Below are 42,394 nucleotides of genomic sequence, written 5' to 3'. Positions count from 1 at the left end.
TCTTCGAAGTTTGCAACTTCGAAGCATTTAAATAATCGAAAGCTACATTTTAAAACAAAGTGTAGCTTTTTTGATTTATTGAGAATGAAGAATGCGAAGCTGTAAACTTTGCATAGCAGTTTAATACTATTTCACAGGAGCAACTAATAAGCCTCCAACTTATCATACACCTTATCAATTTCTTTATCAATATAAGCCTGGGCATAATGCACATAGCGGTTAAACGAGTTGCTGGCATAACTATGACCGCTTATTTTGCGTACCAGATGCTCCGGCATCCCTAAAATAAGTAAGGTGGTAATGGCGGTTCTTCGCATCATATGAGAACTCATTTTATCACAAAAGCGCAATTGCTTTTTGTGGGTGGTTTTAGAGACCCCCTGGCGTTCGCGTTTCATTTCTATAGGGCTGGTAAAGCCTGCCTGCTCTCCTATTTTCTTCAGGCTTCGGTTAAAAATAAATAAGGTGGTATTTTTAAAAACGGGAGTTCTTGCAGAAGGCATTCTATGCTTTTTATAAATAGCCACGGCATACTGCGGCAACTTAATAAAACTGTAGGTTTTGGTTTTTTTGGACTTTACCTTTAAATACCATTCCCCGTGTTGCTGTTCAAAATTCTTGTTGGTCAACCTGAAGATATCCGAAAAACGCAACCCAGTGGTACAACCAAACACAAAGATGTCTTTGGTACGCCTTAAGGCGGGCGTTAAACTTTTATGAAATACCTCATCGTGAATTAAGAACTTTAATTGCTCCGGGGATAGGACGAGGATATCAACCTCTTCTTTACGCACATAGAACAGTTGGTGATAATCACCGGTGGCCAGGTCTTTATCAAACTTTAAATAATTAAAAAAGCTTCTGATGATCTTTATGTTGTTCCCCACATAATTGTCAAAGCAGCCTTTTTTATACAGGTGCTCCGTAAACTTTTTATAGAATTTTTTCCAGTAATTCTTTTCAGAGAGGCGCTCTCTTTTGTTTAGCCTTGAAGCATCACATATACGTAGTTCAAACCCGGTATCATCACTAAACCTTTGCAGGTTATTTAAAACATAATAGTAGTTACCTACCGTATCCTTATTTATTTTTTCGCCATTTTTTTTGAGCCGTTTCCCGGTTTCGCTATCTCTTATATACTGTTTGAATAAAGGAATCAGTAATGTGGTTTTTTTCATGAACTATAAAAATTTCTGTCAGTTTATAGCGAATAAAACTAAAAAAATTAAATAATCTAAGTACTAAAACCCCTTAGTATATCTAAGGGAAAACCTTAGTTGTTACTGGGTAATAAACTATAATTTTATGGTTTAATAATAAAAGCTGATGAAACAAGCTATAGCTCCCCTCCTACTGGCTTTAATATGTTTTTCGTTTTCTTCTGATGTACAAAAGAGGATCATTAGGGAAAACGGATTCGATATAGAATGTTATATCACTTCTAAAAAAGTAAACCACTACAGTTCTAATAAAATGTACTATTGGTACCGGTCCGGTAAAATACATCAATCCGTTTCCAATGTCGGTGGGTTTTTATTACATAAGAACTATACCAAATATTATAAGTCTAACCAATTGGCAGAACAGGGTGAGTTTGTACATGGTTTAAAGCACGGTGTTTGGAAAACCTGGCACAAAAACGGACTTGTAAAAACCAAAACATATTGGGAGCATGGTTACAGGGAATGGCATTTTACGGCATATGATTCTTTTGGGAACATCACATTACAAGGTAACTACCGAAAAAATATTAAAACCGGCCAGTGGATTGATCATATAAAGAAAGATACGGTTTACTATAAGAACAATATACCCTTAGAAGAAAAGCCCATAGGGATCATTCAGCGTGTTTTAAGAAAAAGAGATTCCCTTGAAAAGGTTCAGATTAAACAAGAGCGAATCACAAAACGCCTTAATGACTCTATTAAAAGAGTTCAATTAAAAAGAGAACGGCTACTAAAAAAGCGAAACGATTCTATTGACAAGGCCCGCAAAAAAATAAACAAACAAAGACAAAAGAAAATAGATTCCATCAACAGATCGAAACAAACAAATAAAGGTTTTCTAAAGCGCTTGTTTAAAAAAAATAACAAAAAACAGGGCTAGACTATTATATAGGAAACCTTGTTTACTCCTTGCTATTAACGTAATAATTATTTTATTAATAGGGTTAAAATAATTATGCTATTGCCCCGGATATTGAGAGGTCCGGGGCTTTTTGCTATTAATATACTTTAAAACTAAATAAACCCCTTGTCCTCGGCTGCCTTAATTAATTCCCTGTCGCCTTTACCTACCACATCAAACATCTCCTTCAAAATACGTTTTCTTCTCTCCAGGGCAGCAATGGACAGCATTAAAATATCCGGTAGCTCACTCATTTTGGCACCTTTTGACAATTCATATAATAACTTCCTGTCTATACTGTCTAATGTAAAGTCGTTAGACGACAGTTTTCGCAATAGTCTTAATACCGTTTTACAATAAAATGGCGGTTCTGTAATGACCCCTTTAATAGCTTCCACCAAAACCTCCGGCGTTAGATCATTCTTCACCAAAAGACCTTCAGGGCTTATGCTTTTTAGAATGCTGTTTAATCTGGAGTTATCATTAAACGTTGTAGATACTATTATCTTGGTCTTTTTGGACTTCCTTCTGATCAAAACCCCCAGATCCTCCCCTGATATAATTTTACCATCCCGGGATTCGGGTAACTTTATATCTAAAAATACTATGCCTAAACGGCTCCCTTTCAAAGAGCCTTTAATTCTTAATGCCGCTTCATCGCAAGTAGCGGCCGAATCAATACTAAAACTATATTTACCCTGCCTTTCAACTTGCTTAAAAGCCCCTGTATAAGCTTTTACAATTAAAGGATGATCATCTACAATTAATACATTAAAAGATTGCTCCATGTCACATTATTATTATACTAAAACTCTAATTGTTATAGTTGTCCCCTCTCCTAAATTAGAGTCTACCGTAAAGGTTCCGTTATATTTTAAAATCCTGGATTCCATATTTTTAAGCCCGATTCCGGTCCTCTTTTTAAAAATATCGAATCCTTTTCCGTCATCTTTTATTTTCAAATGTAAGAATTTAGACGACATGTTAAAAATAATGGAAATAGTATCGGCGTGGGCATGTTTAACCATATTCTGAACGGACTCCTGGATAATCCTGTATAAAATAACCTTGAGTTTATCGTCTATACTGTCCCAGGGAATGGTTGTATCAGCATGAATGTCATGGTTAAATCCATGTATTTTGCCCTGAGTACTCACATATTGTTCTATGACCGATACAAAACTATCGTCCGATCTTAATATGTTGTTTTTAAGGGCATGGGACACATCCCGTATTTCTTTTTCTATGGTCTGTAGTTCTTCCAAATAAGACTTAAAATCGTCTGCCTCTTCTTTTTTACCATCAATGGAGAAAAAGCCCAAACCTACCCGGGTTCCAAACAGTTTACCTAAGATGCCGTCATGCAATTCCTCTGAAATTCTATGGCGTTCCTGTTTGCGCCCTTCTTCCAATTTAGCTTGCTGCTTTGATATTAAGGAATAGATCTCTTCGTTAGCTCTTTGTTGTTCCTGCTCATAAAGCAGTGCATTGGTCTTGGCCCGTTGCCGCTTTATAAAATACAGAAGCCCAAATACTAAAACCAAAGCGCCTCCAATAATACCCATGAGTATGTTTTGAAGGGTTAAACGCTCGGTTTTTGCTATATACCCATCGGTTTCATATTCGATCCTGGTAGATTTGTTTCTTACAGCACGTTCTTGGTCATGTATGCTGTCGTTTAAACGGATATAGGTTTCCAAATAACTACCGGCATTGGCTTTATCCAGTTTTGCCAACAATTTTAATGCTTTTAAACGATCTCCGTTATCATCAACACTTTTAGCCATTGTTTCTGCATCTTTAGCATATGTAATGGCTTTTAACGTATCATTATAGTATGAATAATACTCGGCTAAATGTCTTTTAGCGGTTGCTATTCCAGCAATAATTTTTAAACTGTCTCTAATTTTTAGGGCTTCTTTAAAAAGTAAAGAAATTTCTATAGTATCTGTATCATTATTTTTAAATTTATTATATGCCAAATTATCTAATAATCTGGCGTATGATCTTGGGTTTTCAATCTTTAGAGTTTCATTCATCAGACCTTTTTGAAAATACTCTATAGCTTTAGTATGTTCTCCCATCTTTTCATAAACCTTACCTATGTTGTTAAAACTTGTGGACTGATAATCATCTTTATATTCTGTTTTATCAAGATACTCTAAGGCTTTTAGATGATGAAGTAGAGATTTATCAAACTCTTTTAAATATTGAAAATTTATACCTGCAAGGTTATGACAATAATAAAGATGTCTCGAAGATTTTTTATTTAAACCATTGAATAATTTTATTGCCTGATACGTCAATTTTTCACTACCCGTATAATCCCTTAGGTCATTTTTGATGCACGCCATAGTATATAACATTTCACCGGAAAGCACATCCTTCCCAAGAGTGGTAAATGACTTATTGGCCACATGATAAAAATAATAAGCACTATCCAAGTTTTCTTTTACATAATAATAGTAATGTCCATACAAATAATGTGTTTTTCCAATTCGAAGTGTATCCTTTAATTTTGTGGACAATGCTAACTTTTCAGCATTGATCTTTTTAAACAAAATCGAATCATTATCATATATTAAATTGGAAATATCTGTTAAATAATTAAACTTTAAAGTATCATGCAGGCCTTGACTAAGGTTATATGCTCTTTGTAAATATTGTTTCTTTTTAATTAAGGGTGCAGACGAATTTTTATATTGATTAATATAATAAACTATGCTATCGGGAATATCATTTGATTGGTTTTCAGTTGACGAAGAGGTTATGTGCTCGCAACTAACCAAACAAACAGTACCTGATAAAAGCAATAGTATTCCGAAGAAAGTTTTATCAGTCAAAGGCTAGAAATTAGTTCCATACAAAACTAAAAAAAAAACCCTAAACTTTCGTTTAGGGTTCAATAGGCTCTTAACCTCCTCCTGGTGGTGGCGGTTTTGGTTTATCATTTTCATCTTCAGCATAAACCTCGGTTTCCGTGGTTAAGGTATCATCTTCATTAAGGTCTTGTTCTGTACAAGACACACTTAGGGCTACTAACATTAAAAGCCCAAAAATAAAACGTATTAGTTTCATGACATTTCGTATTAATTAGACATCGGTTTGATGAGCCAGATGCTAGCTGTAACTCGAAATGCGCGCATGTAACTGAATCAGAATTCTACATCTAGAAGCCTGATAATCAGTAAAGAAATTTCTTGATAAGACAAATTTACGACGATAAAAGGCCTCCTCAAAGCATTTGATAAGGCCTTTAGGGAACGGGGTATTTTTGCCAGTAAAAGGGGTGTTTTAACAAGGATAAAAAAACGACTTTCTTCACTATTTAAGTATGTGATATCTTTAATAAGCTTTGGAACAGGGGCTACCGGATTTGGTAAGTCGTCTAAAACCCGTTTGAGTCATTATTTGTTGTAGGCTACTAATTTATAAAACGGTTATGATACCATTTGTATTGCCAAATTATGAATAACTATTTAATCTTAATTAAGGAATTACCTTAATAAAAGTAAGGTGTTTTTATACTTCGCAATGTCTTTGGTTTTATCCTTTTACTTTAATTACCTACGATTGAATGCCCCAAAAGCCCCATTTTAACGTTACATCGTTGTTTTTTAATGGTTAATAGTAGTAACTTTGGGAACAAAAGATATTCTCTTATTTTTATCCTATGTCTAAGTCCTATTTCATAGCGCTCTTTGCACTAATCCTTACAAACGGTTTTAACAATTGTTTGGCTCAAAGTTCCGTTTATTTTGATCACATAACAACAGACGACGGTCTATCTCAAAATGACGTAAACAGTATCTATCAGGATCAAGAAGGCTTTATGTGGTTTGCAACTCATGACGGGCTTAATAAATATGATGGATACAGTTTCACAATTTATACTCCGGAACGGGATAACTCGAATAGTATCAACAGTAATTTAGCTTATACCATCACCGGTGATAAGCAAGGCAACTTATGGATAGGTACCACAGGTAATGGCCTCAATTTTTTTGATAAATCCGATGAGAAATTCTATCACTTTACCCATGACGAAAAATCTCCGAAAAGTATAAACAATAATTATATAAGTGATCTTTACTGTGATACAAAAAACAGGCTCTGGATTACTACACATAGCGGGTTAAGCTTTCTTGATTTAAACGAACCCGCTGAATCTCGCAGTTTTAAGAATATCCCATTGTATAATACAGCTGCCGTATTTGAAGACGGCAAAGGCCAAATATGGGTTGCTTCCCAGGAAGGGTTGCATAAGGTGTTTATTGACCATCTCAATAATATTGAAGTTAAGCATGTAAACAAAGACATTGGACTGCATTTAAAAGCTTCCATTTTAAGTATTGCAGAGGACCATTACGGTAGATTAATAATTGGTGTTTTCTGGGGTATGTACATTTTAGATCTTAACCTGCCTAAAAGCAAGGCACGTTTTGTAAGTTCCGGTTCTTATAATTGCTTATTAGTAGATGGAGATTATATATGGGGAGGCACTAATAAGGGGTTATATCGTTTTAAGAACTTTCATAAAAATAAAAAACCTGTTCTAGATAAAATTTACACCTACAACCCAAGAAACCCTTATAGCATCAGTAAAAATATTATTGAATCATTATACCGAGATAAGACAGGAATCATATGGGTTGGAACGAACGGGGGCGGTATAAACAAATATGACCCCAATAGAAAACAGTTCGAGCATGTAAAGAAAACACTGGATCCTGAAAGCCTTAGCTATGATAAGATCAGGGCTATGTATGAGGACAGTAATGGAACTTTATGGATTGGCACTGAAGGAGGCGGTTTAAACATGTTATTAAACGATAATGACAACCTGTATACAGGGTATAAACACCTTCCTCGTACATCAAGACCATTTGCTATTACAGAAATAGAACGTAATGATAAAAAAATATTAATAGTCGGCTCAGAAGAGTCCCCAAATATATATCAACTTGACATAACCGATCCCAAAAATGTAAAAAGCTTTGATTCTCTGGACATCTCCACTTCGCAACAAAGTGTTTTCGCCATAATGGAAGACCGTTATAAGAATATATGGGTTGGAACCTACAGGGGCGGTATTCGCAGGTATGCCTATTTTAAGAATACGGATTCTTACAAAGAAGATATTTTAACCAATAATAAAAACAACCCTTATAGTATTTCCAATAATATCATTAGAAATATCATCGAAGATAGTAAAGGTAATATTTGGTTTGCCACCGGAAACGGTTTATCAAAATTATCACCAAAAGAAGCCCTGAAAAAAGACCCCAGATTTGAAATTTTTAAAAATGTCCCTAATGACAATAATACGATTAGTCATAATTACATTCTGGCTGTTTATGAAAGTAAAGCAGGTCAATTATGGTTTGGTACATTTGGAGGAGGTTTAAACAAATTAATACCAAGCGATGATGGAAAAGACCCTACATTTAAGGCTTATACCGTTTCTGACGGACTTCCAAGCAATGTTATCAAGGGTATTTTAGAGGATGATGAAGGTAATTTATGGATATCGACAAACCAGGGGCTTTCTAAATTCAATCCTAAGACTGAAACATTTAAAAATTATGATGTTAATGATGGACTGCAAAGCAATGAATTTCAAGAACTTGCTTGTGTAAAAAGAGCTAATGGCGAAATGCTCTTTGGAGGCGTAAACGGATTTAACGCATTTTTCCCGAAAAACATTATTGACAATGACATTGAGGCTAACACCATAATTACCAAACTTTCAATTTCAAATAAAGAAATTAAAATTGGAGAAGAAATTAACGGCAGGGTCTTATTGGATAGAGCCATCAATAATGTGGAACATTTAGAATTAAAACCATCCGAAAACAGCTTTTCTTTTGAATTTGCTGCATTACACTATGCCGCTCCGGGCAAAAACAAGTTTGCCTATATGCTGGAGGGGTTTGATACAGACTGGGTTTATACCAATGCCAACAAACGCTTTGCAACGTATACCAACCTTGAATCCGGTCAATACACGTTAAGAGTAAAAGCATCTAATAATGACGGTATTTGGGATTCTGAGCCCTCTGAATTAAAAATTTATGTCCTCCCGCCTTTTTGGAAAACCAACTTTGCCTATTTCCTGTATAGCGCCTTAATTGTTGGACTTCTATTAATGTATAGAAGGTTTACCATTATTAAAACCACTAAAAAACACCAATTAGAATTAGAGCATATTGAGAAAGAGAAGAATGATGAGCTGAACCGGGTGAAACTGGAATTCTTCACCAATATTTCTCATGAGTTCCGCACCCCTTTAACTTTAATAAAAGGGCCTTTAAGGTACCTTCAAAAGAACGGGCATGAAATTGACAATAAAGCGGCTCAGGAACAATATGGGCTCATGCAAAAGAACACCGAATATTTGCTAAGACTGGTAAACCAACTATTAGACTTTAGAAAGGTTAACCAGGGAAAAATGCGCCTGGTTTTAAGAAAAAGTGACATCATTCATTTTGTAAAAGAACTAACGGAACCTTTTCAGTTCTTGGCCCAAAAACAGCAAATTACATTCAGTGTTAACGCTCATAAAGATTCCATTGATTCCTGGTTTGACCATGAAGCTCTTGAAAAAATTATGTCAAACCTTTTGTCGAATGCCTTTAAATTTACGCCGCAAAAAGGCGAAATTAAAATTGAGATTTTTGAGGATGAAAACAAACATGTTGTCATAAAAGTCATTGATAACGGCATGGGTATAGACAAGGACAAAATCAAAAACATCTTTGAAAGATTCTATACAGATAATAAAGCAGGAAAGAAGAAACAAAAAGGTGTGGGAATTGGGCTTTCGTTTACTAAAAGTTTAGTTGATTTGCACCAGGGAAGTATTGATATACAAAGTGAACCCAACGTGGAAACCGTTTTTACTTTTAAGCTTCCAATGGAGAAACGGGTTTATGAAGGTATCCCTGAAATAACCTGTAAAGATGTAGATGATGTGGATTTCTATGTGCGTTCGTCTGAAACCGAATCTGCAGCCATCAGTATAAATGATGAAATAATTGACCAAAACTTATCTACAAACAAGTCTAACCTCCCCATTGTATTAGTTGTTGATGATAATAATGATATCAGGACTTTCATAAAACAGGCTTTAAGTAAACATTATTCCATTTATGAAGCCGATAATGGAAAAACGGGGCTGGAATTGGCCAATAAACTGATGCCCAGTATTATTTTAACCGATATTGTGATGCCGGAAATGGATGGTTATGATCTGTGTAAAAATATCAAAACCCAAAAGGAAACCAGTCATATCCCGGTAATTATGCTAACCGCTAAATTGTCTCAGGAAAGTGAAATTGAAGGTAGAAAAATTGGTGCCGACGGCTACATCAGAAAACCATTCGATATTGAATTATTAGAGCTAAAAATGGGCAACATTTTAAAACGCAGAGACGATCTTAGAAAACGATTCAATAGAGAAATAACCTTGCAGCCTAAAGAAGTTACGGTAACATCCCTGGATGAAATGTTCCTACAAAAGGCCATCAGCATTGTGGAGGATAATATGATGAATACCGATTTTAATGTTGAAATGCTGGTCAAAGAAATGGGATATAGCCGAAGTAATCTGTATTCAAAATTCAAGGAAATTACGGGGCTGTCTTCAAGCGAGTTCATCAGAAATATAAAATTGAAAAGAGCCGTTCAACTATTTGAACAAAGTGATTATTCGGTAAAAGAGATCATGTACATGACCGGTTTCAACACGGCCTCGTACTTTGCAAAGTGTTTCAAAAAACAGTTCGGCGTTATTCCAAGCGAATATGTTAGTCAGAATCAAAAAAAGGCTAAAACGATCCAGGAAGCTGAAGAATAAATCATTTATTACTGAATATTGAACATACTTTACACCTGATCACCGGGTTTTTTAACTAATTTTATCAAGTTCAAAACCGATCTTAATAAAATTTAAAATGAAAAGACTTCTATTAGTATTTCTACTACTGTCAATTTTTGCATGTAAAACTTCAAAAGAAGAAACTCCCAGTCCGCCAAATGTAGTTTTCATCTTTGCTGATGACATGACCTATTCTGCCATTAACGCCTTAGGGAACAATGAAATTGAAACCCCTAATCTGGACAGACTGGTGACTCATGGTACCACTTTCACAAATGCATACAATATGGGTGCCTGGAATGGTGCTATTTGCGCAGCTTCCAGAGCCATGCTTCTTTCGGGCAGAACGGTTTGGGACGTAAATAATTTTAGAAAAAATTGGATAAACAATAAAGAACTGGATAAAACCTGGAGTAAACTTATGGAAGGTGCCGGCTATGATACCTATATGACCGGTAAATGGCATATAGATGCTAAGGCAGACAGTGTATTTCAGAACGTTGTGCATATAAGACCCGGTATGCCTGATGATGCCTGGGAACATTCGGAAATGGTCCAAAAATTCAAAGACATTAAGGGCACGGATACAGATCCGGCTACTTTAATGCCTGTTGGCTATAACAGGCCATTAAGTGAACAAGATACCACCTGGTCTCCTACTGACCCCAAATTTGGAGGTTTCTGGGAAGGCGGTAAACACTGGAGTGAGGTTTTAAAAGATGACGCTTTAGGCTTTATTGATAAAGCCGAAAAAAGTGATAACCCGTTCTTCATGTATTTGGCATTTAACGCTCCACATGACCCCAGGCAAGCGCCGCAGGAGTTTATAGATAAATATCCATTAGAAAATATAAGCCTGCCTGAAAGCTGGTTACCGGAGTATCCTTTTAAAGATGATATGGGTTGTGGCCCTAACCTTAGGGATGAAGCCTTAGCACCTTTTCCCAGAACGGCATACGCTACCAAAGTACACATTCAGGAATATTACGCCATTATTAGCCATTTAGATGTTCAGATCGGTGAAATTTTAGACCGATTGGAAGCCACCGGAAAAATGGATAACACCTATATTATTTTTACGGCTGATCATGGTTTAGCTGCCGGAAGACACGGACTCATTGGAAAGCAATCACAATTTGACCATAGTATTAGAGCACCGTTCATGATCACGGGGCCAAACATTCCTGAGAATAAAAAAGTCACCGAAGCTATTTATTTACAGGATGCCATGGCTACCGGCTTAGACATAGCAAATATTGAAAAACCCGGGTATGTGTTCTTTAACAGTGTTTTGGATTTGGCTTCCGGAAAGCAATCTGAAAGCAGTTATGATGCTATCTATAACGGGTATATAGACCTGCAACGTATGATCAGAAAAGATGGTTTTAAATTGATCATCTATCCTAAAATTAAAAAAGTACTCTTATTCGATATGGCCAATGATCCGGAAGAAATGAATAACTTAGCGGATAACGAAGCCTATAAAGATAAAGTTGAGGCGTTATTTAAAGATTTGGTTCAACTTCAAAAGGACATGAACGATCCTTTAGATTTAACGTCTATAATAGCCTTATAATAAACCCCAAATCAGGTTTAGTACGAACGATGTTTTTCTGATAAGAAGTAAATTGAGTAGTATTAAATCAGTTATTTTTCACAAAAAAACCTCGCTACTAATTAGCGAGGTTTTTTACTAAACAATATGACTAACTAAAAAACAATTATAACAATTCCATTTTAAAAACATTGGCTAATTCACTTAACTCAACATCCTCCGGGATTACAAACGAATGTGAGCGTTCTGTTCTTTCCCATTTAACTTCCTTTCCGGACTTTAACTCAATAACACGCTTAACAGGAGTAGCCGGGCCGTAACCAATGTCGTTTAATTTACCCAAACTAATTTCTGTACCTGGTTCCGGTTTTCCAAGCAGGAATACGTAAAGCGATTTTTTATCTTTAGAAGTAGTGAAGCGTATGTCGCCGGCTGTGTATTCCACTTTAGCCGATTGTCCGCCATGTGCGCCATCTTCGGCTTTAGCATGTCCAAAACCGTAAATATGAAATGGTCTGGTACCATAAACAGCCTCACCATAGGTTTTTAGCCAATCCCCTACCTCAGTCAACAGGTCACGTTGTTCTTTATTGATGGTTCCATCAGCCATTGGAGAAATGTTTAACAATACCACCCCATTTTTACTCCAAACATCAATCATATTTCTAAGCAGAAGTTTAGGTGTTTTATATACTTGTCCGTGAGTATAACACCAGCTTCCTTTGTCACTTACGGTTATATCGGTCATCCATACTTTTTCAGATACATCTTTCTTTCCGCCTTGCTCAATATCTAAAACACTCATGCTCTTTGGTAAGTCATCATGTTTTGCAATCAAAACAGGCTCTTGTCCGGTTTTCAGTCCATTGTTCAGGAAGTGCGCGGACATTTCCTGAATTTTATCTTCTGCAACGTGATTTAACCATACGTCATACCATAAGATGTCCGGAGAATATTTATCAACTACCTCGTTTACCTGATCTAACCAATATTGGTCAAAGTCTTCTTGTGGCATATTACCATAGAACTTTTTTAAATCGGCATCTTCAGAAGACGTAGGATAATCCGGGTGATAGGCAAAATGACTATTATAAGTGTCCCATTTAGTTGAATCGCCATCATGACGTTGTCTCAGTCTGGCATGGTGAAAAGACGTCATGGTTTTTAATCCACGTTTTTTAAGAGCCGTCAATATTTCACCGGTAATATCTTTTTTAGGTCCCATATCAGCGGAATTCCAGGGATTTAATTCACTATCCCACATGGCGAATCCATCATGGTGCTGTGCCACAGGCCCGGCAAATTTAGCTCCGGCAGCCTTGAACAAATCAGCCCAATCTTCAGCATCATATTTTTCAGCCTTAAACATTGGGATAAAATCATGATAACCAAACGTTTCCAGCTTACCGTAATTTTTCTCATGATACTCCTTATAGTCAGGGTATTCGTTTACACGATACAATCTATAAGGATACCATTCTGAGCCATATGCCGGCACACTATAAACTCCCCAGTGAAAATAAATCCCCAACTTAGAGTCGTGAAACCATTCAGGGTCTGCGTTATGCTTGGCCAGGGATTCCCAATTAGGTTCATAAATATTTTTTGTATCCTTTTCGGTTACATTAGCCACATCTGTTTTATTCGTTTTACCACAAGACGATAAAACAAGAACCGAAAGTAGCATTAAGACATAGTGTTTTTTAAAAGACATAAATCATTTCGTTTTTTGGTTAGATAACTTCTCTACCTCTCTGAGGTAATTAACAAACGCTAAATTCATATTTTTTATCAATATTCAATACGCCTTTTGTATTAATTCACACAACATATGTCCAAACTTCTGCCCTTTTTCATAAAATGATTGTTAGAACTTCTTTGATTTCCTTTGCATAGGTTTTAACATAACAAATGTGTTTATCTTTAAGTCATATATGTAAATCTTAAGTTTTAATAAAGTAATAAAGTATATTTACTAGAATAAAATTACGATAATCAAAAACCTATTTACAGTGCATTCTTTTAAGCTGAATTTCATTTTATTTTTTACCTCAACATTATTGATCACTTCATGTAAATCTAAAGACCCCATTTCAAGCGCAATTCCTGATCAGGATTTTAACAAAGCATGGTTATTTCAGAAAGACAGTAATCCGGGAGCAGAAACGATAAACTTTGATGACTCTGACTGGCAAAAAGTCACCTTACCCCATGATTGGTCTATAGAAGGCCCTTTTGATAGCAAATACAATGCCCGAACAGGAGGATTGCCGGTTCACGGCATTGGGTGGTACAGAAAACATTTTACTATTGACAAATCTTTAGAAGGCAAACAAATATCCGTGGAATTTGATGGTGCCATGAGTAATTCTAAAGTGTACTTAAACGGACACTATATTGGTGAAAGGCCCTATGGTTATATTGGTTTTGAGTTTGATCTAACGGAATATATCAATTTTGGCGGTGACAATGTAATCGCCGTCAGATTAGCCCCTGAAGATCTATCCATGCGCTGGTATGCCGGTGCCGGTATTTACAGGAATGTCAGATTGAAAATCAATAACCCGATTCATATCCCCCAATGGGGCACTTACATTACGACTCCAAAGGTTGCTGAAGGTAATGCAGATGTTAACATTGAAACTACCATTAAAAACACATCCGGTAGCAGTACGGAAGCTATCCTGATAACGGTTATAAAAGATGCCGGTGGACATGTAGTAACTGAAAGTGAATCCACAGTTATCCTTGATGCCAATTCTGAAAAAGTGGTTTCGGAAACGGCTCAAATTTCAAATGTAACTCTATGGGATATTAATAAATCTTATCTATATACGGCTCATAGTTCGATACGAATTAGAAATGACATTGTTGATGCATACGAAACACCTTTTGGCGTCAGAACCATCGAATTTAACACACAGGATGGTTTTCTTTTAAACGGAAAAAAAGTAATCTTTAATGGGGTGTGTATGCACCATGATTTAGGGCCTTTAGGGGCAGGCGTTAATTACAGAGCTACGGAACGCCAAATGCAAATTATGCAAAGTATGGGCGTTAACGCGCTTCGTACCAGTCATAATCCCCCATCCCCCGAAATGTTAGAAGTATGTGACAAATTGGGTATTGTAGTTATTGATGAGGCTTTTGACGAGTGGAAAATTGGTAAAGTCCCTAACGGTTACCATAAATACTTTGATGAGTGGCATGAAAAAGATCTACGTGATATGATAAAACGTGACAGGAACCATCCTTCCGTTATTATGTGGAGTATTGGAAACGAAATTCTTGAGCAGGGAAAACCTGATGGCTGGAAACTCACTAAGCATTTAACCGATATTTGCCATGATGAAGACCATACAAGGCCAACTACGGTTGGTTTTAACTACTATCCGGCTCCCTTTAAAAATAAACTGGCAAACTATGTGGATATTGTGGGTATGAACTACTGGCCTACCACCTACTCAAAAATTGTTGAAGAAAACCCTGAAATGATCGTTTACGGTTCCGAAACCTCATCACAAACCAGTAGTCGTGGCATCTATCATTTGCCGATTGAGTTTAAAGAAAAACATGAAACCAACCACGTGTCCAGTTACGATGTTACGGTTGGCCCACCCTGGGCTTATGCTCCCGATATTGAGTTCGATGCTCTGGAACAACAACCTAACTCCCTTGGAGAGTTTGTATGGACCGGTTTTGATTATTTAGGCGAACCAACACCATACGGCGGAAGGGATAACTCCACCAACGGGTATTGGAATGACGATTGGCCATCACGTTCATCCTATTTTGCACCGGTGGACCTATGTGGATTCCCAAAAGACCGCTACTATCTGTATCAAAGTCAGTGGACCTCTGAGCCTATGGTACACGTACTGCCACATTGGAACTGGGAAGGACAGGAAGGTGACATGATCCCTGTGTTTTCCTATACCAACTGTGACGAAGTGGAATTGTTTGTAAACGGAAAATCATTCGGTAAAAAAGTCAAAGGAAAAGATTTCACTGAAATTCCTTCGGAATATCATGAGTTTGAAAAAGGTATGTATAAAACAAAATACAGGCTATCCTGGCATCTTCCCTACCAACCCGGTTCAATAAAAGTGGTGGCGTATAAAGCCGGTAAGGAAGCTGCTACTAAAGAAATTAAAACAGCCGGAAAGCCGGCTAAAATTAAATTAGAAGCTGACAGGAGTTCCATTACTGCTGATGGTAAAGACCTGTCTTTTATTAGTGTTAGTGTATTGGATGAAAACGGGAATTTATGCCCGAAAGCTGATAACTTAATTAATTTTAAAGTTGAAGGTGCCGGTACTTTAGCCGCTGTTGGTAATGGTGACCAAACCTCGTTAGCGTCTTTTAGAGCGCCTCAGAGAAAAGCCTTTAGCGGTAAATGCTTGTTGATTGTTAAATCTGAAGAAACTGGGGGGACCATCAATATTACTACATCATCAGATGGCTTAGCAGATAAAACTATTTCAATAGAAACTAAATAAGTAGTGTATTCCTATGAAATGAGCCATAATAATCAAACGGTAATACCCACTGAAACCAAAGGTTCAACGACTCCAAATAAAATAATAAAAACTGTGGAGTTAAATGTTTAATGGCGAATTACATTCCTGTGCTCAGCTTAGTCGAAGTATGACAAATTAAGAAACAATAAAAATAAACAGATGAAAAAAGTATTCGTTTTAATCACGTTAATTTTCACGCAAGTAGTTATAGCACAATCCAATGTTTACTTATGGCCTAACGATGTCCCTAACGAAACAGAGCCGAAACAGGCTCATGAAATATCCGATAACAAAAAGAACAAGGTTATCAGATATTCAAAAGTAACCAATCCGGACTTTTTAGTTTTTAAACCTGTAAAAGCCCATAAATCTAAAGGTGCTGTTATAGTTTGCCCCGGCGGTGGTTATGGCGTACTTTCTACAAACCTGGAAGGTACCGAGGTAGCACAGTGGTTAAATAGTTTGGGCTATACGGCTTTCGTTTTACACTACCGGGTACCACAAAAACAACTGGGAGCCTTAAATGATATCCAAAGAGCTGTTAGAATGATCAGACATAATGCTGAAACCTATGACATAGACCCTGATAAAATTGGTGTGCTTGGGTTTTCAGCCGGTGGTAGTTTGAGTGCCAGGGCCGCTACCCTGTTCACATCGGATTCTTATAAAAAAAGTGATGCCATAGATGCTATATCATGCCGGCCTGATTTTGCTGTTTTAATATATCCAGCCTATTTAGATAAAGGCGAAAACAGAAGCCTGACCCCGGAAATTAAAATTCCTGAAAATGCACCACCTTTTTTCATTTTCGCTACGGCAGATGACAAATACGGCAATAGCGCATTAGTCATGACCACGGCTTTAAGAGATCATAAAATTCCTGTGGATCTCCATTTTATACAAAACGGCGGACATGGTTATGGTCTACGCCCGGGAAATGAAGCTGCTAAAATGTGGCCCAGGTTGGCAGAAAACTGGCTGGAAAAAATCTTGAAATAAAAAACGAGACTATCCAAAGCATGTCATTCTGAACATAGTTAAGAATCTCTATTTTTATTAATGGATGAGATTCTTCGTACCTCAGAATGACAATTCTAGTATATTTCAGACCTAGTTTTTACTTTACTATCTCGCGTCTTATTGTATTTCTCAAAAAGTGCTTTAACCTTAGCTTGATATTTTGGTTTGTTGATAAGGTTTTGATTTTCATTTTCCGAAACATTATTGTTCAAATTGAACAGTGCAAAAGGCGTTCTTGTAGCATCGGTTTTATCCTTTTTATCAACCTGAATAATTAATTTCCACCCATCATCAGTAATCATAACACGCTTGCTGGTGCCGCTTTGAGTGATTAAAAAGTCATGCGGTTCAACATTCTTTTTACCAAGCATAATTGGCAATAAGTTGGAAGAATCCATAGCTTGATTTTCCCCGAGCTTTTGACTGGTGACTGCTGCTAAAGTAGCCATAACGTCAATTCCTAAAACCGGTGTATCTGATATTTGTTTTCCCTTAATTTTGCCTGGCCACCAGGCAATAAACGGCACTCGGGTCCCGCCTTCATAGGCCTGATTTTTTCCGCCTCTGTAAATGTTACTCGATTTATGTCCGAATTGAATGGTTGGCTTAACTTGTAATCCTCCGTTATCCGAAGTGAAAATGATCAAGGTATTATCATAAACACCCTGTGCTTTCAAGGTTTGTATCAACATTTCCATTTGAACATCCAACTCCTTAACCATATCCAAATGATTTGAAGGTGTGGTTCCCGCTATTTTGGTTCCGTTTAAAGATTTTGAAGGTGTATGGGGCTTATGTACCGCCTGAGAACAGTAATACATAAAGAATGGCTCTTTTGTTTTGGCATTTCTTTCAATGAATTTAACAGCCTTATCAACCAACAATTCACTGGCATTAAACGGATTCCAGTTACTATCACCCAGTCCTTCTTTCTTATCTAACTTAAAACCAAGGTTTTTACCATATGCTTTGGTAATAAGAATGATTTCGGAATCTTCTTTTAAAGGTTCCATAACACCATTTTCATACACTGCATAAGGTTCTGCCTGGATCCCGGCAGGATACATATAGCTGTAATCAAACCCATTCTGGACGGGGCCTCTGTCAATCACTTTTGAAATATCCACGTCGGTTTCATGTTCCTTTCTGGGGCTACTATACACAACATCAGGATTATCTTTTCTACCAAAATCCATCCCGAATCCCCATTTCCCGAAGAATGAGGTTCTGTAACCGGCTTGCTTCATTAGTTTCCCCAAAGTAAGCTGATCCCTTTCAATAGGTGATGGCTGATAACACCCCCAAACACCCCAGGGCGCATAGCTACGGTAACAGTGATTTCCGGTCATAATGGCATAACGCGTTGGTGCACACAATGCTGCCGGAGAATGGGCATCGGTAAAAACAATCCCTTCTTTAGATAATTTATCAAGTGTTGGCGTTTCTACAATAATGTTATTGGAGTGCATTTTTCTATAATACGAAATATCACCGGTACCAATATCGTCTGCTAATACTACTATGACATTAGGTTGTTGTGCATAACCAAACGAACAACAAATGGCGAACCATACAATCGCTAATCTTTTTACTTTCATCATTATTTAATCAATTTTAACCAATTTAAATTTACGGCCTTATCAGACCCCCAGTCAGAGTGAAAAACAACCACAATGTTTTGCTTCCCGGTAACCTTCTCAAGCAATGGTGTCTCTATAGTTTCCCAGGAACTCCAACCACCGGTATATTCAATTGGGAACTTGGCAATTAATTTCCCCTTAGAGTTCCCTATTCGTACTTCAAAATGGCCTATACGTTGTCCGCAAGCCACTCTGGCCTGCATTTTAGTGGCAGAACCATCGGCAAAATCTACGCTGTTAAATTGTACATGGCTCATCATTTTAGTATCACAAACCATCCAACCCAAAGGCTCATCACCTCCAACAAAAGCTGTTTTAGCATTATGTATACCGTTATGTCTGTCAACCTGAATTTCCTCGCCAATAGTAGGTGAATTAATACCGCGCATGGTGGGCTTTACTTTTTTAATGGTACCATCTTTTTTGAACTCCATATAATCGGCACACATGGAGCGTAATTTATTATAACCGCTTATTTGCCAATAGTGATAAAACAATATCCATCTACCTTTGTAATTCACTACAGAATGGTGATTGGTACCGTTACTAATATTATCCATTATTTTTCCCTGGTAAACAAACGGCCCTAAGGGGTTATCGCTGATGGCATATCCTATCGAATAGCCTTCATCGGCAAACACATGCGCAAACGTAAAATAGTATTTACCGTCCTTTTTAAAACAGAAGGACCCTTCTTTGTACCCGGCAGGTAACCCTTCCACTTTTATGGGATCGGCAGCTATTTCTTTCATATTGTCTTTTAGCGGTGCTACAAACAATTCTTTTCCGCCGCCAAAATATAAGTATGCCTTACCATGGTCATCCAATAATAAACCGGGATCAATGCCACTAACACCTTTTATATAAGATGCTTCCCATTTAAAAGGCCCTGTCGGACTTTTAGACGTTCCAATACCGATACGCCTGAACGCCGAACCATCAGTTGGTTTTGCCGGGTAATAGTAGTAATAAGTATCACCTTTTTTAATACAATCCGGTGCCCACATGCCATAAGAATTTTTCGCTCCCCAAGGCACATCGTTTTGATCTAAAATAATACCATAATCTTTCCATGTATTACCTCCTTCTAAAGAGAACAAATGATAATCAGGCATACAAAACCGCGGTGCTTCCGTACCTTTCGGAGGTACAATATCGTGGGATGGATATACGTATAATTTTCCATCATATACACGAGCTGTAGGGTCTGCAGTAAAAATATGTGTTACTAAAGGATTTTGTGATGTTACACTCTGTAACATTATACTGACTGCTAATAAGATCAGACTTTTTTTCATTTTTGCTTTAGTTAAAGTATTCCGGAAACGCTAACCTGATATCTAAGGCATCACCGGTTTCTTGTTGCCATTGTACAAACGCTTTTAAAAGCTTTTTTACAATGGGTTTTGAATTCGATTTTACCATTAAATTATTGGTTTCCCATTGGTCTTTTTTAAGATTATACAGTTCTGCTACTTTTGCCTTCGGATACATGATCAGTTTATAATCATCCTGAATGATACTTCTTTGATCATCAAACATGGCCAGATAAATGGAATTATAGACGTCATCTTCAGATGGTTTCTCTATGACAGTCTTTAAGGATTTAAAGTCCATATAATCGGGAATATCCGCACCTACAAAATCTAAAATAGTTGGGTAAATATCCTGCAAATACAAACGCTGTCGTAGCCTTATATTCTTTGGTATGCCAGGGCCTTTAATTATTAAAGGTGCTTTGGCGCTCACATCATATAAACACACTTTACCGGCTACGCCGTTTTCTCCAAAGCTGATACCGTGATCGGACATAAAAATGATGATAGAATTTTCATAAAGGCCTTTTTCTTTCAATGCTTTTAAAATATCGCCTATTCTATCGTCCATATGCGTTACCATGGCATTATTTTGCTGGTAACGTCCTCGCATGGTATTAGGGTTTAAGGGTGCTGAGGTATAATTATATTTTATCTGAGGATGTAACGGGCCTTTCTTCACACTAGGCGGTAATACAACCTCATCTTTTGGGTACATATCGTAATACTTTTGCTCCGTTTGACGGGGTACATGAGGCGCGTTAAAGGCAACATATAAAAAGAACGGATCATCCTTTTTTGCAGCATCATTTATAAAAGATACCGCTTCGTTCCCCACTATATCCGTATAGTGCCCCTCGGGTGCATTGTATGTTTTTAACTGCCCTGGTGTAATAGTTCCGAAGTGGTCAAATGTTTCTTTAGCCGATTTTCCCCAGGCATGCCATTTCCCTGTAAAGTAAGTTTCGTAGCCCCTGCCTTTTAATCTTTCGGTAAGTGACGGTCCCGGAACTCTGGTTTTGTTAATTTTAGAAGCTTCCCACAAGTGTACACCGTTAAATAACATGGTTCTGCTGGGTATACAAACGGCTGGTGACCAACAGCCCATATTGTATGCATTGGTAAAATACACGCCGGATTCTGCTAAAGAATCAATATTAGGTGTATTGATTTTTCCAAATCCGTAAGCACCAACCGCCAGATTACTCTGATCATCAGACTCAATTAAAATAATATTAGGTTGGGCAAAAGTTGATAAACTAAAAAGGAATACTAAAACTAATAGCTGCTTCATGAGTGGTGTTTTTACAAAGCTAGGTTTTGTAAAAACAAATAAACCCTACATATGTTTTAGTTTATATTACAAATGTACATATCACCTGTTTACATCCATTTTAATCCTTGCCGGTATTGAAGCTCCTAAATCCACACTTCTTTGTGATGGCAATGAACCGCCGACATAAATAGTATATTCCCCGTCCCTAAGAACTTCTTTTCCATTGTCATCAAACTGGTTGAAAGTAGCCTTGTTCAATTTGAACGTCAGCTTTTCACTTTTTCCAGGTTCTAAAGACACTCTTTTAAAAGATTTCAAATCAAAAATGGGGTCTTCTGCCCCGGATTTAGGTGAGCTTATATATAGTTGCACTACCTCTTCTGAAGCTAATTTCCCTGTATTTGAAATCTCTACAGTTACATTAAAAGCATCATCAATACTTAAATTTTTGTATTCAAATGAGGTATAGGACAATCCGAAACCAAAAGGATATAAAGGGGCTTCTGCCATGTATTTATAGGTTCTGCCTTTCATATTATAATCTTCATAAGGCGGTAATTGATCCACTGATTTTGGGAAGGTGATTGGTAGTTTTCCCGAAGGTGGCACATCGCCAAAAATAATATCGGCTACAGCATTGCCTCCTTCTTCACCAGGGTACCAAACAAATAAAACCGCATCAACTATATCATGTAATTCCGGAATGGCGATTGGACTACCTCCTGTTAAAACAAGAATTAATGGTTTATCCGTTTTACTTTTAATCTTTTTAATATAATCTATCTGATTTTGAGGTAATTTAATCTTTGTTCTATCTCCTTTTTCACTGGATGCAATAGCTTCGCCTTCTTCACCTTCTAATAATGCCGAAATACCCATAACCGCAATACAGGCTTCTGCTTTTCCCGCTTCACCTGTAGACCAATCAATGGGATTTACATTATCTCTAAAAGGCAGCATCCCGTATTTATAATTAATACTTGTTCCCGGACTTACCTTACCAACAATCCCGTCTAAAATAGTCTGTGTGCTGCTTGTTAACCCGTAATAATTACCTAACAACACTTCTTCGCTTGAGGCATGTGGACCAACTACATATAGGGTTTTAATATTTTTATCCAGCGGAAGAATATTGTTTTTGTTCTTCAACAATACAATTGATTTTTGAGCAGCTTCTCTGGCTATTTTTCTATGCGCTTCAGAATCTACAACTGAAGCATCTAAACTATCATAAGGGCCGGAGCCAACCGGATCAAACAATCCTAATTTAAAACGTGTTACTAAGTTTTCTTCTAATCTTTTATCAATTAATGCTTCTGTAATTAGTCCTTGATCTAAAGCACTTTTTAACACATTAAAAGCATTTCCGCAGTTAATATTTATTCCTGATTTTAAAGCTAAAGCTGACGATTCCTCTGCTGTTTTAGTGACTTTATGATACAAATGAAAGTCATTAATAGCCCAACAATCGGACACAATGTAACCATCAAACCCCCAATCATCTCTTAAAATATCCTGTAACAAATACGGACTGCCGCAACAAGGTTCTCCTAAAGTTCGGTTGTAAGCCCCCATAACCCCTTCCACATTAGCTTCTTGAACCAGTGCTTTAAATGCAGGCAAATAGGTTTCATATAGATCTTTTTTTGAAACTACGGCGTTAAACTCATGTCTCAACTCTTCAGGTCCACTATGTACCGCGTAATGTTTAGCACATGCTGCCGCCTTAATATAATTTGGATCATCGCCTTGAAGCCCCTTTACAAACGACACCCCAATTCTACTGGTTAAATGCGGGTCTTCTCCATAAGTTTCCTGACCACGCCCCCAACGGGCATCCCTGAAAATATTCACGTTAGGCGACCAAAATGTTAGTCCTGCATACCTACTGCGATTACCTATTTTAATAGCTTCATTGTATTTTGCCCGGGCTTCGTCAGAAATAGCATTTCCAACCCGAAGTATTAGATCTTCATCAAAAGTAGCTCCAAGGCCTATAGCCTGTGGAAAAACAGTGGCCCTACCATTTCTGGCTACACCGTGTAAAGCTTCATTCCACCAGTTATATTCGGGAATCCCTAAGCGTTCTATTGAAGGGCAAACATCCAACATTTGAGAGCACTTTTCCTCTAAAGTCATTTCTTTTACAAGCGCATCTACTCTTTCATCAATTGAAAGTGATGTGTCTTCCCAAGGAAACCTGGGTGCCGGTAACTCAACAATTTCTGTATGGTTATTTTCCTTCTCTTTACAACCTAAAAAAGAGATTAAAAAAAAGGATATAAAAACTAGTGTGTACGTATTGACTGCCTTTTTCATGGCATACTATCTTTATGTTGTTAATTAATCATCCCAATGGTCATCAATAACCTTTTGAATATGAGGAAACTTGTCGCCATCCTCCTCATTTAACGCTTTACGTTTGTCTGCTAACTGGGTTTTTAAGTCTGCGATAATATCCTTATAGGCAGGATCGCCGTAAAGGTTATTCATTTCTTCAGGATCATTCTCCAGGTCATAAAATTCCCAGGCCACCGGTGTATGGAACGTAAATCTGTTGCCCCAGCTTTTTTTATTCCATTCGGCTCCCGGTTTATCGGTATCCACCCAATACTTACCGTAGAAGAATATTAACTTGTACTTTTTAGTTCTGATACCAAAATGTGCAGGGTTGGCATGTGCATGTGCCATATGCATCCAATACCTGTAGTATGACGACTGTTGCCAGTTTTTCGGTTCTTCAGCGGTTTCTAGAATAGATTTAAAGCTGTTGCCCTGCATATACTTTGGGGTTTTACCGCCTGCCATCTCAATTAAGGTGGGTCCAAAATCACTATTATTGATGATTGCATTTGTTCTGGAACCCGCTTTGATAGATTTTGGATATCTAACAAAGAATGGCATTCTCAGGGACTCTTCATACATCCAACGCTTATCTATATAATCGTGTTCACCTAACATAAATCCTTGATCGCCGGTATACACAATAATAGTATTATCGTAAAGTCCTTCGTTCTTTAAAAACTGAACCAATCTTGCCATATTATCATCTACACCTTTCACGCAGCGTAAATATCTTTTTAAGTACTCCTGATAGGTTTCATGCGTGAACTCACGGTCACTCATCCCTTCCTTAATGCGCTTTGAAGGGTCAAAATCCGGGTTGGAGATTTTAGTGTATTGTCCACTCCACAGACGCATCCACATGCCCCTGATCGTGTTTCTTTTAGAAACCGAAGACCCAATATCATGAATTAGTTCATCATGCTCTCCTCTGGTGGCTATAGAACCATTATTCCCATTATCATATAAACTGGCCGGTTCCGGAATATGGGTCTCTTCCAGATAATCCTTATATCTTGGTGCAAATTCAAAATCATCATGCGGCGCTTTAAAATGGTGCATTAAGAAAAATGGTTTATTCTTATCTCGCTTGTTTTTCAACCAATCCAATGAAAGGTCTGTAATCATATCACTGGAATGTCCATCTGTTTCAATAGTATTTTTAGGCCATGGTTGATCACCTTGTACAATAAATGTTGGATCGTGATATTTTCCTTGCCCGGGCAAAACAGTATAGTAATCAAACGAAGCCGGTTCCCTTTCTAAGTGCCACTTACCTATGATAGCTGTTTCGTACCCCAGTTTTTTCATCTCTTGCGGCAAATACTGCCTTTCAGGTTCAATATGCCCCTCTAGATCCAAAACACCATTGGTCTGACTATACTGTCCTGTGATAATCGTTGCCCTACTGGGTGTACAAATAGAGTTGGTTACAAAACAATTGTCGAAGATCATCCCTTCGTTAGCAATTTTATCTAAAGTTGGTGTTGGATTTAAACTTGCCAATCGGCTTCCATAAATTCCAAAAGCTTGAGATGTGTGGTCATCGGACATTACAAAAATGATGTTAGGTTTTTTTGATGCGTCCTCTTGTTTTTCATCCTTCTCGCCACAAGAAACAATTAGCAATACTAGAAATAAATTGAATATTTTTTTTAACATGATATTTGGTTAGTAATTTGAAGTATAAAAATCGTTTTCTTTTACGTTTTATAGTATCACAAATGTTTTTATTAATGCAATTAATCTTTTAAATATAACCAAATAGTCTCTTGACCAGGAGGTAGTAAGTCCATATTCAGATTAGCATGAACTCCATTCAATAGCAGGTTAAAAAACTAAAAAACAGCCGTTTATATAATCTCTCTAAATTGCAAAAGAACATCAGACGTAAATTTTACCAGTTCCACTGAAGACAGAACACGTCTTTAAAGACAAAAACAGGTTTTGCGCTTTCCATTGATTTCAAACCGTTTGAATTTAGCAAAAATACAATCGATTGTATTTTTTTATATATTAGCGAAATATTAGACATTAATTTATCCTTTTTCCTATGAAACTTTTAAAACTTTTTTTGTTGTTAAGTATTTTTACGACTACTTCTTTTCTTTTGAATGCACAGACCATAAAACCATCTTCGGTGAAAAAACAAATGAAACGTGTTGCTGATTGGCAGATTGAACATTTCAGAGAGCCTTATACTAAAAAAGAGCCGCATCATATTGCAGATTGGACCAATGGTGCTTTATATGTTGGTATGGTAAAACACGCCGAAACCACAAAAAAGAATAAATATTGGAAATGGCTAAAAAGTATTGGTGATGAACAGAATTGGAAGCTTCATAGAAGACCCTATCACGCAGATGACCATGCCATCGGACAAATGTTCATTGAACTTTATAGAAAATATGGTGACGCCAACATGATTGAAGAAACGCAAAAAAGTTTCGATTTTATTATTGCTAACCCTAGCAAACAACCCATAACACTAGACAATTACAAGCATTTGGAGCGATGGACCTGGTGTGATGCCTTATTTATGGCGCCCCCGGTTTGTGCAAAACTCTCCAATGTTACAGGTGATAAAAAATACTCAGATTGGATGCTGGGTGAATTTGAAGCCACTAGACAACATTTATATGACTTTGATGAAGACCTCTTTTACAGGGACAACAGTTATATTGGTGAATTGGCTCACGGCAGAAAAATATTTTGGTCCAGGGGAAACGGTTGGGTTTTTGGAGGCTTAGCCTTATTAATGGATGAATACGAAACAGGATCAAAAGAATACGACTACTTTAAAGACATCTATTTGAAAATGGCTAAAAAACTTATTGAAATTCAAACCCCGGAAGGGCATTGGGCCATGAGTTTATTAAGTCAGGATGTGTACCCTACTCCGGAAACCAGCGGCACCTCATTCTTTACCTTTGGTTTAGCCTGGGGAATCAATAACGGACTATTAGATAAAGAGACCTATCAGCCTCATATAGAAAAAGCCTGGAACAGCCTGTGCAGCCACATTACAGAAGATGGTATGTTAGGCTATGTTCAACCCATTGGAGCTGCTCCGGGAAAAGCCTGGGCCGATAAAACCGAAGTTTATGGTACCGGGGCTTTTTTAGCAGCCGGAGCTGAAGTTTATAAGATGGTAAAGAAGTAACTTGTCATTCTGAACTTGTTTCAGAATCTTTCTCATTTGATTTTCAATTAATTGTTTTGAAAACCTGAAATACTGAAGCAAGTTCAGCAAAGGTAAGTTCAGGTTGACAAGTATTTTACTTTTTTAATTCCCAAACTCTGAAATATTTTACGTGATATTCACCGTCCAAACGGTTATCATCAGGCAAAGCGCCAAACCATTTATTAGATTCGCAATTAAAATTAACCTCTAAAGGCTGATGCCAATGCGTGTTTTCAGCTTCTCTAAAGAGTATACCGTCAATATAGAAGCGGATAAATTCAGGGGTCCACTCTAATCCCCAAACATGATAATCTGCCTGTAATTCCAATGGGAAGTAATACTTTTTAGTTCTTGAGAAGTGTTTTTTAACATCTCCTTTATCTTTAGGAGCCCTAAATACATGGATATTGGAATTTAAATCATGTCTGTTATAATGCAGACCCGGTGCATTTTCACAAATGTCTATTTCTGTCCACCAATCTTTAGAGACATTGGTCATCCAAAACCCGGAAACCCAGGGAGCATCCATGAGTTTGCCTTCTGCTTCAAAATAACCATATAAAAATTTGTTTTTACTCTTTATAAAGCCTGTAGAATGGGTATATCCTTCGGGCAAAGTTTCATTACCATGCTGATTCACTCTAAACACCAACTCGCTATTTTCTAAACTCACATTGGAACCATGAAAGTAAGTTGGTTGTCTGCCTTTCCATTTCGGGTTATTAGGATACCACCTGTCGGTATTCAATGTTTCAGCATCAAATTCATCTGAAAACTTCTTAAGCAATTTCCATTTCTTTGAATTGCTTTGATCGGAAAGTGGATAGTTATCATTCTTTCGTTTTACAGCATTTTCAATTTTAACAGAATCCACATAATTTTTAGGTGGAATGGTTAAATCCTGAGCTTTTGACATTTGAACAAAAGCTACTAATAAAAAAGTAAAAAGGTATCTCATAATAAATAATCTATTTTGTAAAATTAGGTACTATAAAACACCTCCGATAAAACGAATGTCCAAAACCTTTGTACTAATGGTCTGTTAGGAATTTTGTCTCCAGCTTAAGGCATAGTTTAACCTGAAAGAAATAGACCTTACTCCCCTCTTTTTAGAGGGGAAACAACTCGTACTCAATAAATTTTCAAGGTAACAGTTTCCCTCCTAACAAGGAGGGATTAAGGGAGGTGTATCACTATAAATTAATTGTTTAATGCTTCTATTCGTAATTTAAATAAATGGTACGCTTTTGAAGGTAATGATCCACACCATAAATACCATCTTCTCCGGCAATTCCGGACGTCTTATGCCCCGAATGATAGCCTTGAATATTTCCTATGATTTGCTGATTGATAAAAATAGTCCCCACTTCCATAGTATCAATAGCCTTTTGATGTACCCTATAGTCATTGGAATACAAATAAGCAGACAGCCCTTCTTCCCTGTCATTAGCCAAAGCTACGGCCTCTTCAAAACCGCCAACCTTCACAATAGGCATAACAGGGGCAAATAACTCCTGACTTACCGTCGCACCGTCGCCTTTTACATTGCCTAAAATGGTAGGTGTATACCAGTTTCCTTTTTCAAAATAGGCCCCTTCGGGTCTGCCACCTCCCAGTAATAATTCTGCGCCTTGTTCAATATTTTGTTTAACCAAATCGTCCACTCTATTCAATCCTAAGGTACTTACATTGGGCCCCATGGCGACCGCAGCATCAAAGGGATCCCCTACTTTAATCTGTTGGGTTCTTTTCACTACTTTTTCAGTAAACTCATCCGCTACCTTTTCATCTACAAAAACCATTTCATTACAGATACAAACCTGTCCGCAATTTGCATAACGGGAAATAACGGCAGCTTCAACAGCTTTGTCTATATCAGCGTCTTCACAGACTATAAACGGTGCTTTCCCTCCCAATTCCAAAATCAATCCGGTAATATTTTCAGCAGCAGCTCTATACATGGCCCTTCCGGCTCTTGTACTTCCTGTTAAAGAAATCAGCTTCGTAATAGGACTTTCCACTAATAACGAAGCAGCATCGGCTGTTTTAGTGGACACCATATTGATAACCCCTTTTGGAAGACTGGATTCATCCACCAATCTACAAAACTCCGATGCCGTTATAGGTGTTAATTCATGCGGCTTTATGATCATGGTATTTCCTGTTGCCAAAGCCGGCCCCACTTTTCTTCCAATTAATGCCAACGGATAGTTAAAGGCACACAGTCCAACTGTTACACCATAAGGCACTTTGTGAATTGAAAGCCTGATATTTTTTGCTTCAGCCGGGAAAATAGCCCCTTGAATTCTACGAGCGGCTTCCGCTGAATAGGTCATATAGGTGACCGTATCATCAACCTCCCCTAAGGCTTCTGCATAAGTTTTTCCTTGTTCCATCACCAAAAGCTTAGCGAAGTTTTCTCGTTCTGCCTTTAACTTATTGGCAATTTCATAAATATGTTGGGCCCTTGTATTTGCGGGAGTAAGTTCCCAGGCCTTCTGCGCCTTTTCCGAAGTTTCCAAAGCATGTTGCACATCTTCCTTAGTACAAGATGTTACGGTTGCGAACACGTTGTTATCAACCGGGTTTTCAACTTCAATAACTTCTCTTACAGAACTATCTAACCATTCCCCGTTAATGTAACAGGGATAATGTTTAATATTAGTTTGACTCATAGTGTTTAGTTGTTTATTATTCAAATTCAGGTGTTCGCTTTTCTACGAAAGCCAAAAAGCCTTCTTTGGCATCATAGGTATCATAAAGGGTACCCACTTGTTTCTTTTCAAGTTCCAAAAAATCCTCCAGACCTTTCCCTATACCTTCTGAAAATGTCTGTTTTATGGTAGCCATAGCTATTTTAGGCCCTTTCGATAGGTTAATAGCATAGTCCAAAGCTTGTGCTTCGGCGTTCGCTTCCTCATAAAGCTGATTGACCAATCCAATTCTATAAGCTTCTTCCGAATCAATAGTATTACCTGAAACTACCAGCTCAAATGCTTTTGAAACACCAACTGCGTTTACTAAACGGGGAATACCTCCATTCCCGGGCATTAAGCCTAATTTAACTTCGGGTAAGCCCAATAAGAACTTTTTATGGGATGCCAATCTAATATCACAGGCTAAGGCTAATTCCAATCCGCCTCCCAAGGTATGCCCGTTTAAAAAAGCGACAAATATTTTTGAACTCGTACTGATACCGGCAGCTATTTTGTTGACCATCACTACCATCTCCTTATTCTGCTCCACGGTATTACTTTGAAACACTTTGATGTCGGCTCCGGCCGAAAAGAACTTCGGAATATCACTTTTAAGTAATACCACGGCTATATCGGAATCGGTTTCAATAGTGCTTAAGAGCTGTTCGAACTCCTTAAAGAAATGAATGTCATAACTGTTAGCGGGCGGCTTGCTAAGGGTTATGATTCCTAATCTATCATTTTTATTAAATCTAAACATACGTTTTTATTTAAAACCTCTGGCGGTTGGCATAGCTTCATCGGCTTCTTTGGTGCCTTCTTCGGCGCCCAAACCTGGATAATACCTAAAATAATTGGCCCATCCATACTTTTGTTTGATGTCAAACGCATCCAGCCCAATGGCTCTTAATTCGGCTTTGTCTTTCACTTTATCAGCTACCAATAGCATATAGTCATTTTCTGAAAGGATATTTCCGGAAGCATCAGCTAAGGTCATTTCTACATAGAATTTATCTCCCAAATCACCGGGAACCGTACAGGATACATCCGCAAATTTAGCTGAACTATCACCTACTATGTCATCAAAGTTAAAACTTTCCTCTTTGATAACCGTTTTGTTATTATCCAGGAATTTGATGGTTGCTTTACAATTGCTGAAGGATTGATAATAATCATTAACCACCCAAAGCTCACCTTTAAAGGCATCTCCGGGTAACCAACGTCGGTTATAATGTTTCATGGTAAGTAATACCGGTTGATAGGCTTTTCTAACATGATCAAATGACAGTTTCTTTTCCTGATAATAATCCACAATACCCCATTTCATATCGGGTGCAAACGTGATGTAGTGACAAATACAAATAGCACTGGTTTTGGGCTTTCTGGTTCTGAAGTGTTCCAGGGCATATTGAAAAATAACGCCTTGTGCTATTTGAGTGGCTTCCACAAATTTTTCAAAACCATCCCTAGATTGATCGCCTAACACTTCAAAGTTCAAGGTTCTTAAAGCATCGAAATCCGTCCAATGATGTCCCCAACTTGGCCCCGGAGGCCAAATCTCCTCTTCCGGAATGAATTTTTTAATACTATCTACATTCGGACAAGACGAAATCGCTAATTCCGGAATAACTGCATAATCCAGGCTTGGAAAATAATCTTCCATCACAAACTCACCTTCTCCATAAAACAAGTCGTTGGCGTGATAACTTTCATTTGGTTTGAAACCTAAGTTCAATCCAACCTCATCACTTAAAGGAGACGACGGAATATAATGTAATGGTGTATATGGTTTGATAGCTTCACCCAATTCGTTTACAAAATTCAAGTTGTGTTGAGGATCTGAAGCCGTCATAAACAACTCCTCGGAACCTTCCAATAATACAATACAAGGGTGATTGCGTTGCTCTTTTACAGACACTATGGCTTCCGCAAATACAGCTTGCTTAAATGCTTCGTCTTTTGGCAATGATAAGCTTGCCAACGGTAACACATCCTGCCAAACCGTAATACCGGCTTCGTTACACAATTGGTAGAAATAGGGAATCTCTTCTGGATGCCAGCCAAAAATCCTCAGGTTGTTAAAATTGGCTTCCTTAGCTAACCGGATCAGTTCTTTGTATTTGCTTTTATGAGCTCGTCCCATAAAAATATCCGGTGGGCCACCCCAGGTTCCGGAACGCATGAAGTGGCGTTTCCCATTGATCATCACGGTCCATGGATTTTCTACCTGATCTTTGGTAAACCCGGGATTATGTTCCATTTTTACTTCTCTAATCCCAAATGAGGTAGTAGTCTCATCATGAAGCACCTCATCTTCAGTAACCGTCACTTTAGCCGTATATAAATTTTGGTCCCCTAAATCCCAGGGCCACCATAGTTTCGCCTCATCAATATCCAAATTTAATTCGAATTTACCTGTTCCTTTTGGTACCGAAACTTCTTTAGTAGTTTCATATACTTTGGAATCAAAGTTTTCTCCTTCAATTTCAACTTTTAGCTCAACTGTTTTATCTGTATCCTCATGATTCTCTAATTCGATTTCTACATCCAGTTTAGCTGAATTTTCAGAACCTATAGTTGGCTTCACATAAGTATCTTCAACCGTCACCGTTCCCATGGCTTCCAAATAAACGGGCTTCCAGATACCTGTTGGCGGCAAACTCACCCAATAGTCACCATGCCAGGCTGGTTTTCTACCCGCCACCTGACTGTATCGTCTTGGCGCCGGATGTAAACGCACCATTAGCACATTGGTTCCGAAACGTAAACGCTCAAAACGAATCGTATTTGACACATCAAATTTGAATTTAGAGAACATGCCTTCATGCGTTCCTAAAAACGCCCCGTTAAGCCACACATCACAGGCAAAATCAACCCCATCAAAAACCAATTGAATATGCTTTCCTTCCATTTCTTTGGGAACATCAAACTGACGCTTGTACCACCACTCATGTTCCGGAACCCATTTAGCTTTTAAACTGTTTCTGCCAAAGTGCGGATCATCTAATCTGCCCGCTCGCCATAAATCGGTATACACATCACCCGGAACCTTGGCATAAATCCAGTTAAAAGAGTCTCCCGTAATATCAAAATTTAATTCATGGAAGCCAATTTTAACACCTTCTCCGGGACGAATCCCCTCCATTTGCCAATTATTACCCGTAAGGTCCAATATGATTTTTTCATTTGAAGTATTACCATCTCCCTGTAGATAATCTTTCTCTTCCTGACTAATGTTTTTCATTTAATGCTAATCTATTTTAATCGAGTTTTAGTTTTTATTAATTTATATGTAAAAATACCATTTACATATAAAAATAATTAATAAAGTAACTTGACAAAAACTATACAATTAAATAATTACAAGAATTAAAGCCTTACCCAGATAAATAAGCCCGGACTAACCTCCAATTAATTTATTGATATCTTCCTGGGTCTGTTTGAGGTTAGAAATGATGGTGTCTACATTCAACTCTTCGTGTAAGGTTGAGCTAAACACTGAAATAGCTAATACGGCTCTTAACTCGGATTTGTTCCCAATGGGGACAGCAATATCCGTAACACCACTGGTCAGCTTACTATCGGAATAACGGTATCCCATTTCTGCCACCTTATCTATTTCAGTATTCAAGGCTTCTCGTTTGTCTTTATCCCATGCCTTGAAATGGGTATCTCTGGATAGAATTTCTTTGCGTCTTTTCTTTGAAAACATGGATAAAATAGTCACTCCGGAAGAAGTCATAGACAATGGAAAGTGCGTACCTTCTTCTATAGATAAAGAAACAGCACTCGGACTTCTAACCTGGGAGATTACCAACAACTGGTCATTATTCATAATGCTCAAATGGCAGGATTGTCTTGTTTTTTCGGAAAGCAATTGCATGGGATAACGCGCTACACGTTTTAATTCATCAAAAGGCGTATGGGTATGAGATAGGCTATACATTTTTAATGAAAGCCGGTATTTCCCGGCATTAACGCCTCTTACAACATAGCCTCTTTCTTCTAAACAAACCAGCATCCTGTAAATTTCACTAGGTGTTCTGTTAATACCCTGGGCGATCTCTGCCTGGGTTAAAGGAATACCCTCTTTTGATAGGTATTCTAAAATATCTAATCCTTTATCTAATGCCGGGGCATTATATTTTACTGTGTTACTATCTGCCATTTTGTTTATTGAATTACACAATATTAATAAAACTATTCCAATTTTTTGTTTACTTCATATATAAAATATATTTTTGCATATAAATCAACTAAACCAAATATTATGGCAAATCCAATTTTAGGAACCTTAATTCATGCTGTAGGAGGTGTTGCCGCATCTACCTGCTATGTCCCATTTCAGAAAGTAAAAAAATGGTCCTGGGACTCCTACTGGATCGTTCAGGCCTCTTTTGCATGGTTTATTTTTCCATTCCTAATTGGTTTTTTAACAGTGCCTAACTTAATGGATGTTTTTAATGATGCCTCTTCCGAAGTATTATTTAACGCCACACTTTTAGGTGCCATTTACGGTTTTGGCGGCATGTGTTTTGGTTTTGCCATACGTCACATAGGTTATTCCCTAACCTATACCATTTCTATTGGAATATCAGCCATTTTAGGAACCATTGTACCCTTAATTATGCACGGTACTTTTATGGAAAAACTTAATGGGCCGGGAGGTTACACCATTTTCTTCGGTATGTTTATGGCTTTAATTGGTATCATTATTTGTGGGGTTGCGGGATACAGAAAGGAAAAAGATCTAAAAAATAATAACGCCAATGGTGGTGAACCTCTCACCTTCAACATGAAAAAAGGGCTAACACTGACCATTATTGCGGGAGTATTATCGGCTGTTTTTGGTATTTCTTTAGAAGTTGGAGACCCTGTGGCGCAGATTGCAGGTGACTATGGTGCCGGAAACTTTGAAGGAAATGCCAACCTGATCCTCTCAACCGGAGGCGCATTCATAACCAACTTTATATGGTTTACTGTTGTCGGTATAAAGAACAAAACTTTAAAAGAGCTTGTTGACATTAAAGGTGTTGGCAAACAGAACTACTATCTAAACTTGGGAATGTCCGTTTTAAGCGGGGCCTTATGGTATGGGCAGTTCTTTTTCTACGGTATTGGACATGTACAAATGGGGGCTTACAAATTTGCCAGTTGGGTATTACATATGTCTATGCTTATCTTTTTCAGCTATGTAGTGGGCATTGTACTAAAAGAATGGAAACAAGTTACCAAACGCACCTATTTTACATTGGTAATCGCATTAGTGGTTTTGGTGGTCTCATTCATCATCATTGCTTATGGCAGTAAATTGGGAACAGATGTTACAAACGGTCATTAAAAATGAAATCAATATGCCTTAAAAATATATTAAGGTTAAGTTTAGAGTGAAATTCGATGAGAAATGGAGAATAGAAGAAAGACAGAAGACAGAAGACGGAGGACTGAACTTTCTGCCAGTATTTCAATACTTCGGTCATTGGTCATCGTCATCGGTCCAAAAATGAAATTTATCGAAACTAAAGCAGGTGCAATAAATTACAAGTTTTCAACCAATAGATAATAAAAATTATAAAATGAGTACAGAGCGTGTACAATTAAAAGGAATTACATGGAACCACAGTAGAGGATTTACTTCTGTGGTAGCCACAGCGCAACGTTTTTGTGAATTAAACCCAAATGTAGATATTGTTTGGGAGAAGCGTTCGTTACAGGCGTTCGCAGATGAACCCATTGATCAATTGGCAAAACGATACGATTTACTGATCATTGATCATCCCTGGGCAGGGTTTGCAGGAAAAAATAATGTAATCTTACCTTTAGATGAATACCTTCCTAAAGATTTTTTGAAAGACCTCGAAGATAATACGGTGGGGCGTTCACACGAAAGTTATTCGTCTAACGGACATCAATGGGCTCTGGCAGTTGATGCCGCTACACCAGTGGCTTCCAGTCGTCCGGACATATTTAAAGAAAAGGGGTTAAAATTACCTGAAACCTATGATGATTTATTAGCACTTGCCAAACAAGGGCTGGTCATTATGCCAGGGATACCTCAAGACACTTTAATGAATTTCTACATGATGTGCTGTAATTTAGGCGAAGAGGTTTGTACATCTTCTGACTACGTTGTTAGTGAAGAAATTGGTGTGAGAGCATTAAAAATGTTAAGAACATTGGCAGTTGAAATGGATACTCAAATATTTGACTGGAACCCCATTCAAATCTATGAAGCTATGACTCAAACTGATACATACGCTTATTGTCCCTGGGCCTATGGCTATACAAATTACAGCAGAGAAGGCTATGCCCGTAAATTGCTACACTTCCATGATATGGTAGAAATTAATGGTGTTGGTGCTATCTCAACTTTAGGAGGTACCGGTTTGGCCGTTTCGGCTCAATCGAAAGCCATAGAAACCGTAATGAAATATGTAGAGTATACGGGTTCTGAAGCCTGTCAAAAAACGGTATTCTTTGATAATGGCGGACAACCGGGACACAGAAAAGCCTGGACCGATGCACATACCAACGAAGCATCAGCCGATTTCTTTAAAAATACATTACCGGCATTAGACCGGGCATTTTTAAGACCACGTTATAACGGACATATGTATTTTCAGGATAGAGCCGGTGCTCCAATAAGGGAGTACCTGATCAACGGCGGCGATGAAAAAGCCTTACTTTCTCAATTAAATGAATTGTATAAAAAATCGTTAGAAATCTAAAGAAATGCGACCATTAGAAGGACTTTTAGTATTAGAGTTTGCACAATTTATGGCAGGGCCTTCGGCCGGTTTAAAATTGGCCGACCTTGGAGCACGCGTTATTAAAATTGAAAGACCCGTTGAAGGAGAAGCCGGAAGACAAATTGCATTAAAAAATTTATTTTTAGACGGAAGCAGTTTAGTGTTTCATACTGTAAACCGAAATAAAGATTCTTATGCTGCCAATCTGAAAGACCCAGACGATTTAGAACGTGTAAAAAAACTCATTGCACAGGCGGATGTGATGACCCATAATTTTCGTCCGGGTGTTATGGAAAAAATAGGTTTGGATTACAACACAGTTCAACAACTAAATCCAAAATTGGTCTATGCCACCGTTACCGGATACGGCACTGTTGGGCCCTGGGCTAAAAAACCGGGGCAGGATCTTTTAATCCAGTGTATGTCGGGTTTCGCCAACTTAACCGGTAATAAAGACGATAATCCTGTTCCGGTAGGTGCTGCTTTATCTGATTTAATAACCGGAACGCATCTGGCACATGGTATTTTGGCAAGCCTTATTAGAAAAGAAAAAACCGGGCAAGGAGCTTTGGTTGAAGTCAGTTTATTGGAATCTACTTTAGATTTTCAGTTTGAAGTGATCACAACCTATTTAAACGACGGAAACCAACAACCGGTACGGGCTAAGCAAGGGTCTGCACATGCTTATCTGGGGGCGCCTTACGGTATTTACAAAACCAAAGATGGTTATTTGGCCTTAGCCATGGGATCCCTGCTAAAACTTGGCGAGGTATTGCAATGCGATAAATTAGCCGAATATACAGATTCAGATTCCTGGTTCACAAAACGTGATGACATCATGGATATCCTGCGTTCCTTCCTAATAAAAGAAACTACGGCCCATTGGCTTGATATTTTGGAACAAGAAGGTATTTGGTGCTCAGATGTTTTTGATTATAAAACCTTATTGAATCATGATGCCTATAAAGTATTACAATGGGACCAAAAACTACAATTACTTTCGGGTGAGGAAGTGCATACTACACGTTGTCCTATTCGGGTGAATGATGAGCGTGTTTTTGCAAGTAAGCCCGCCCCAAGAGTAGGTCAGCATACTGAAGACATTATCAAAGAATTTAATCTATAGTAACATATGAAACCATTAGAAGATATATTAATTATAGACTTAAGCCAGTTTTTATCAGCGCCTTCGGCAACATTGCGATTAGCCGATCTGGGAGCTCGCGTGATTAAAGTTGAACGTCCTGAAACTGGTGATATTTGCCGTCAATTATATGTTTCAAATACTATTTTAAATGGAGAATCCTCTGTTTTTAGAGCGATCAACAGAAACAAGGAAAGCTTTCAGGCCGATTTAAAAAACGACATTGACAAACAACGTGTTTTAAAACTCATAGAGCAAGCCGACGTGTTGGTTCATAATTTCCGTCCGGGTGTTATTGATAGACTTGGCCTGGATTATGACATTATTAAAAAAATAAACCCAGGAATAGTTTACGGCGAAATTTCAGGATACGGTTCTGAAGGCCCATGGGCATCAAAACCTGGTCAGGATCTATTATTGCAATCTTTATCCGGTTTGACCTGGTTGAGCGGCAATGAGGGCAATGGCCCCACGCCTATTGGTTTGGCCATCGCCGATATTTTATCAGGAGCCCATTTAGTGCAAGGTATTTTAGCGGCCTTGTTAAAACGTTCTAAAACCGGGGAAGGCAGTAAAGTATCCGTGAGTATGCTGGAATCTATTTTAGACTTCCAATTTGAATCTATCACCACATTTTATCACGATGGCGGTCAGCCAACTATCCGTCCTAAAAGCAATAGTGCTCATGCTTATTTAGGAGCTCCTTATGGGGTTTACCAAACAGCTGATGGATACCTGGCACTGGCTATGGGCTCCATTCCTTTTTTAGGGGAATTACTGGGCAACGGCAAGCTGGTTGAGTTTCAGGAGGTTGCAAGTTGGTATGACCGAAGGGATGAAATTAAAGATTTACTGGCAACTACTCTTTTACAGGAAAATACCGAACATTGGTTATCTATTTTAGAACCTGCCGATATTTGGTGTGCCAGTGTTATGAATTGGGAGGAGCTTTTTGAATTGGAAGGCTTTAAAGTCCTGGATATGATCCAGAATGTCAGAATGGGAGATGGCTTTGAATACGAAACCACACGTTGCCCCATTAGAATTGACGGTGATATTTTGAAATCACCTTTAGGTTCCCCTGCACTGGGTGAGCATACGCAAAGTATCATAAACGAATTAATTCCGGAATAATGGCAGAAACATTCAGAATTGCGGTACGAAAATTTGATGCTTTTGAATCAACCATAGCTAAAATCTGGGATGCGTTTTGTTCGGAAACCGGTTGTGATTTAACATTGGAAGCTGTTCCTCTTGATTTGCATCCTTTATACGATACTATCCTAAAAGACGAAGGTTTAAAAAAGGGCACTTGGGACGTATCTTTAATAAATACCGATTGGATTACTGAAGCCTATGCTTCGGAAGCAATAGAAAATTTAACACCATATATAGAAAACGATCCTCCGGAAGATTTCCCGGACGGATGGTCAAGATCCTTACTTTATAAGCAGGAGTTTGATGATAAAACCGTTGCCCTTCCTTTTCACAATGGCCCTGAATGCCTGATATACAGAAAGGACCTGTTCGAATCGATAGAAGAGGGTGTTGACTATTACGGTAAATATGGCAAACCGCTGGAAATTCCCAAAACCTGGGAGGACCTCATGCAAATTGCTGAATTTTTCAACAGGCCGGAACAAAATTTATACGGCACCACCTTTGCTGCTTACCCTGACGGTCATAACACGGTTTTTGACTTTTGTTTACAACTCTGGACACGGGGTGGTGAGTTATTTGATGACAATAAAAAGATAAAACTAAATTCAAATGCTGCCATTGAAGGCATGGCATTCTATCGAAAGGCCCTGAAAAACACCAATGCTATCCACCCGGATTCACGTGATTTTGACTCGGTAAAATCAGGTATGGCGTTTGCCAATGGCAATTTAGCTATGATGGTCAATTGGTTTGGGTTTGCTTCTATGTGCGAGTTTTTAGAAGATTCTAAGGTAAAAGGGAAAGTAGATATAGCCAATGTTCCGGCAGGACCAAATGGCGAAGGTGCTTCCTTAAATGCCTACTGGATGTACGTTATTGGCAGTGGCAGTAAACACAAGGATCTGGCCTATGAATTTATCAGGTTTGCGGTTAATGCCCAAAATGATAAACTGTTGACTTTAGAAGGGGCTATCGGCTGTAGAAAATCCACCTGGTACGACGCCGATGTGAACAAAGAAGTACCATATTATTACAAATTAGAAGCTTTACATCAAAATACCAGATCATTACCTAGAAAGAGCAATTGGTCAGATATTGCCAATGTGATTGATCAGTTAGTTTTAGACGTCATCAATACTTCGGAAGCTATTAAAACCATTTTGGACAGGGCTCAAAAAGAAATCGATCAAATAGAAAATATGTAGTTATGGAATTAATTTATAAACCGGAATTACCTAAAGAAAACAGGCCCATTTACATTATTGGCGCCGGTGGTATTGTTCGTGATGCCCATTTGCCTGCCTATAAAAAAGCAGGCTTTAACGTTGCCGGGATCACCAATAGGACTAAGCAACGTGCTATAGATGTAGCAGAAACGTTTAACATTCCCAATGTGTATGATTCTGTTCAGGATATGATTGCAGATGCCCCGGAAAATGCTGTGTTCGACTTAACATTAATGCCCAATCAGTTTGTAGCAACACTTGAATTATTACCGGATGAAGCTGCGGTGTTGATCCAAAAACCTATGGGCGATTATTATGAACAAACCCTGGAGATCCTGGAAGTCTGTCGTAGAAAAAAATTAAAAGCCGCTATCAACTGCCAGATGCGTTTCGCACCTTATATCATGGCTGCAAAATATTTAATTGAAAATGGATTTATTGGCGAGTTATACGACTTTGAAGTCCGGTTATCTATTTATACGCCATGGGAATACTTCCCTAATGTGGTGAATCATCCGCGTTTGGAAATTCAACAGCACAGTATTCACTACATAGATTTAATAAGGTCGTTCTTAGGAAACCCTAAAAAGGTATATTCCAAAACCCTAAAGAATCCTGCAAAAACCATGTCGTCTACCAGGACCACGACCATTATGGATTACAGCGATTCCATGCGGGCCATTATCAATACGAATCACGACCATAATTTTGGAGAAAAGAACCAGGAAAGCTTTGTAAAATGGGAAGGTACCAAAGGGGCTATTAAGGCCAGAATTGGCCTGCTATTGGATTATCCTAACGGAAAACCTGACCTCTTTCAGTATTGTATTATAAAGGAAGGCGAAGCTCCAAAATGGGAGGAAGTTGATTTGGAAGGTTCCTGGTTCCCCGATGCCTTTGTTGGTACTATGGCCTCTCTGATGCGCTATGTCGAAGGGACATCTGATGTACTTCATACCAGCGTTGAGGATGTAGTGCATTCCATGGCCATTGTTGAAGCCGCTTACGATTCGAATAATGACGGCGGAGTTACACCCATTTATAATATTTAAAAGAAAAAATTATGCATATAAAATCACAATTTTACGAAGACTATGAACTGGGCCATAAAAGAGAAACTTTAGGGCGTACCATTACAGAAACCGATTTTGTGGTACATGCAGGGCATACCGGTGATTTCTTCCCGCATCATATGGATGCAGAGTGGTGTGCCACCCAACCATTCAAGCAACGTATTGCCCATGGGACTTTGACCTTTGCCGTTGGCATCGGCATGACCGCTACGGAAATCAATCCCGAAGCATTTTCAAAAGGCTATGACCGGTTGCGTTTCATTAAACCCGTACATATTGGTGACACCATCAGAGTGGTTGTAACCATAAGCGAAAAGAAAGACTCTAAACACCCGCATTTAGGACATGTGAACGAGCATGTGGAGATCTTTAACCAACGTGATGAATTGGTATTGGTTTGCGACCATATCCTGTTGGCAAAAAAGAAGGCATTTGAAAAATAAAAACCAGATGAGGTTCTACATATTACTTTTGATTGCCATTTTAGGTATTTCTTGTAAATCCGATGAGAAAAACCAAAATACTGCTACAAGTAGGCCTTCGGTAACTTACGAAGCAAACTGGGAGTCCCTAAAACAACACAAAACGCCGGAGTGGTTTTTGGATGCCAAATTTGGTATTTATTTCCACTGGGGAGTATATTCCTATATGGGAAAGGGTGAATGGTATTCAAGGCAAATGTATGAAGTAAAAGATGAAGGTTGGGGTAAAGATATAAGACCGCATCATTTGGAAACCTATGGTGAAGATGTACACTATCACGATTTTATTGACAAATTTACCGCCAAACATTTTGATGCTACGGAGTGGGCTAAACTTTTTAAAGCCTCCGGAGCAAAATATGTTGGGCCCGTGGCTGAACATTGCGACAATTTTTCTAACTGGGATAGTAAAGTCAATAAGTACAATACTGTTAATTATGGCCCGAAAAGGGATATTGTAGGTGAATTGGAAAAAGCTATTAAAGCTGAAGGATTAAAGTTTGTAGCTACATTTCATCATTCCTGGGAATGGGGTTGGTATAATACCTGGAGTGGCTTAATTGATACAACCGCCGTTGGTTTTGAAGACTTTTATGGAGAAAGAACCCTCCCTGAAACGTTTCATAGCCTAAAAGGAGGTCATGAAGCCAGTGGTCAATTTACCGGTAAAATAAATCCTAAATATGCACCTTCGCAAAAGTTTATTGACACCTGGAAGACTAAGATCTATGAAGTTGTGGACACCTATCAGCCGGACTTACTTTGGTTTGATAGCAGATTATTCGTGCTTCCTGAAAAAGACCGTCAGGAAATGGTTGCTCATTATTACAACAAAGGTGAAGCATGGAACAAGCCGGTTGTACTGACCTATAAGAATAATGACCTGGCAAAAGGTGTTGGTGTTTTAGATCTTGAAAAAGGCAGGTTTGACGAAAAGACAGATTTCCCCTGGCTAACAGACGACTCTTATGCCTGGGCAGGTTGGAGTTGGAGAAAAGATTTG

General features: G+C 38.1%; 29 protein-coding genes (1 of these 29 running past the window's edge). 14 read left to right on the top strand and 15 right to left on the bottom strand.

What is annotated here, in order from left to right; genetic code table 11:
* Positions 1–143 precede the first annotated feature (143 nt).
* Complete coding sequence (locus Q0983_RS11690; protein WP_299553168.1) at positions 144–1,178, bottom strand: tyrosine-type recombinase/integrase; 1,035 nt, start codon at positions 1,176–1,178, stop codon at positions 144–146.
* A 148-nt stretch (positions 1,179–1,326) separates the two neighbouring features.
* On the opposite strand from Q0983_RS11690, the gene Q0983_RS11685 reads away from it, so the two are divergent.
* Positions 1,327–2,106 carry a hypothetical protein gene (locus Q0983_RS11685; protein ID WP_299553165.1) on the top strand — a complete coding sequence of 260 codons (780 nt, stop codon included), beginning with the start codon at positions 1,327–1,329 and terminating at the stop codon, positions 2,104–2,106.
* Between the two features lie 134 nt (positions 2,107–2,240).
* Here the strand turns inward: Q0983_RS11685 and Q0983_RS11680 are convergent, their stop codons facing one another.
* The 3 genes from Q0983_RS11680 to Q0983_RS11670 form a co-directional block, all read right to left on the bottom strand.
* Positions 2,241–2,915, bottom strand: coding sequence for a response regulator (locus Q0983_RS11680; RefSeq protein ID WP_299553162.1), 675 nt, complete (start codon positions 2,913–2,915; stop codon positions 2,241–2,243).
* A 12-nt stretch (positions 2,916–2,927) separates the two neighbouring features.
* The gene (locus tag Q0983_RS11675; protein ID WP_299553158.1) at positions 2,928–4,970 is read right to left on the bottom strand and encodes a sensor histidine kinase; all 2,043 of its coding nucleotides are present in this window, start codon (positions 4,968–4,970) and stop codon (positions 2,928–2,930) included.
* A 70-nt stretch (positions 4,971–5,040) separates the two neighbouring features.
* Positions 5,041–5,205: a hypothetical protein gene (locus tag Q0983_RS11670; protein WP_299553155.1), complete on the bottom strand. Its 165-nt coding sequence runs from the start codon at positions 5,203–5,205 to the stop codon at positions 5,041–5,043.
* Positions 5,206–5,800: 595 nt separating this feature from the next.
* On the opposite strand from Q0983_RS11670, the gene Q0983_RS11665 reads away from it, so the two are divergent.
* The gene (locus Q0983_RS11665; protein WP_299553152.1) at positions 5,801–9,985 is read left to right on the top strand and encodes a two-component regulator propeller domain-containing protein; all 4,185 of its coding nucleotides are present in this window, start codon (positions 5,801–5,803) and stop codon (positions 9,983–9,985) included.
* A 97-nt stretch (positions 9,986–10,082) separates the two neighbouring features.
* Entirely contained in the window at positions 10,083–11,582 is a 1,500-nt protein-coding gene (locus Q0983_RS11660) for a sulfatase-like hydrolase/transferase (protein WP_366141006.1), read from the top strand.
* A gap of 145 nt (positions 11,583–11,727) precedes the next feature.
* Here the strand turns inward: Q0983_RS11660 and Q0983_RS11655 are convergent, their stop codons facing one another.
* Complete coding sequence (locus Q0983_RS11655) at positions 11,728–13,275, bottom strand: alpha-L-fucosidase (protein WP_299553149.1); 1,548 nt, start codon at positions 13,273–13,275, stop codon at positions 11,728–11,730.
* A 346-nt stretch (positions 13,276–13,621) separates the two neighbouring features.
* Between Q0983_RS11655 and galB the strand changes: the two genes are divergently transcribed.
* Together galB and Q0983_RS11645 are read left to right on the top strand one after the other, a co-directional pair.
* A complete protein-coding gene (gene galB / locus Q0983_RS11650; RefSeq protein ID WP_299553147.1) occupies positions 13,622–16,060 on the top strand; it encodes a beta-galactosidase GalB in 2,439 nt (812 codons plus the stop codon).
* A 180-nt stretch (positions 16,061–16,240) separates the two neighbouring features.
* The gene (locus Q0983_RS11645) at positions 16,241–17,080 is read left to right on the top strand and encodes an alpha/beta hydrolase (RefSeq protein ID WP_299553144.1); all 840 of its coding nucleotides are present in this window, start codon (positions 16,241–16,243) and stop codon (positions 17,078–17,080) included.
* A gap of 95 nt (positions 17,081–17,175) precedes the next feature.
* Here the strand turns inward: Q0983_RS11645 and Q0983_RS11640 are convergent, their stop codons facing one another.
* From Q0983_RS11640 to Q0983_RS11620, 5 genes are all read right to left on the bottom strand, one after another.
* Positions 17,176–18,702: an arylsulfatase gene (locus Q0983_RS11640; RefSeq protein ID WP_299553141.1), complete on the bottom strand. Its 1,527-nt coding sequence runs from the start codon at positions 18,700–18,702 to the stop codon at positions 17,176–17,178.
* Positions 18,702–20,039 carry a family 43 glycosylhydrolase gene (locus Q0983_RS11635; RefSeq protein WP_299553138.1) on the bottom strand — a complete coding sequence of 446 codons (1,338 nt, stop codon included), beginning with the start codon at positions 20,037–20,039 and terminating at the stop codon, positions 18,702–18,704. The genes Q0983_RS11640 and Q0983_RS11635 overlap by 1 nt, the downstream gene beginning before the upstream one ends.
* Before the next feature lie 7 nt (positions 20,040–20,046).
* Complete coding sequence (locus tag Q0983_RS11630) at positions 20,047–21,351, bottom strand: sulfatase-like hydrolase/transferase (protein ID WP_299553135.1); 1,305 nt, start codon at positions 21,349–21,351, stop codon at positions 20,047–20,049.
* Positions 21,352–21,432: 81 nt separating this feature from the next.
* On the bottom strand, positions 21,433–23,652 hold the full coding sequence (locus tag Q0983_RS11625) for a glycoside hydrolase family 3 C-terminal domain-containing protein (protein WP_299553132.1): 2,220 nt from the start codon (positions 23,650–23,652) through the stop codon (positions 21,433–21,435).
* A 24-nt stretch (positions 23,653–23,676) separates the two neighbouring features.
* Entirely contained in the window at positions 23,677–25,338 is a 1,662-nt protein-coding gene (locus Q0983_RS11620; RefSeq protein ID WP_299553129.1) for a sulfatase, read from the bottom strand.
* A 391-nt stretch (positions 25,339–25,729) separates the two neighbouring features.
* Here Q0983_RS11620 and Q0983_RS11615 point away from each other — a divergent pair, with 391 nt between their 5' ends.
* Positions 25,730–26,839 carry a glycoside hydrolase family 88 protein gene (locus Q0983_RS11615; RefSeq protein ID WP_299553126.1) on the top strand — a complete coding sequence of 370 codons (1,110 nt, stop codon included), beginning with the start codon at positions 25,730–25,732 and terminating at the stop codon, positions 26,837–26,839.
* Between the two features lie 115 nt (positions 26,840–26,954).
* Here Q0983_RS11615 and Q0983_RS11610 read toward each other — a convergent pair whose 3' ends face one another.
* The 5 genes from Q0983_RS11610 to Q0983_RS11590 all read right to left on the bottom strand — a co-directional run bounded on the left by Q0983_RS11610 (position 26,955) and on the right by Q0983_RS11590 (position 33,724).
* A complete protein-coding gene (locus Q0983_RS11610; protein ID WP_299553123.1) occupies positions 26,955–27,818 on the bottom strand; it encodes a family 16 glycosylhydrolase in 864 nt (287 codons plus the stop codon).
* A gap of 259 nt (positions 27,819–28,077) precedes the next feature.
* Positions 28,078–29,535, bottom strand: coding sequence for an aldehyde dehydrogenase family protein (locus tag Q0983_RS11605; RefSeq protein ID WP_299553120.1), 1,458 nt, complete (start codon positions 29,533–29,535; stop codon positions 28,078–28,080).
* A gap of 16 nt (positions 29,536–29,551) precedes the next feature.
* Positions 29,552–30,316 carry an enoyl-CoA hydratase/isomerase family protein gene (locus Q0983_RS11600; RefSeq protein WP_299553117.1) on the bottom strand — a complete coding sequence of 255 codons (765 nt, stop codon included), beginning with the start codon at positions 30,314–30,316 and terminating at the stop codon, positions 29,552–29,554.
* Between the two features lie 6 nt (positions 30,317–30,322).
* A complete protein-coding gene (locus Q0983_RS11595; RefSeq protein ID WP_299553114.1) occupies positions 30,323–32,800 on the bottom strand; it encodes a sugar-binding domain-containing protein in 2,478 nt (825 codons plus the stop codon).
* Between the two features lie 156 nt (positions 32,801–32,956).
* Positions 32,957–33,724, bottom strand: coding sequence for an IclR family transcriptional regulator (locus Q0983_RS11590; RefSeq protein WP_299553111.1), 768 nt, complete (start codon positions 33,722–33,724; stop codon positions 32,957–32,959).
* Between the two features lie 102 nt (positions 33,725–33,826).
* Between Q0983_RS11590 and Q0983_RS11585 the strand changes: the two genes are divergently transcribed.
* The 8 genes from Q0983_RS11585 to Q0983_RS11550 form a co-directional block, all read left to right on the top strand.
* Entirely contained in the window at positions 33,827–34,897 is a 1,071-nt protein-coding gene (locus Q0983_RS11585; RefSeq protein ID WP_299553108.1) for an L-rhamnose/proton symporter RhaT, read from the top strand.
* A 235-nt stretch (positions 34,898–35,132) separates the two neighbouring features.
* Positions 35,133–36,284, top strand: a complete 1,152-nt coding sequence (locus Q0983_RS11580; protein WP_299553106.1) for an extracellular solute-binding protein — start codon at positions 35,133–35,135, stop codon at positions 36,282–36,284.
* Positions 36,285–36,288: 4 nt separating this feature from the next.
* Positions 36,289–37,431 carry a CoA transferase gene (locus Q0983_RS11575; protein WP_299553103.1) on the top strand — a complete coding sequence of 381 codons (1,143 nt, stop codon included), beginning with the start codon at positions 36,289–36,291 and terminating at the stop codon, positions 37,429–37,431.
* A gap of 6 nt (positions 37,432–37,437) precedes the next feature.
* Positions 37,438–38,583 carry a CaiB/BaiF CoA-transferase family protein gene (locus Q0983_RS11570; RefSeq protein WP_299553100.1) on the top strand — a complete coding sequence of 382 codons (1,146 nt, stop codon included), beginning with the start codon at positions 37,438–37,440 and terminating at the stop codon, positions 38,581–38,583.
* Positions 38,583–39,815, top strand: coding sequence for a sugar ABC transporter substrate-binding protein (locus Q0983_RS11565; RefSeq protein ID WP_299553097.1), 1,233 nt, complete (start codon positions 38,583–38,585; stop codon positions 39,813–39,815). The genes Q0983_RS11570 and Q0983_RS11565 overlap by 1 nt, the downstream gene beginning before the upstream one ends.
* 2 nt (positions 39,816–39,817) lie before the next feature.
* Positions 39,818–40,888 (top strand): Gfo/Idh/MocA family oxidoreductase, encoded by a 1,071-nt coding sequence (locus tag Q0983_RS11560; protein ID WP_299553094.1) that lies wholly within the window; start codon positions 39,818–39,820, stop codon positions 40,886–40,888.
* A gap of 11 nt (positions 40,889–40,899) precedes the next feature.
* On the top strand, positions 40,900–41,352 hold the full coding sequence (locus Q0983_RS11555) for a MaoC/PaaZ C-terminal domain-containing protein (protein ID WP_299553092.1): 453 nt from the start codon (positions 40,900–40,902) through the stop codon (positions 41,350–41,352).
* Positions 41,353–41,359: 7 nt separating this feature from the next.
* Positions 41,360–42,394, top strand: partial view of an alpha-L-fucosidase gene (locus Q0983_RS11550; RefSeq protein ID WP_299553089.1) — the 5' portion only. Its footprint extends 525 nt past the window's final position; the window shows 1,035 of its 1,560 coding nt (coding positions 1–1,035); it begins with the start codon at positions 41,360–41,362; its stop codon lies beyond the right edge, outside the window.

Source organism: Seonamhaeicola sp. (assembly GCF_028281565.1).
Classification (GTDB): domain Bacteria; phylum Bacteroidota; class Bacteroidia; order Flavobacteriales; family Flavobacteriaceae; genus Seonamhaeicola.
The sequence above is the reverse complement of the archived record's forward strand: the minus strand, read 5'-3'. Positions and strand labels throughout refer to the sequence as shown.

Excerpts from the sequence above, each read along its gene's own strand:
- Q0983_RS11570 (WP_299553100.1), top strand. The coding sequence starts at position 37,438 with ATGAAACCATTAGAAGATATATTAATTATAGACTTAAGCCAGTTTTTA.
- Q0983_RS11680 (WP_299553162.1), bottom strand. The coding sequence starts at position 2,915 with ATGGAGCAATCTTTTAATGTATTAATTGTAGATGATCATCCTTTAATT.
- Q0983_RS11670 (WP_299553155.1), bottom strand. The coding sequence starts at position 5,205 with ATGAAACTAATACGTTTTATTTTTGGGCTTTTAATGTTAGTAGCCCTA.
- Q0983_RS11565 (WP_299553097.1), top strand. The coding sequence starts at position 38,583 with ATGGCAGAAACATTCAGAATTGCGGTACGAAAATTTGATGCTTTTGAA.
- Q0983_RS11635 (WP_299553138.1), bottom strand. The coding sequence starts at position 20,039 with ATGAAAAAAAGTCTGATCTTATTAGCAGTCAGTATAATGTTACAGAGT.
- Q0983_RS11630 (WP_299553135.1), bottom strand. The coding sequence starts at position 21,351 with ATGAAGCAGCTATTAGTTTTAGTATTCCTTTTTAGTTTATCAACTTTT.
- Q0983_RS11690 (WP_299553168.1), bottom strand. The coding sequence starts at position 1,178 with ATGAAAAAAACCACATTACTGATTCCTTTATTCAAACAGTATATAAGA.
- Q0983_RS11615 (WP_299553126.1), top strand. The coding sequence starts at position 25,730 with ATGAAACTTTTAAAACTTTTTTTGTTGTTAAGTATTTTTACGACTACT.
- Q0983_RS11600 (WP_299553117.1), bottom strand. The coding sequence starts at position 30,316 with ATGTTTAGATTTAATAAAAATGATAGATTAGGAATCATAACCCTTAGC.
- Q0983_RS11640 (WP_299553141.1), bottom strand. The coding sequence starts at position 18,702 with ATGATGAAAGTAAAAAGATTAGCGATTGTATGGTTCGCCATTTGTTGT.
- Q0983_RS11685 (WP_299553165.1), top strand. The coding sequence starts at position 1,327 with ATGAAACAAGCTATAGCTCCCCTCCTACTGGCTTTAATATGTTTTTCG.
- Q0983_RS11560 (WP_299553094.1), top strand. The coding sequence starts at position 39,818 with ATGGAATTAATTTATAAACCGGAATTACCTAAAGAAAACAGGCCCATT.
- Q0983_RS11605 (WP_299553120.1), bottom strand. The coding sequence starts at position 29,535 with ATGAGTCAAACTAATATTAAACATTATCCCTGTTACATTAACGGGGAA.
- Q0983_RS11580 (WP_299553106.1), top strand. The coding sequence starts at position 35,133 with ATGAGTACAGAGCGTGTACAATTAAAAGGAATTACATGGAACCACAGT.
- Q0983_RS11590 (WP_299553111.1), bottom strand. The coding sequence starts at position 33,724 with ATGGCAGATAGTAACACAGTAAAATATAATGCCCCGGCATTAGATAAA.
- Q0983_RS11655 (WP_299553149.1), bottom strand. The coding sequence starts at position 13,275 with ATGTCTTTTAAAAAACACTATGTCTTAATGCTACTTTCGGTTCTTGTT.
- Q0983_RS11660 (WP_366141006.1), top strand. The coding sequence starts at position 10,083 with ATGAAAAGACTTCTATTAGTATTTCTACTACTGTCAATTTTTGCATGT.
- Q0983_RS11610 (WP_299553123.1), bottom strand. The coding sequence starts at position 27,818 with ATGAGATACCTTTTTACTTTTTTATTAGTAGCTTTTGTTCAAATGTCA.
- Q0983_RS11645 (WP_299553144.1), top strand. The coding sequence starts at position 16,241 with ATGAAAAAAGTATTCGTTTTAATCACGTTAATTTTCACGCAAGTAGTT.
- Q0983_RS11575 (WP_299553103.1), top strand. The coding sequence starts at position 36,289 with ATGCGACCATTAGAAGGACTTTTAGTATTAGAGTTTGCACAATTTATG.
- Q0983_RS11555 (WP_299553092.1), top strand. The coding sequence starts at position 40,900 with ATGCATATAAAATCACAATTTTACGAAGACTATGAACTGGGCCATAAA.
- Q0983_RS11620 (WP_299553129.1), bottom strand. The coding sequence starts at position 25,338 with ATGTTAAAAAAAATATTCAATTTATTTCTAGTATTGCTAATTGTTTCT.
- Q0983_RS11665 (WP_299553152.1), top strand. The coding sequence starts at position 5,801 with ATGTCTAAGTCCTATTTCATAGCGCTCTTTGCACTAATCCTTACAAAC.
- Q0983_RS11595 (WP_299553114.1), bottom strand. The coding sequence starts at position 32,800 with ATGAAAAACATTAGTCAGGAAGAGAAAGATTATCTACAGGGAGATGGT.
- Q0983_RS11625 (WP_299553132.1), bottom strand. The coding sequence starts at position 23,652 with ATGAAAAAGGCAGTCAATACGTACACACTAGTTTTTATATCCTTTTTT.
- Q0983_RS11585 (WP_299553108.1), top strand. The coding sequence starts at position 33,827 with ATGGCAAATCCAATTTTAGGAACCTTAATTCATGCTGTAGGAGGTGTT.